The sequence below is a fragment of the Microbacterium trichothecenolyticum genome (assembly GCF_041938625.1).
Taxonomy (GTDB): Bacteria; Actinomycetota; Actinomycetes; order Actinomycetales; family Microbacteriaceae; genus Microbacterium; species Microbacterium trichothecenolyticum_D.
Genome location: NZ_CP169427.1, coordinates 627,096 through 684,766 on the forward strand (window position 1 = coordinate 627,096; position 57,671 = coordinate 684,766).

A 57,671-nucleotide genomic window follows, 5' to 3' on the forward strand; every position below is an offset into this window, starting at 1 on the left:
GGGTTGGTTGCTCGCGTCCACTGAGTGGTTCCCGATGTACGGTCGGGATACCGCAACTGAACACAGAACTTTTTCACGTTGTGAACACCTGAAACATCGACAGAGTTTCGGCGGCCATAGCGAGAGGGAAACGCCCGGTCCCATTCCGAACCCGGAAGCTAAGCCTCTCAGCGCCGATGGTACTGCAGGGGGGACCCTGTGGGAGAGTAGGACACCGCCGGACACCCATTCACGAAATGGCCACCCACAGACGGGTGGCCATTTCGCGTTAACCACCCCATACCCCGCTCGGATTCTCTCGGCGCGGGCCGCATTTCGGGGAACCTCGTTCCGGCCTCGACGTGCGCGAACGCCCCGTGCACGAGCAGAATGGCCTCGACGGCCACGCGGTCGTCCGGACGAAGGAGAGGTCGGCGTGGCAGCTATCGACGGCACCTGGGCGCTCGAGGTCGCGACGTTGGCGGGTTCCCATCACTTCGACGTCACGCTGACCACGGTCGGCACGGCGCTCAGCGGCACCGCGATCGGACCCACCGGGCCGATCGCGATCAGCGGCGGCAGGGCTTCGGGCGACACCGCCGAGTTCACGCTCGATCTCGTCGCACCGCTGCCGATGTCGCTGGCCGTCACGCTGCACATCGTCGGGAACCGGCTGACGGGCACGGCTCAGGCCGGTCCGTTCCCGCCCTCGACCATCGTCGGCACCCGCACCGGCTGAGCCGGTTCAGACGAGCATGACCACGTCGGTGATGATCCACGCGTCGTCCACCAGGCGGAGCGTGTACACCCAGAACTCGTCGACGACGTAGGGCTCCTCGAGCGGCTGACCGTCGGCGTCGGTCAGCGAGTCGTAGGTCTCGTGCACCTTGATCTCCATGATGTCCATGGAGGGGCGTTCGATGTCGGTCGGGGTGTGCGCGAAGTTCGCGACGCCTTCCGCATAGCTGCGCGCCGCAGGGGCGAAGCCCGCGCACCCGTTCACGTTGAGGCCGATGCGGAAGGACTCCGTCGTGGTCGCCATGTAGGCGTCGCAGTCGGCATCGATCCACGCCTGGGTGTAGCCGCGGATGGTCTCGACGGCGGCGCGCTCGTTCTCGTTCGACGGTTCGTCCTCGGCCGCGGCTCCGTTGTCCCCCTCGGCGATGCGCCACTCGCCGTCTTCGCCGACGAGGTGGTTGCGGTAGGGCGCCCCCGCCTCGTACGGCGGGACGATCGGCTCGCCGAACTCATCCGTCTCGAGTGTGCAGACCTCGACCACGTCGAGCATGATCTCTCCGACGTGGTCATCGACCACGGTGCGTGCCCGGATGTCCTCCTGGTGCACGTCCATCGGACACCACGCGTTCTGGTCGGCGATGTACTGCTGGAACACGGGGCAATCCGTCCACCCCATCTCCTCCCGATAGCTCGCGGTGGTCGACGCCAGCAAAGCGTCGCAATCGCCGGCGGTGTAGGCCGCACGCCAGTCGACCAGCATCCGTGTCACCGCGTCCTGCTCGTCCTCCGTGACCTCGCCTTCGTTGCGCCCGTCCGGGAGGATGTGGACGGTGTCGACCTTCCACGCACTGTCGTAGTGGACGAGGTGGTAGCGGAAGTCGTACTCCGATTCCGCGGGATCCTCGGTGGTCTCGCCGTTCTCATCGCCTCGGCTGGTGATCGTGGTGTGCACGAGCGCCGCGATCTCGCCGCGCCCCCTGCCCTCGGCCGACACGGGCTCCACCACGACCGACTCCAGCGCTTGCGCGCGGCCCTCCGCGTTCCTCGTGAACGAATCGCAGTCGGCCAGGCCGATCCGGTCGCGGAATCTCGGCGTCGTGACCTGCACGAAGAGGTCGCAGTCGACCCCCGCGAACGCTTCTTCGTACCGCGCGACGGTGGCCATCGCGTCCGCCTCGTTTCCGGTCGCCGGCGACGGCGACGGCGCCTCGAGAGCGCGTTCGTCCGACCCCGCCGACAGACCGGTCGCGGCGGACGCCGGCGACGCGATCAGACCCGCTGCAATCAGCGCAGCGACCGCGATCAGTGTTGTCGCCCGCAGGCGCGAGAGCGCACCCATGCCACCCGTGCGCGGTCCCCCAGAGCTCCCCATGGCCGGATCATAGTCCGATGCCCGCGCCCGAGGCACTACCCCGCTCACTCGAGGCGGTCGACGACCCATTCGTCACCGTCGGCGACGACCGTGTACTCCCATTCGATGGATTCGTCGGCCGGGTCGTCGAGCGGGTTGCCGCTTTCATCGACCAAGCGGCTGTAGGTCTCTGAGGTGCTGACGACGATCGCGTCGTCGCTGTCGCGGACGCCGGTCACCTCCACCTCGTAATCCGCGACGGCGAGACCGAACCCCTCGGCTTCGGTCTCGAACGCGTCGCAGTCGGCGAGTCCCGCCTGCGCCCGGAAGGCCTCGGTCGTCGAAGCCATGAACGCCCTGCAGTCCGCGTCCTGCCACGCGTCGTCGTACAGCTCGACGGCGGCGACGGCAGCCTTGTGGTCGGCATCGGCAGGCGCCGCCCCGTCGGCGAGGGCGCCGAGGCGGGCAGCGCCGAGCGTCAGCAGCGGAATCGCCACCGCCGCACCGATCAGCAGCGCGAGGACGACCGCGCCGACCACGACCCACACGATCCACCGGTTCGGCTTCTTCGGCTCGGGCGGCGCCGCGACCGCGGTGGCCGTCGCGCCCTCGCGAGCGACCCCCTCGGCCGCCGCGGCGGGCGGTCCGGGCACCGCCGCAGGCGCTGGGGGCGCGGCATCCGTCCCCGCCACATGCTCCGTCCAGCGGGTGCCGTCCCACCAGCGGGTCGCGCCGTGGCCGTCGTCGTACCATCCGGGCGGAGTCGTCGTCATGCGAGAACGATAGACCCGGAGGGCGCCGGTCATCGATGGGCGGACGGATGCCGCGCCGCAGCGGCTTCCCGCAGGTGCGGCGCGCGCCGGTCAAGGGTCGAGCCGCAGCTCTACCCGAGCGGTCGCGGGCGCGCCAGCGGCATCGTGGCCGCCATCATCCAGCGGGGTAGTCGGAACATCGGGCGGTCCTGGCCGAGCGCATCGATGCCGGCCATCTCGGCGGGGCTGAGCTCGAAGTCGAAGACGTCGATGTTGGCCGCGATGTGCAGCGGGTTCGTCGACTTCGGGATCGCCACGAACCCCCGCTGCACGTGCCACCGCAGGATCACCTGCACCGCAGACTTGCCGTGTGCGGCAGCGGCTCCCACGACCGCCGGCTCCGCCCGGAGCGTGGCCGATCCGTGGCCGAGCGGGTACCACGCTTCGGGCGCGATCGCGTGCTGAGTGAGGTAGGGGAGCAGCTCGGGCTGCTGCCAGTGTGGGTGCAGCTCCACCTGATCGACGGCGGGCGGGATCCGCGCCGCGGACAGCAGGCGGTCCAGGTCGGACACGGTGAAGTTGCTCACGCCGATCGCCCGGATGACGCCCTGGTCGACGGCATCCTCCATCGCTCGCCACGCGCCTTTCACGTCGCCGACGGGCTGGTGCAGCAGGAGCAGATCGAGGGGTCCGCAGTCGAGCCGTTCCAGCGCGCCGCCGATCGCGGCGCGCGCCTTCGCGTAGCCGTAGTCCGAGGGCCACAGCTTCGTCGTGAGGAAGATCTCCTCGCGAGGAACGCCGGAGGAACGGATGCCGCGCCCCACCGCCCGCTCGTTGCGGTAGATGGCCGCGGTGTCGATGAGCCGGTACCCCGAGCCGAGGGCGGACCGCACGCTCGACTCGCACACGGCGACGTCGGTCACGAGGTAGACGCCCAGGCCGAGCTGCGGCATCCGTGTTCCGCTCGAGAGCGGGATGCTGGTCACCATGCCTGCCTCCTCCTCGGGGTGCGGGAGGTGGGTCTTCGCGTCCCTCATCGACTGTAGGTTCTGCGCGGGCCCGGCGGGAGCCCTGTCGCGTCACGGCCGGGTAGCGTGGCAGGGTGCGGGAACTCTCGGAGGCGGGCGTCGAATTCGTGCGCGAGCGGCACATCGGCACGCTCTCGACGCTGGCGCCGTGGGGCGGCATCCACGCTGTCGCGGTGGGCTTCACGCTGCACGAGGGGGTGCTGCGGATCATCACGTCGCGGGACTCGCAGAAGGTCCGCAACGTGCGGCGCGACGGCACCGCCACCGTCAGCCAGGTCGACGGTGCCCGCTGGCTCTCGTTCCAGGGCACCGCCACGGTGCTCGACGACCCCGACGAGGTGGCGCTCGCGGTCGCCCTCTACGCTGAGCGGTACCGTCAGCCGCGCGTGAACCCGCTCCGCGTCGCCATCCTCCTCACCCCTGCCCGGCTGATGGGCAGTGGCGGACTCTTCCGGACGCCCTGACGGCGACGGATGCTGCGGCCGGAGGCCTGACGCGACGCCTCAGTGGATCGGGCGTTCGACACGCGCGGAGCTCATGCGATCCGCGTGACGCGGCGCGACGCGTCGCGGTGCCAGGATGTGCCTCACATGCTTCGGTTCAGAAGGGGGCGCGACGTGGGAACGGTTCGCATCAGGATGCCGGCGCGGCTGAGCGTCATCGTGACCGCGGGGGCGATCGCGGCCGTGGCTCTCGCCGGATGCGCCGGCGAGACCGACCCGGTCGAGCGGGCACAGGCGCAGGTGTCGGCGAAGGAGAAGGCGCTCGCCCAGGCGCAGACCGAGCTCACCGCCGCGTCGAGCGCGTTCTGCGGTGCGAGCCAGGACTATATCGAGGCCCTCGACCGCTACGGCGACCTACTGAACGACACCGCTCCCACCGTCGGCGATGTCCGCAACGCGGGCGCGGACCTCGCCGAGCCGCGCGAGGAGGCCGTCGACAGCGCCGAAGCGGCCGTGGCCGCGAATCAGGCGCTGTACGACGCGCAGCAGGAGCTCGTCGAGGCGCAGATCGCGCTGGCCGAGGCGGAGGCGGGTCCGACGGGCACGCCCAGCGAACCCGCGCCGGCCGAGCCGTCGAGCACGCCGCCGGCGCCGACCGCGTCGGTCGAGCGGGTCAAGCAGGCGGAATCCGAGCTCGCTTCGGCCGAGGCGTCCGTCACCGACGACACGCCGCTGACGGACGCGGCCGAGCAGTTCAACAGCGCCGCGGTCGCGCTCGAGATGGCGTGGCTCGCGCTGTTCGCCGACGCCGGCTGCCTGATCGACGAGCAGGCGGCGCAGGCCGAGGCCGCCGTGCGGGCGTACACGTCGGCGCTGCAGCAGGAGCTGCTCGTCGCGGGGTACTACACCGGCGATGTCGACGGCGTCTACGGACCGTTGACGGTCCAAGCGGTCGAGGATCTGCAGGAGGCCGCCGGGCTTCCCGTCACCGGCACCGTCGACAAGGCGACGGCCGAGGCTCTGCAGGCGAAGCTGGCGGAGCTGGGCGGCGCTGCCGCGCAGGAGTCCGTCGCGACGACGGCCGCGATCCAGCAGACGCTGAAGCTCGTCGGGTTCTGGGACGGTCCCGTCGACGGCGTGTGGACACCCGAGCTGACGGCCGCGGTGCAGGCCTTCCAGACCGAGCTGGGCGTCGAGCCGACGGGAACGGTGGATGCTGCGACCATCGCCGCGTTCGAGCAGGCGATCTCCGATCTGCAAGAGGCGGCGACCGCGCCGACGCCGTCGCCTTCGAGCTCGGACGGCTGAGCCGGGCTGGCTACAGCCCGGGGTGTGGGCGAGCAGAGGCCTCCGTCCGCCCCCACCGCTAGGGTCGTGCTCGTGGATGCCCCCGACCTCGGCCGTGCCGCCGCCGACCCCCGCGATCCGCGCGGCTATGCTGCGGACGCACCACTGCTCGACGCATGGCTGCAGTTCCAGCGCGACGTCGACGCCGGCGAGGTGGCGCCCTTCAGCATCCCCGGGCACAAGCACCGGCGTGACGTGTTCGGCGAGGTGGTGCGCGGCGACGCGCCGCTGTTCGCCGGGCTCGACACGATGAAGCAGAGCCGCGGACTGCTCTCCACCGCCGAGGCGCGGGCGGCCGAGGCATGGGGCGTCGACTGGTGCCGCCTGTCGGTCGGTGGCTCCACCCACGCGAACCAGGCCGCTGTGCTCGCGCTCGGGCGGCCGGGGCAGTCCGTGGTCGTGTCGCGGACGCTGCACCGCTCGGTGCTGCTCGGCATCGTGTTCGCGGGGCTCCGGCCGGTGTGGGTGCGGCCCGAGATCGACGCCGCCACGGGACTGCCGGGCGCCGTCCCGGTGGACGCCGTCCGGGCCGCGCTGGCGGCCGACCCGGACGCGTGCGGCGTGCTGATCGGCGACCCGTCGTACGTCGGCACGCTGTCCGATATCGCCGGTCTCGCCGACGCGGCGCACGGCGCGGGCGTCCCCCTCGTCGTCGATGCGGCATGGGCGGCGTACTTCGGCTTCTCCTCGCTCGTCCCGGCACACGCGCTCGAACGCGGCGCCGACGCCCTCGTGACGAGCGCCCACAAGACCCTGCCCGCTTGGAGCCAGGGCGCGCTGCTGCTCGCGCGCACGACGCGTGACGGCGGACTGCTGGACCCCGACCGGCTGCAGCGCGGGTTCGAGGCATCCCACACCACCAGTTCCGCCGGCGCGATCCTCGCGAGCACGGATGCCTCCCGCGCGATGCTGCAGCGCGACGGGGAGGAACTCGTGGGCCGGCTGGTGGGGCTGGTCGCGCAGGCGCGCCGGCAGCTGTCCGCGGTCGAGGGCGTGACGGTGCTCGAGGGGCGGCCCGCCGGCCATCCCGATGGTGCGCTCGCCGTCGACCCGGCGAAACTCGTCGTGCTGATCGCGGGCACCGGTGCGCACGGACACGCGATCGAGGACGACCTTCTTGCTCAGGGCATCACGCTCGAGATGGCCGACCGTGACGTCCTCGTGCCGCTGGTCACCGTGGCCGACGACGAGCGTTCCCTCGCCGGGCTGGTCGAGGCGCTGACGGCTGCGATCGACCGGCACCGCAGCATCCGTCGCCCCCTCACGCCCTCCGCCGCGTGGACGGTGCAGTCGCAGCCCGCGCTCACCCCGCGCGAGGCCTTCTTCGCGACGCACGAGACGGTGGACGCGGATGCGGCGATCGGGCGCGTCTGCGCGGAACTCATCGCGCCGTACCCGCCCGGGGTGCCGGTGCTCGCGCCGGGAGAGATCGTCACCGCGGGCGCGCTGGACGCCCTGCGCGAGGCGCGGACCGACGGTGGCCGTATCGCGTACGCGGCCGACCCGACGCTCGACACCATCCAGGTGGTCGCAGGGGTACCGCCGACGGCGTCGGGCGCCTAAGGTCGCGAACGTGAGCGTTCGCAGCTTCGAGCACATCGGCGTCATCGTCCAGGACCTTCAGGCGGTGGCGGACTTCTTCGAGATGCTGGGGTTCCGCCGCGGCGAGAAGGCGCGGGTCGGGGGCACGTGGGCCGACCGGGTCAACGGCCTGACCGGCACGGACGTCGAGATGGTGTTCCTCACCCCGCCCGACGGCTCAGGAGCGATCGAGCTCTCGCAGTTCCTGCGACCCGAGAGCCCGGCACCCGTCGGCGATCTGCCGTCGAACACGCTGGGACTGCGCCATCTCGCCTACCGTGTCGATGACGTCGAGGCGCTGATCGGCAAAGTGCGTGCCGCCGGGTACGACACCATGGCGGAGCTCGTGAACTACGAAGACCAGTGGCTCGTCTGCTACGTACGCGGCCCCGAGGGGCTCATCATCGAACTCGGACAGCGGCTCGACGACTGAGTCCTGTCGCGGACTTCAGAGAAAGGCGACTCGTGCCGGCAGAACAGGCCTCGGACTTCCTCGCGCTCCACGCGGGCGCCGGATTCGTGATCCCGAACGCGTGGGATGCCGGGACCGCGCGCATCCTCGAACAGGTGGGCTTCCCCGCCATCGCGACGACGAGCGCGGGCATCGCGTGGTCGCACGGCGTTCCCGATGGGGAAGCGCTGGACCCCGCCGTCATGTTCGAGCGGATCGCGGAGATCGTCGCCGCCGTCAGGGTGCCCGTGAGCGCCGACCTCGAGGCGGGGTACGGTGACACGCCGGAGGACGTCGCCCGGACCGTCGCGCTCGCCACGGAGATCGGCGTCGTCGGCGGCAACATCGAGGACGCCGCCGAGGGCGCGCTGTTCCCGATCGACGAGGCGGTGGAGCGGCTCACGGCCGCACGCGCCGCCGCGCCTGCGGGCACCTTCGTGCTCAACGCCCGCACCGACGCGTACTTCGTCGGCGCCGGGGACGACGCGTTCGCGGAGACTGTCGAACGCACGCAGCGCTACGTCGAGGCGGGAGCCGACTGCGTCTTCGTGCCGGGCGTCGACGACGAAGACACCATCCGACGGCTCGTCGCCGAGATCCCTGCGCCCCTCAACGTCGTCGCCGGGCTGGTGACACCGGTCATCTCCGCGCCCACGCTGTTCTCGCTCGGGGTGAAGCGGGTCAGCGTGGGCGGCAGCATCGCACGTGCGGCGCTCACGGCTGTCGAGCGCGCCGGGCAGGAGCTGCGTTTCGCCGGCACGCTCGACTTCCTCGACGGAGCCCTCGGCTACGCCGACGTGCAGCGCCGCTTCGGCGCCTGATCAGCGCGCGGCGCGGTCCTTCTCTCGCGCACGACGGCGTCCTCGTCCGGTGGGTGCGGCGCTGTGCTGCTCCGCCGTGAGCCGCTCGGCCTCGAGGCGCTCGGCTTCTTCGCCGCCGATGGCCTCGCCGCGCGCGACGAGCCCGGCGACGTCCGACAGCGGGATCTGCTTGAGGAAGAGCGCCAGTACGAAGGCGATCGCGATGAACGGCACCAGGTACCAGAACACCGGCGCGAGCGCGTCGGCGTACGCGTCCACGACTCCGGTCTTTACGGTGTCGGGCAGCGAGTTCAGCACCGAGGGGTCGATGCTCGAGGTCGCCTCGCCCGCCTGCTCGGGGCTGGCGCCCGCGTCCGTGAAGACCTTCGTCAGGTTCTCGGTGAGCCGCGTGGTGAAGAGCGTGCCGAACACGGCGGTGCCGAGCGCGGCGCCGACTTCGCGGAAGTAGTTGTTCGTCGAGGTCGCGGTTCCGAGGTCGGCCGCGGGCACCGCGTTCTGCACGACCAGCACGACCACCTGCATGATGCAGCCGAGTCCGACGCCGAACAGGAACAGGTACGTGCAGATCAGCCAGATCGGCGTCGACGCGGTGAGCGTCGTCATCAGCACCATCGCGAGGCCAACGATGAGCGTGCCGGCGATCGGGAACAGCTTGTACTTGCCGGTCTTGGTGATGAGCAGTCCGGACGCGATCGACATGCCCATGACGCCGACCATCATCGGGAGCATGAGGAGACCGGATGCTGCGGCCGACGTGCCCGATGACATCTGGAGGAACGTCGGCACGAAGCCGAGCGCGGCGAACATGCCGATGCCGATCGCCATGCCGATGGCGGTGGCGTTGATGAAGATCGGGTTGCGGAACATCGACAGCGGCATGATCGGGTCGGCCGCCCGCGACTCGGTCAAGATGAACAGGCCCGCCGAGGCGACGAGGCCCGCGCCCCACGCCCAGGTCGCGCCGGAGTCCCAGCCCTGGTCGGCCGAGCCGCCGAAGTCGGTGAAGAAGATGAGGCACGTGGTCGCGGCGGACAGGAACAGCACGCCGAGCCAGTCGATCGGCTTCTCGGCCTTCTTGTTCGGCAGCTTGAGTGCGAAGACGGCGATGAAGAACGCCGCGATGCCGACGGGGATGTTGATGTAGAACGCCCACTGCCACGTCAGGTGATCGACGAAGAAGCCGCCGAGGAGGGGGCCGGCGACGGCAGCGAGGCCGAAGACGCCGCCGATCGGGCCGAGGTACTTGCCGCGCTGGTCGGCCGGCACGATGTCGGCGATGATCGCCTGCGACAGGATCATGAGTCCACCGCCGCCGAGGCCCTGGATCGCTCGGAAGGTGACGAACATCCAGAAATCCGTGGCGAACGCGCAGCCGACCGACGCGAGGGTGAAGATCGCGATCGCCACCATGAACAGGCGGCGCCGGCCGAGCACGTCGCCGAACTTGCCGTAGATCGGCATGACGATGGTGGTCGCGAGGATGTATGCGGTCGTGATCCACACCTGGTGCGAGACGCCGCCGAGCTCGCCGACGATCGTCGGCATCGCGGTCGAGACGATCGTCTGGTCGAGGCTCGACAGGAGCATGCCCGCGATCAGCGCGGAGAAGATGATCCAGATGCGCCGCTGCGTCAGCAGGAACGGCGCATCGCTGCCGGGCGGGGCGGTGGGGACGGTGGCGGTGGTCATTCGGGGGTTCCCATCAAGACGGTCTGCGTGGCGAAGAGGTCGCGCGCCGCGCCGATGCGCCGCTCGAAGATCTGTATGAACGTGTCGGGGTTGCCGGGTTTCAGGAACTCCCCGGCGGCCGAGCGGACGAGGGCGCCGACCACCTGGGCGGCGACCTGCGCGCGGAGGTCTTCCGACGGGAGGTTCTCGCGCTGTTCGATGAGCCGCGCGTCGAACTGCTCGCCCTCGAAACCCAGCTCGAGCATGCGCGCGAGGAGCCGGGGCTCCTTCTCGACCGCACGGAACAGGTCCTGCACGGTGTCGGGGGCGATGTCGAGGGCGCGCCAGCGCTCCTCGGCCAGGAGGGCGAGGTCGGTGAGCAGGCTCGGCGAGATGCCCGGGTCGTCCTGTCCGCCGGCGAGGAAGCGGGCGATGGCGGCAGCATCCGATCGCTCCAGGGGGATGCCGAGGACGGCGTCGTCCTTCGAGGCGAAGTAGTTGAAGAACGTGCGCCGCGAAACGGAAGCCTCGCTGCACAGCTCCTCGACGGTGAACCCGGCGAGCCCGTGTTCAGCGGTGAACCGCCGCGCGGCGCGGATCAGCGTGCGTGTGGTGTCGGCGCGGCGGCGCTCGCGAAGTCCATCTGCACTATCGATCACATCATGCAGTTTTGCACTTCGTTGCTATTCGTGCAAATTTGCGGCTCGTGGTCGAGGTCCCGCCGCGCCCGCCAACAGGTCAACCGGGCCTCCGCAGGACCGATCCGGCTAGGGCGCTCCGCGTGTCGTGGAGTCGGTCCCTGCTCCTTTCGTTTCAGGCTGCGATTGCAGCGGGTCGGGTTGTGAGTCGGGTCATGGTCTCGGCGGGGGTGGCGTAGCCGAGGGTCTGGTGCCGGCGTGTGGTGTTGAAGTGTTCGATGTAGTCCGCGATCTCTCGGGTCGCGTGGCGGCGGGTGGTCAGCTGCAGCCAGCGGAGTCGTTCGTTCTTGATCTTCGAGAAGAACGATTCCGCGACCGCGTTGTCCCAGCATTCGAAGTTCTCACCCATCGAGCGGCGGATGCCGTGACGGGTGCAGAAGCGGGCGAACCGTTTGGAGCGGTACTGGGTGCCGTGGTCGGAGTGGAAGATCGCACCGGGCTGGACGTGACCGGTCGCCTGGGCACGTTTCATGGCGGCGACGACCAGCTCCGCGGTCTGTCGTTTCCCGGTTGCCCAGCCGATCACCATGCGGGTGGCCAGGTCGATGACGGTCGCCAGATACAACCAGCCCTCCGCGGTGGCGACGTATGTGATGTCGCCCACCAGCACCGTCCCGGGCCGGATCGTGTCGTTGAAGCGGCGCTGCACCAGGTCGGCGGGGTCCGGTGTGCGTCGGGCACGCGCGGCCGCCTTCCGATACGCGGCCCGGGCCGCGGGAGCCATCACGCCCAGATCCCGCATCACCGCGAGCACGGTCTTGTCGTTGACGCTGTAGCCGTCGGCGCGCAGTGTCGCGGCGATCTTGCGGTGCCCATCCGCGCGGCCGGACTGCACGAACGCACCCAGCACTCGCGAGGTCGTCTGCCACCGCCGCGATTCCCGCGCCGACAGCGGCCGGCTCTGACGGGCGTGATATCCGGACTCGGACACACCGAGCTTGCCGCACAGGTACTTGATCCCGAAGTCTGCCTTCAACCCATCGATCACTTCGAATTTCTCCGACGCAGTGAGATCGCCTGGGTGAAGGCCCGCGCTTTTTTCTCGAACTCGAGATCCTTCTCCAACTGCGCGACCTGGTTCTCCAGCGCCCGGATCCGCCGCTTCGCGGCATCCGTCATCGAGCCCTCCGGATCGATGTCCGCGTTGCGCGCCTGCACGACCCACTGGTTCAACGTCTTGTCATTGATGCCCAACTCCGCGGCGATCTCCAAGATCGTGCGCCCCTTCGACGACCGAACGATCCGCACCGCCTCGGCCCGCTCGGCCGGCGTGTACTGATGGCGCCCACCAGCCCGGGGATCCTTACTCCCTGAGTTCATCTCCTCCACAGGACCAGACTCCACCATCGCTGGGGCACCCCAGGCTAGGCACGTCCTGCAGAAGCCCGGTTGACCTGTCGAAGCGGGGCCGGATCAGGTTGCGGCGGCGACCGTCGAGGCGCGCGGCAGCAGCTCGGGCAGCAGGTACACGCGCTGCACCGGGCGGCGCGCGCCCTCGGCCAGGCGGGCGACCATCGTCTCGACCGCGAGGCGCCCGACCTGCTGCTTCGGCGGGCGAAGGGCGGTGATCGCGGGCTCGGCGCTCTCGGCGACCTCGTCGTCGTACGCGACGATCGCGAGGTCGTCGGGGATCGACCAGCCGTGGTCGCGCGCGTGCTGCTGCAGCAGCACGGCCTGCGGGTCGTTGTGGATCAGGAGACCGGTGGTGCGCGTCTCGCGACACCGCTCGAGCACGTCGGCGATGAGGGCCTCGCGGGCGACCCCGTCCAGCGCGTCGAGCGTGGCGTCGACGTCGACGAGGCACTCGAGGCCGAGGCCCTCGACGGCACGGTCCCACCCGCGGCGCAGCTGCCATGACGTGGGAGAGCCCGCCGACGTGAGGATGCCGACGCGGCGGTGGCCGAGGGAGGCGAGGTGGTCGGCGGCGAGCGAGCCCCCGAAGACGTGGTCGGTCGTGACCCACTCGAGGCGCGTGAGCGCGAGCGCCGACGGCACCCGGCGTTCGGCCAGCACCACGGGGATCGGCAGTGCCTCGAGCCAGTGCAGCAGTGCGCGCCCGTCGGCGCCGAGCGTCTCCGGCGCCACGATGAGCCCGTGCAGGCTCCCCGACTCGACGAGTGACGCGATCTGGCGTCGCTGGTCGTCGACCGAATAGGTCGCGCCGCGGAGGATCAGCTGCACGCCGAGCTCCGTCGCCGCGGCCCGTGCGCCGATCATGATGTGGGGCCAGTAGTAGCTCAGCGACGGCACGACCATGCCGACCCGGAACCGGATGGCAGTGCCCGACGACGCGGGAACGGTCGTGTCGAGCCGGCTCCTCAGCGTCGCTCCGCCGTGCACGCGTGTGGCGAGGCCGCGGTCGGCGAGGCGGCCGATGTCGCGCCGGATCGTGAGCTCCGACACCCCGAGCTCCCGCGCGAGGTCAGCCACCCTCACCGAGCCCGAGCGGCGGAGCTCGTCGAGGATGTGCTCGCGGCGCGACAGGCCGAAGGCCGGCGGATCGGTGGGCTGCTCCATGATCGCCTCAGCGTACAAGTGCGTTCGAATCGGTTCAAGACTGAACGAACGTGTTCGTTTGGGGTGCGGCATCCGTCTCCCTCACGAGAGGATCTCGTGCGGGCACGCGGTCGTGCCCCCTTCGTGCGTCGACGCCGGCCCGGGTCCGCGAGCGCACGGGAGAAGCCCCAGGGGAACGGAGACTGCGATGTCGCAGGGATGGATGCCTCGTCCGAAGGACGGACGGAGACCACGACGGGTGCGCACGACGCTGGCGGCGGTGGTGACCGCCGCGGTGGTCGCGGCGCCGCTCGCGGTGCCGACCATGGCGCAGGCGGCGGGGGCGGATCCCGTCACCGTGAACGTCACCGGCGCCGACATCGCAGCGGCCGCGCAGAACGAGAACGGCCTCACGTTCAAGGGCTTCGGTGTGCTGTCGGCGAACTCGACCAGTGCGCTGCTGATGGACTACAAGTCGCAGCACCCCGAGGCGTACTGGGAGCTCGTCGAGACGCTGTTCGGCGGGGACCACCCGATCATGAACACGGTCAAGATCGAGATGGGCAACGACCGCAACACCTCGACCGGCCCGAACGCGTCGACCATGCGCACGCGCGACGAGTACCCGAACGTCCTGCGCGAGCCCGGCTTCCAGCTCGCCGCCGACGCGCAGCTCGTCGCCCACGGCGACATCCACCTGAGCCTCCTCCGCTGGAACCGGCCGACGTGGGTCGCCAACGACGCCGACCAGTACATCTGGTTCAAGAACACCGTGCTCGCCGCCTACCGCGAGTTCGGGGTCATGGTCGACTCGATCAACCCCGACACGAACGAGACCTCGAGCCCCAACATCCAGCTCTACAAGACCTTCTCGGGCTGGCTGCGCGCCGACGACAAGGGCTACGAGGGCGCGAGCGCGTCCGATCCGAACAACGGCTTCGCGTCGGAGGAGGAGAAGACCCTCTACCGCGCCATCCAGACCGTCGCCGCCGACACCGTCGGCACGCCGCCGGTCTCGTTCGGCAACGCGATGACCTCGGCCACCGATCCGTCGCTGCGTGACGCCGTCGATGTCGTCGGCTTCCACTACTCGAGCGCGGACGACAGCGCGGGCAACATGAAGAAGATCGCCGAGCAGCTCGACAAGGAGGTCTGGAACTCGGAGGGCCAGTCGACCTTCTCGAGCTCGGCCGACCGCCCGAACAACAACGCGAGCGACGAGCAGGGCGGCTTCGGCACGCAGTTCGGCGGCACCAACAGCGCGCTCGAGATGGGCAACTGGGTCACGACCGGCTTCAACGCGTCGCGGCGCACCATGAACATCTTCCAGCCGGCGATCGGCTCGTTCTACGACGGGTTCCAGTACTCGTCGAAGGAGCTCGTGAACGCCCGCGACCCGTGGTCGGGCTGGATGTACTACGACGGCGGCCTCGCCGTGATCGAGCACTTCACGCAGTTCGCGAAGCTCGGGTGGGAGAACGCCGACAACACCGCCGGCATCTGGCGTGCGATCCCGAAGGCATCGGGCAGCGAGCTCGGCACGGGCAACCCGCCGAGCGGCGCACGTGCGGGCGGCGCGTCGTACACGACGCTGGCGGCACCCGACGCGTCGGACTTCTCGACCGTCATCATCAACGACTCGACCTTCACGAAGACCTACCGGATCGTCGCCACGGATCTGAACCTCGGCGCCGACCCGACCGGTGAGGTGTGGGAGACCCGCGCAGCCGGCGCCGGCCAGGCCTACGATGCGAACTACCTGAAGCCGGTGGGCGAGGTCACCCCTGCCGCCGACGGCACGTACACCGTGACGGTCAAGCCGTGGTCTGCCGTCACGTTCACGACCCTCGACCACGCGACCGCCGGTGCGGGCGGTGCGCTCGCCGCGAAGGACGGCTACGGCAGCGCGCTGCCGTCGTCGAAGGAATACACCGACGCCGACGGCGGCCGTGACGTGCTCGACACCGACGCGAGCGGCAACGTCAACGGCGTCACCGACGACGCGTTCCTCTACGCCGACGACTTCGACTACGCCGAGCAGGGGAACATCAAGAGTTACGACCCCCAGAACCGCCAGCTCGTCGAGACCCAGGATTCGTTCCTCGACAGCCGCGGCAATCAGGAGAAGCCCGCCGGCACGCCCACCGTGCAGAACGAGGACAACGGCGCCACCCCGCGCTACACGAACGACACGAACGGCGCGTTCGAGTCGGTCGCGACCGCCGATGCCTCCCACGACCGCGTGCTCCGCCAGCAGGTGGGTCCGGGCATGGCCGGCGGTGCGTGGAACGGCGGCGACCCGAAGACCACGATCGGCGACGCCCGGTGGGCGAACTACACGGTTTCGACCGACGTGCTGTTCGAGGCATCCGGATCCCCGTACGCGACCATCGGCGCGCGCGAGCAGGGCGGCACGGCCAACGGCCAGAGCGTCTCGGCCGCGGAGCTCAAGATCGACCCGACCGGCGCGTGGACGTTCATGCGCTTCGGCGCGACGCTCTCGACGGGCACCGTGGCGGGCAACGCCGCCGCGGCCTTCAAGACGGGCGCGGGCGTGTGGAACAACGTCGCCGTGAAGGTGGCCGGGTCCGTGTACACGGCGTACGTCAACGGCGTGGAGATCGCGACGTACACGGATGCTGCGCCCCAGGCGACCGGTCGCATCCAGCTGGGTTCGAGCTTCACCTTCGTGCAGTTCGACAATCTGAAGGTGCAGGCGGTGCCCGGCTACACGCCGTACTACGCCGCGACGATCGACGGGATGCACCAGACCAGCTGGGCGGACCGCTCGGTCTCGGTCCTTCAGTTCGACAAGAACTGGAGCCACGTGAACGGCCAGGGCATGTTCGAGTGGCAGCGCACCGCCTCGAAGAGCACGGCGAAGGGCGCGTCGATGACGTACTCCTTCACCGGCACGGGCCTCGACATCATCGGCACCAACGCCGGCACGACCACGCTCGACGTGACCGTCGACGGCGTGCAGGTCGCGGCAGCGGCGCCGACGTTCGCCGCGGGCAGTGAGCGCACCACGTTCATGCTCCGCGGCCTCCAGAACGGCCCGCACACCGTCGTGATCGAGACGGCGAACGATGCGTCGATCAACGTCGACGCGGTGGGCGTCGTCACTGCGACCGCCGACTCGGCGAAGGCCGACACCACCGCGCTCGCCGCGGCGGCGGACGCCGTGAAGGGCCTCGACGAGAGCGAGTACAGCGCCGAGACGTGGGCGGTGTTCGCGGCCGTGAAAGCGAATGCGACGGCGGCCCTGGACGACCCGGCAGCGTACGGCCTCGACACCGAGGGTGCGGGGGCACTCGCGACCCGTCTGACCGCCGCGGCGGACGGCCTCGTGCCGAAGGACGTCAGCCCCGACGTGCTCGACCTGGGCGTCGTCACCATCACATCGGCCGACCGCACGCTGCCCGCGAAGCTCGACCTCGCCGGCACCGACGCGAAGGTCACGTGGAGCCTCGCGTCGACGACGAGCGCGAAGAGCGTTGCCGAGCTCGGCACGTTCGCAGCGTCCGGCCGCTCGACCGAGAAGCTGTCGTCGGGCCTGTACCAGCGCTTCAGCGCTACGGTGCTCGTCGTGCCGGCCGACCTCGCGTACTTCATCGACTCGGGCGCCTCAGGGGCTGCGGCCGGATCGGTGTACGCCGGGGTGGCAGCATCCGTTCCCGATCTGCTCAATGACACCAGCGATCAGAAGTGGGACGGCACGACGGCCGGCAAGACGTGGGGCTACTCGACCACGGCGACCACGATCGCGGCGGGCTCGCCGTCGGACTGGGGTTCGTCGTACGTGGGTGCCGACTACAACAAGCCGATCACCTACCACCTGACGCTGCCCGCGGGCTCGTACAACGTCGTCGCCGTCCAGGCGCCGCGTGCCGGGCTGACGACCAACGTCTACTCCAAGGTGAAGGCGGCCGGCGGCGAGACGACGAAGAACGCCACGTCGACGGGATCGGCCACGCCGGTCGCGCAGACGCTGACGCTCGACGCGGACGCGGTGGTCGATGTGGAGTTCGGCACCAACGGCACGAGCGGCTACAACGCCCGCCTCGCGCTCGTCTACGTGCAGCGCCTGCCGCGCGACCTCGGTGTGCAGGGTGCGCTCACGGTCGAGGAGGAGCTTCCCGAGACCGTTACCGTAGCGGGAGCCGAGAAGGCCGTGGAATGGGATGCCGCGTCCGCCGCGCAGTCGCGAACGGTGTACGGCAAGCTCACCCTCACGGGGCGCCTGACCGACACTGACCAGGCCGTCGTCGCGGGGTACGAGATCGTCCCGCCTGCGCTGGTGTACTACATCGACGCGGGAACGAGCGGGGCGGCCTCGCCGCAGTACGCCGCGGTCGCGGGCACAGTGGCGCTCCGGAACGACAGGGTCGACCAGGTCTCGACGGCCGCCGACCAGTGGGGCTACGTCGCCGACGGCATGAAGACGAAGGGCACCACGGACATCAACGACAAGTACTCGACGGGTCTGTACCAGGACACGACGAAGCTCGTCTACCGTCTGCCCCTCGACGCCGGCACGTACACCCTCACGGGCGGGTTCACCGAATGGTGGGGTCTGAACCGTGCGATGTACCAGACGGTGTCGGTCGGCGGCACCGAGCTCGCCAAGGGCACGGTCCCGCTGGCGGGCTCGAGCGGGCCGATCGCCGCTCCGCTCACCTTCACGCTGACGGCTCCCGCCACCGTCGACTACCTCGTCACCAACGAGGGCGCCGGCGCGGAGAAGCCGGTGATCTCGTGGCTCGCCGTGGCCGACGAGACGCTCCCCGGGGCGCCGCTGAATGTGACTGCCGCTCTCGCGGGGGACACCTCGATCACGGTCGCGTGGGATGCCGCGGTCCTCACCGGTCCGGGATTCACGGGCTACCGCGTGTATGAATCGGGCGGCACCGACCCGGTGTGCGAGACGAGCAGCACCAGCTGCACCGTCCGGGCGCTCGAGCTCGGCACGACCCACGCGTACGAGGTCGCGGGTGTGAACGCGCTCGGCGAGGGCGAGCGGTCGGCGGCGACGGCATCCGTCGCCCTCCCGGAGGTCGCGTCGAACGACGGAGCCAAGGCGGCCCCCGGCAAGGGCGTGCTCTCGTCGAACGACGGGTGGGACACCGGCCTCAAGGACGGCACGTTCCAGTTGACGATGAACCTGTGGTGGGGCGAGAACGGCTCGCTGTTCAAGCTCTACCGCGATGGTGAGCTCGTCGCCAGGGTGCCGCTCACGATGATGACGCCGGGCGCGCAGAGCGCGGTCGTCGACATCACGGGCCTCACCAACGGCACCTCCGTGTTCACGGGGGAGCTGGTCAACTCGAAGGGCACCACCGCGACGCAGCCGCTCACCGTGAAGGTGACGGATGCTGCGCCCGGCAAGCCCGTCCTGTCGACCGACGTCAAGAACGGCGCGGCGTCGTACACCGTCACAGCCGACCTGTGGTGGGGCACCAACGCCACCTCGTACCGCTTCCTCGAGAACGGCGTCGAGGTCGGCGCGGGCGACCTGACGGCAGCGACGCCCGGCGCGCAGCGCGCGACCCTGCCGGTGTCGGGCAAGGCCAAGGGTACCTACACCTACACGGTGGAGTTCACGAACGCCGCCGGCACGACGGTGAGCGCCCCGCTGAAGGTGACCGTCACCAAGTCGTCGGGATGACGACTTCGACAGGTCAACCGGGCTTCTGCAGGACCGATCCGAGCACGGATCTCCTGGAGAAGCCTGGTTGACCTGTCGGCGGGGGTTTCGGGCAGGATGGCGGGAGGCGCCCGGCCTCGCGGGCGAGGATGAGGGTCGACGGTGACGCTGCGCAGTTCGCACTGGTACTCGGCTGGCGACAGGAACGCGTACATCCACCGGGCGTGGATGCGCCGGGGCGTGCCCGACTCGGCGTTCACGGGGCATCCCCAGATCGCGATCGCGAACACGGCGTCGGACTTGACGCCGTGCAACGCGCACCTGAACGAGGTCGCGCAGTCGGTGAAGAACGGCATCTACGAGGCGGGCGGCATCCCGCTGGAGCTGCCGGTGGTGTCGCTGGGGGAGACCAACGTCCGCCCGACGGCGATGCTGTGGCGCAACATGGCGGCGATGGCGACCGAGGAGATGCTGCGCGCGAACCCGATCGACGGCGTCGTGCTGCTGGGCGGCTGCGACAAGACGATCCCGTCGCTGCTGATGGCCGCAGCATCCGTCGATCTTCCCGCCGTCGTCGTGCCGGGCGGGCCGATGCTCACCGGGCATTTCCGGGGCGAGGCGCTCGGCTGCGGCACCGACGTGTGGCGGCTCTCGGAGGAGGTGCGGGCGGGCACGCTGAGCGAGGCGATGTTCCTGAAGTCCGAGTCGTCGATGATCCGGTCGAAGGGGCACTGCAACACGATGGGCACCGCGTCGACCATGGCGCTGGTGGCCGAGGCACTCGGCACGGTGATCCCTGGCCTCGCCGGCACGCCTGCACCTGACGCCCGTCTGCTCGAGGCCGCGCACCTCAGCGGTGCGCTTGCCGTCGCGCTGGTCGCGGAGGACCGTCGGCCATCGACGTTCCTGACGAACGCGAACTTCCACAACGCGATCGTCGCGCTCGCCGCGATCGGCGGTTCGACCAACGCGGTGGTGCACCTGCTCGCGATCGCCGGGCGCCTGGGCATCGACCTCACCGTCGACGACTTCGACCGGATCGGCGCCGAGGTGCCGCTGCTCGTCAACCTGCAGCCCGCCGGCCAGTACCTGATGGACGACCTCTTCCGCGCCGGCGGGTTCCTCGCCGTGATGCGCGAGGTGCGCGACCTGCTCGACCCGACCGCCCTCACCATCACGGGTGAGCCGTTCGTGGACTACCTCGACGAGGCGCGCATCTGGGATGCCGACGTGATCACGCCGCGCGACAGCCCGTTGCAGCCGCACGCCGGCATCTCGGTGCTGCGCGGGTCGCTCGCTCCCGGCGGTGCGCTGATCAAGTCCGCGGCGGCATCGCCGCACCTGCTGAAGCACCGGGGTCGGGCGGTGGTGTTCGACTCCATCGAGGACTTCCACGCCCGCGTCGACGACCCCGATCTCGAGATCGACGAGGACTCGGTGATGGTGCTGCGCGGCTGCGGGCCCAAGGGCTACCCGGGCATGCCCGAGGTGTCGAACATGCCGCTTCCGAAGAAGCTCCTGGAACGCGGCATCCGTGACATCGTCCGCATCTGCGACGGCCGCATGTCGGGCACGGCCTACGGCACCGTCGTGCTGCACGTCACGCCCGAATCAGCCGCAGGTGGCCCGCTCGCGCTCGTACAGACCGGCGACTGGATCAGCCTCGACGTGCGCGCTCGCCGTCTCGACCTCGACGTGCCGGCGGAGGAAGTGGCGAGACGGATGCCGAGCCGGGCCACCGTCGACGGCTACGCGAATCCGCGACGCGGGTGGGAGCGGCTGTACATCGACCATGTTCTGCAGGCCGACCGCGGCGCCGATCTGGACTTCCTCGTCGGGGCATCGGGTTCAGAGGTGACGCGTGAGTCCCACTGAGCCGCGGCGCGGGTGGGGCGCATGATGAGAGCGCTCGTCATCACGGCGCCGCATCGCGCCGAGATCCAGGAGGTGCCCGAGCCCGAGCCGGTGCCCGGCGAGGTCGTCGTTGACGTTCGCCGCGCAGGGATCTGCGGCACCGACATCGAGTTCTTCACCGGCGAGATGGCGTACCTGCACGCCGGCCACGCCGCCTACCCGATGCGCATCGGGCATGAGTGGATGGGCACCGTCTCGCGGGTGGGCACCGGCGTCGATCCCGCGTGGATCGGGCGACGGGTGACCGGCGACACCATGCTCGGGTGCGGCGCCTGCCGGCGCTGCGAGCACGGCCGCCAGCACGTGTGCGAGAACCGGCTCGAGCTGGGCATCCGCGGCGGCAAGCCGGGAGCGCTCGCCCAGAAGGTCGCCACCCCGGCGTCGTCGCTGCACCGGTTGCCCGACAGCGTCGACGACGCGATGGGCGCCATGGTCGAGCCCGGAGGCAACGCCTTCCGCGCCGTGCAGGGGGCGACGCTGCGCCCGGGCGATCGCTGCCTCGTGCTCGGTCCCGGCACGATCGGGCTGCTGAGCGCGATGTTCGCGCGCGCCGCCGGCGCCGAGGTGCATCTCCTCGCCCGCGACGACCGCGCCCTCGAGTTCGCGCGATCGCTCGGCTTCGACCACATCTGGACCCAGGAACGGATGCCGCCACTGCCGTGGGACGCCGTGATCGAGGCATCCAACGCCCCGCAGCTTCCCGCGAAGGCGCTCGAGCTGGTCGAACCGGGCGGGCGGGTCGTCTACATCGGCCTCGCCGGAGCGCCCAGCCTCATCGACACGCGCGACCTGGCGCTGAAGGACGTCACCGCCGTCGGCGTGCTCAGCGCCTCACCCGGTCTCGCCGGCGCGGTCGACGCCTACGCCGCCGGCGTCGTCGACCCGCGGCCGCTCATCGCCGCGACCGTGTCGCTCGACGCGCTGCCCGCGATCCTCGCCGGTGAGCGGCCGGAGGGAGCTGGGCCGGGTCCGAAGTTCCACGTCGCGCTCTGACCGCAGACGGGAACGCCCCCGGCCGGGTGGCCGGGGGCGTTCGCGCAGTGATGGAGTGGCTCAGGCGGGCTTGGTGTAGGTGTCGTTGCTGAAGCCGGTGATGAAGTAGCCGATCGGGTTGAGCAGGAACAGCAGGAAGAACGAGAACGCGCCGCCGTGGCCGAACGCCCGGCCGTTGCGGAAGGCGACGATGATCGCCAGCACGAGGTTGGCGATCGGCACGAACCACAGCAGTCCGAGCCAGGCCGAGTAGCCGGCGACCTTGACGAGCACGAACAGGTTCACGATCGGGATGATCGCGAGCCATCCCGGGTAGCCGGCCTTCGTGAACGTCTTCCAGTAGGCGGCGATCGTGGCCACCCAGTAGATGAGGCCGACGACCACATAGCCGAAGATGGCGGCGGAAGAGACGCCCTGGTTGATGGGTTCGATGTCAGAGAGCAAGATCATGCGCTGAGCGTATTGGGTTCAGGGGCGCCGGCCCCGTATTGCCGTCCGTCGGTCATGCGACCTTGGTGTCGCAGTACGGGTCGACTGTGTCGAGCGCCTTCCACGCAGGTGGCGTCTCCCGCCGCGGAGCCGGTCAGCCGGCGAGCAGCGTGAGCACGTCTCCGAGGATGCGCCCCGCGTCGGGGAAGCGGCGCGGGTCGTCGCTGGAGTAGTTGAGGCGGATGAACGGCCCCGACGGCTCGGCCGGGAACCACTCGTCGCCTGCCGCGATGATGAGGCCGCGGGCCTCCGCCTCTCGCACGACATGGCCCGCGTCCGTGCCGTCGGGAAGACGTGCCCAGAGGTTCAGGCCGCCACCCGGGGTGGTCTCGACGTGCGCGGCGGGCGCCTGCTCGCGCAGGCTGTCGAGCAGCAGGTCGCGGCGGCTGCGCAGCTGCCCCCGCAGCCCCTTGAGGTGCGTGCGCCACGACGGCTGGGTGACGACGTCGAGCGCCGCCGCCTGCAGCAGGCCGCTGACGTACATCGACTCGGCCGCGCGATCGGTGAGGATGCGTTCGCGGGCGGGACCGCGAGCGATCACGGCCGCGACGCGGAGCGCGGGCGAGACGCTCTTGGTGAGCGAGCGCAGGTAGATGACGTGGCCGTCGTCGTCCTGCGCGGCGATCGGGCGCGGATCGGCGTCGATCGCGAGATCGTGGGCCCAGTCATCCTCGATGAGGAATGCGCCGCGTCGACGCACGATCTCGAGGATCGCCGCGGAGGTCGCCTGGGGCCACTGCCCGCCGGTGGGGTTCGCGAACGTCGGCTGCGCATAGAAGGCGCGGGAACCGGTGCTCTCCAGCACCCGCTCGACCTCGTCGGGGTCGGGACCGTGCGGTCCGGACGGCACCGGCACGAGGGTCACGCCCGCCTGCTCGGCGGCGAGCATCGCACCCCAGTACGTGGGCGACTCGATGACGAGCGGCCGGCCGGTGCCGACCACGGCGCGGAAGATCGACGAGAGGCCGCTCTGGCTTCCCGAGATGACCAGCACATCGCGGGCGGTCGGAGGGGCGATTCCGGCCGGGACGGCGGCGGCGAGCTCGTGGGCGAACCAGTCCTGCAGCTCGGGCGTGCCGGTCACCGGCGAGCGGGTGATCGCGGCACTCGAGCGCGCCGCGCGGGCGATGGCCGCGCGCACCGCCCGTTCGGGAAGGAGATCGGATGCCGGGTACCCCGAGTGCAGCGCTATGGCATCGGGGGCGACCCACCGCTGTGTCGACGAGAGCATCGACACGCGGGCCTGTGGAGTGCCCAGCGCCGCCGTCTGCCAGCCGTAGTCCGCGGGCCGCGCCGGCCGCAGCGCGCGGACGAACGTGCCGACGCCGGGGCGACTCTCGACGAGCCCGGCCTCGATGAGCCGGCGCATCGCCTTCTGCACGGTGACCGGACTCGCCGCGTACTCGGCGACCAGTGCGCGATTCGACGGCAGCTGCGCGCCGGGCGGGGCGGCCGCGATCCACGCTCGCAGACCCGCCATGATCCGAGCGGTGCTATCCTGACTCATGACAGAAAAGAGTAGCGCTACTCTCTCGAATTCGACAGTGCTACCCCGCCTCGACGGACTCGGCTGGGGGCTCGTCGGCATCGTCGCGTTCTCCTTCACGCTGCCGCTCACGCGCGTCGCGGTCGGGCGACTGTCGCCGCTGTTCATCGGGTGCGGCCGGGCTGTCGTCGCCGCGCTGCTTGCGGTGCTGGTGCTCTCGATCGTGCGGCACCGGCGGCCCGGCGCGGTCCCGCTGCCGAGCGGTGTGCAGTGGGCGCGGCTGGCCATCGTCGCCGCCGGCGTGGTGGTCGGCTTTCCGCTGCTCACGTCCTTCGCGCTCGTCTCGGTGCCTGCGAGTCACGCGGTCGTGGTGATCGGACTGCTCCCCGCCGCGACGGCGGCGATGGCCGTGCTGCGCGGCCGCGAGCGGCCCGCTGCGTCGTTCTGGGTGTTCGCGGTGCTCGGCGCGGCCGCGGCGATGGGGTTCGCATCGCTTCAGAACGGCGGACTCGGCGCTCTGCACGAAGCCGACCTCCTGCTCTTCCTCGCCGTGCTGCTGTGCGCGCTCGGCTACGCCGAGGGCGGCCTGCTCGCCCGCGAACTCGGCGCGTGGCAGACGGTCTCGTGGGCACTCGTGCTGGCGTCGCCGCTCATGATCGCGGGCGCAGTGGCGGGCTGGCTTCAGCAGCAGCAGCAGCAGCCGCACGCCTCGCCGGTCGAATGGGCGGCGTTCGCCTACGTCGCGGTCGTGAGCATGTTCCTCGGCTTCTTCGCGTGGTACCGGGGCCTCGCGATCGGCCCCATCGCCCAGGTCAGCCAGGTGCAGTTGATCCAGCCGGTGCTCGGCATCCTGTGGTCCGCCCTGCTGCTGAACGAGCCGATCGGACTGCCCACCCTGCTCGGCGGCCTCGCCGTCATCGCCTGCGCCGGACTCGCCGTGCGCACCCGCCTCACCCGGAAGGACGCCTGATGCGCCACACGCCCCGCTACCTCATGACCGACGCCGGACAGGTGAAGGAGCTGATCCGCCACCACCCGTGGGCGACGTTCGTCTCGCCCGTCGCCGGTCTGGTCGCCTCGCACTACCCGGTCCTCCTCGACGAGCTGTCCGACGACATCGTGATCCTCAGCCACTTCGGGCGCCCCGACGACCAGCTCCACGAGCTGGGTGCGCACGAGATGCTCGTCATCATCCAGGGTCCGCACGACTACGTCTCGCCGAGCTGGTACGCGCCCGGTGACCTGGTGCCGACGTGGAACCACGTCACCGCGCACCTCTACGGCACGCCGGAGATCCTGTCGGAAGACGAGAACTACGAGATGCTGTCGCTGCTCACCGACCACTTCGAGCAGGAGCATCCGCACGCCCGGAGCCTCGCCGAGGACGAGGCCGGCACGCGCCGCATCGCGAAGGGCACCGTCGGCCTCAGGCTCCGCGTGGCGCGCTTCGATGCGCGCGCGAAGCTCAGCCAGAACAAGCCGGCGGAGGTGCGTGAGAACGTAACGGCCCACATCGCCGCGCACAACCCCGCGTTGGCGCAGGCGATGCGGGCCGTGGAGGTCAGCGGCTGATCACCTTCGGCGCGGCGACGGCCTTGAGGCCGGCGACGCCGAACTCCTGGCCGTCGCCGGACGCCTTGGTACCGCCCGAACGGCCGTGTGACGCGCTGACGCGGGCTAGAAGGGTGCTTCTGCGCCCAGTCCATCGTCGAGATCAGAACGTGCCGACGCCCGGATCGTGAAGGTGGGGACTTTGCGTTCGGGCTGCACGACGTACCGGCGCCCCGTCGGAGACGTCCACGCCACGGCTCCGCCGGAGCCTTCGATCTGCTCGACCTGCCAGTCGGTGTTGTCTTTGACGAGGTGGTGCCCTTTGCAGAAGGGCAGGTTGTTGTCCAGGGCGGTTTCGCCGCCGTCGGCCCATCGGATCTGATGGTCGATCTCACAGCGGGAGGCGGGCATCGAGCAGCCGGGGCCCATGCATCGGTCGGCGCGCCATCTGACGAGTCTCTTCAACGGGGCCGGTGGGGGGTAGCTGTCGCGGCCGACGGAGAGCACGATGCCGGTCTCGGGGTGGGTCAGCACCCGCATCCACCGGGCGTCGCCGCCGCACAGCTCGCGGGCCTTCGACAGCGGGATCGGGCCGACACCCTCGACCGCGGGCGGATCGCCGGCTTCGGCGTACCCGTCGTCGAGCAGCGACAGTGCGGGAACCGTGACCACAACCTGCGCCCGGATGCCGGACGCCGCCGCGGGGAGGTGGTCGGTGGTGCCGTCGATAAGGAGGTCGGTCGCGACGTCGGCGCGCAACTGGTCGAGGGTGCGGGTCTCACCCTCGACGCGTGCGATCGCTTTCGCCATCTGCGTCAGCCGACCGTGGATCGCGTGGATCTCCACCTCGGCGCCGATGATCCACAGCCCGGCCATGCCATCCCGCCCAGGTTCGACGACGATGCGTCGCGCGCGGAGCGCGCGCTGGTGCCGCTCTTCCAGGGTCGTCGCCTGGGCGGTGTCGATCAGCGTCCGCAGCGCCCGCCGGAAGGTGCCCACCGGTTCCGATTCGGCCAGCGGCACCGCGCGTTCGAGCAGCATCTCGCGTAACTCGGGCGGCGCCTCGTCAAGCAGATCCGCGATGATCTCGGCGTGCTTCTCGGTGAGGCGACCCGACCCCAGCGCCTCCAACGCCGCCGGGTAGCGCCGCACCAGCGCTTCGGCCTGCGCGATCAGACGCCCCGCGGCGTACTCGGTGACGCGCATCGCCGCCGCCAGCTCGAGACGGATCGACCGCTCCACGATGTCCCGCACCCCGTCGCCTCGGCCGTCGGCCTCCCGCAGCAGCTCGCGCCGCATCAGGTCGATCCGCGTCAGTCGCTGCGCCGCGAACACTGACATCATCGTCGCGGTCTCGACAACCAGATCCACCGCATCCGGCACGGGCGGCACGAACTCTTCCTCCGCCCCGAACACCCACGTGCCATCCTCGCTCTCGGGCGGAGGAGGCATCTCGGACATGAGTCCACAATAGAACAAACATTCGAAACTTGCAATGACTTTCGAAGATTCGGGCCGCCCGCGGGGCGAGGTGCTGAGCGGCGCCACCGGAGTTGGGAGCGACCCGGCAGCCAGCGGAATGAGGTCCGGGTTGTCGTGGGGCTGAGTGGGCGCGTCGGGCGTGTGCGCAGGCATGGGGACTCCTTCATATCCGCCCCCACTCTCACTCGCGCGCCTCCCGATGTCTTGACCCGGTGCGCACGAAGGGTGACTGCGCGTGCGATTCGCGGGGTCGCGTCCACGACGACACGCGGCCGCGTCCGTACCCGCGAGCGAAGCTCAGCCGACGACCGAGGGGTCGGCGCGCTGAGTCGCGGCCCACGAGGCGAGGAGCCCGAGACGCTCGGCGGAGGGCGAACCGGGCTCGGCCGTGTAGATGAGCATGACGTGGCCGGGTTCGGCGGTGACCGCGAGCTCCTCGTACGCCACGACGAGCTCTCCGACCACCGGATGCTGGAAGCGCTTGGTGCCCGTGCCGTGCGTGCGGACGTCGTGCGCTGCCCACAGACGACGGAAGGTCTCGCTGCGGGTCGACAGCTCGCCGACGAGCTCCTGCATCGCGGGGTCGTGCGGGTCGCGACCGGCCTCCGCGCGCATGACGCCCACGCACATCTGGGCGAACCGATCCCAGTCCGGATAGAAGTCCCGGGCAGCGGGGTCGAGGAACTGGAACCGGGCCAGGTTCGGCGTGCGGCCGCCGTCCCCGATCACCGGCGAGTAGAAGACCCTCCCGAGCTCGTTGGTCGCGAGCAGGTTCTGGCGCTGGTCGCGCACGAAGGCGATGCCGTCGGTGATCGACGCGAGCGCCCACTGCAGACTCGGCCGGGAGGCCGTCGGCTTCTCACCGCGGCGGCGGGCCCGCCCACTGGTGGGGATGCCGTCCGCCGCGCGGGCGAGGTCGAACAGGTGCGCCCGCTCGGTGTCGTCGAGCTGAAGTGCCCGCGCGATCGCGTCGAGCACCGAGGCCGACGCGCCCGCGATCGCACCGCGCTCGAGCTTCGCGTAGTACTCGACGCTGACTCCCGCGAGGATCGCGACCTCGCCCCGGCGCAGGCCCGGCACGCGGCGGTTCGCTCCGGCGGGGATCCCGGCCTCGTCGGGCGTGACGCGGGCGCGACGAGTCATCAGGAACTCGCGGACCTCGGCACGATTGTCCATACGAGAAGGCTAGATCGCGCGGCGCCGGCGAGGGGTGCCCTGTCAGTACACGTCTCATCAGGAACTCCCCGTGTCGCGGCATCGCCCTCAGGCTCGAATCATGACCGATTCCCCCGCGCCGACCCGGCCCGGCCTCACGCGGACGCTCCCGACCCTGTTGCTCCTGCTGACGGTGTTCGGGCCGATCTCGATGGATCTGTACCTTCCCGCGCTGCCCGCGCTGACCTCCGAGCTCGGTGCCGCGACGTCCGTCGCCCAGCTCACCATCACCGCCTGCCTCGTCGGGCTGTCCCTCGGGCAGCTGATCGCGGGGCCGCTGTCCGACCGCTTCGGGCGGCGCGGCATCCTCCTCATCGGCGTCATCGCGTACGTCGCGACATCCGCCCTGTGCGCGCTCAGCCCGACGGTGGAGCTGCTGATCCTCGCGCGTCTCGTGCAAGGCCTCGCCGGCGGCGTCGGGATCGTCATCGCGCAGGCCGCGGGCCGCGACGTGTACTCCGGCGGGGCGCTCATCCGCTTCTACGGACGACTGACGGTCGTCGGCGGCCTGGCCGCGATCATCGGCCCTCTGCTCGGCGGCGTGCTCACCGCCGTCACCGATTGGCGCGGGCTGTTCGCCTTCCTGGCGGTGGTCGGCGCCGGCATCCTCGTCATCGTCCTGATGGCCTTCCCCGAGACCCTGCCGCCCGTCTGGCGCACCCGCGGCGGATGGAGTCAGACGCTGCGCGACTATCGGACGCTCGTGACGGATGCCCCGTTCCTCGGCGCCGTCCTCAGCCAGGGATTCCTGTACGCCGCGGTGTTCGCGTATCTCGCCGGCGCCACGTTCGTCCTGCAGGGCATCTACGGCCTGAGCCCGCTCGAATACGCCCTGGCCTTCGGGCTCAACTCGGCCGGGTTCATGGTGTTCGGGGCGCTGTCGGGCCGTCTGGCGGAGAGGTGGAGCGTGCACGGCACCCTCCTCATCGGGATCGCGGTCGCTGCGCTCGGCGCCGGTGGTCTCCTCCTGGCCGGGCTCGCGCCGATGCCGCTGTGGGTCGTGATCGTCTCGCTCTTCGCACTGGCCGGGGGAGTTGCAATCTCGTCGCCGCCGGCCACGACGCTCGCCCTCGCCGACTACCCGCAGATCGCGGGCACCGCGTCCTCCCTGCTCGGCATGATCCGGTTCGGCCTGGGCGGTGTCGCTGCGCCGTTCGTGGGGGTCGCCGGCGCAGCGAGCATCCTGCCGCTCGGGCTCGTCACCGTGAGCGCGGTCGCCCTCGCCGCCGGCTCGTTCCTGCTGCTCCCCCGGCGCCGCGGCGCACCTGCCGCACAGCCCGCGTTCGCGGCATCCACCCTCGCCTGACCGGCGATTACCGAAACCTCATCCAGAAGGAGAACCACATGCGCGCAGTCGTCATGCACGCGCCCGGCGACGTCCGGGTCGAAGCGCGGGAGAACCCCGCCATCATTGAGCCGACGGACGCGATCATCCGTCTCGCCGCGACCTGCATCTGCGGGTCGGACCTGTGGCCGTACCGCGGCGACGACGAGGTCGATCGCACCCCGATGGGGCACGAGTACGTCGGCGTGGTGACCGAGATCGGGGACGACATCAAGAACGTGAAGGTCGGAGACTTCGTCGTCGGATCGTTCTTCGCGTCCGACAACACCTGCGAGATCTGCCAGGCCGGCTACCAGTCGCGCTGCATCCACGCGCACCCGATGGGGGCGATCGGCACGCAGGCCGAGTACGCCCGGATCCCGCTCGCCGACGGCACGCTCGTCGCGACTCCCGGCACGCCCGACCCCGACCTGATCCCGTCGCTGCTCGCGGCCTCGGACGTCCTCGGCACGGGGTGGTTCGCCGCTGTCGCCGCCGAGGCCGGACCCGGCAAGACGGTCGCGGTCGTCGGCGACGGCGCGGTCGGGCTGCTCGGCATCCTGGCGGCGAAGCAGCTGGGCGCGGAACGGATCATCGCGATGAGCCGTCACGCCGACCGTCAGGCGCTTGCCCGTGAGTTCGGCGCGACCGACATCGTCGAGGAGCGTGGCGACGCGGGAGTCGCGAAAATCAAGGAGCTCACCGGCGGGTACGGCGCGCACAGCACGATCGAGGCCGTCGGCACACAGGAGTCGATGATGCAGGCCATCCGCGCGACCCGTGCGGGTGGGCACGTCGGGTACGTCGGCGTCTCCCACGACGTCTCGCTGGACGGCCTCGAGTTGTTCTTCTCCGGCGTGCACCTGCACGGCGGGCCGGCGCCGGTGCGTCGGTTCCTCCCCGAGCTCATCCAGCTGATCTGGGACCGTCGCATCGACCCGGGCAAGGTCTTCGACCTCTCGCTGCCCCTCGCCGAGGCCGCCGAGGGCTACAAGGCGATGGACGAGCGCCGCGCCACGAAGGTGCTGCTCACGGTCTGACGGGCGGGTGTGGAGACGGATACTGCGGGGTCGCGGCATCCGTCTTCACCCGTCTCAGAGCCAGTGGCGCTTGCGGAACACCCAGTAGAGGGTGAGGCTCGTCGCCGCCATCAGGGCGAGCGCCATCGGGTAGCCCAGCGGCCATTCCAATTCGGGCATATACACGAAGTTCATGCCGTAGATGGTGCCCACGAGCGTGGGGCCGAACAGGATCGCCGCCCAGCCCGAGATCTTCTTGACCTGCTCGTTCTGCACGAGCGCGGTGTCGGTCTGGCGCTGCGTCACGATCGTCGCGTTGGCGGTGAGGGCGTTGTCGAGGATCGAGCGGAACGCCGAGGCCTTGTCGATGATGCGGAGGGCGTGGTCGTGCACGTCGCGCAGCGACCGCTGCAGCTCGAGGTCGACCTCGTACTTCGGCGCCCCGCGCTGCAGCCACTCGAGCATGTCGGCCAGCGGCGCGACCGCGCGCTGGAGCAGGATCACCTCGCGCGACAGATCGTAGATGCGCTTGGACAGCGAGACGCCGCCGCTCTCGAACAGCGCGTCCTCGATCTCGTCGATGTCGTTCTCGACGCCCTCGATGACCGGCGTGTACTCGTCGACCACCTCGTCGAGGATCGCGTAGAGCACCGCCTCGGGCCCGCGCGCGAGCAGGTCGGGCTCCTGCTCCATCCGCCGGCGGACGCGGCTCAGGTCGGGGGACTCCGCGTGCCGGATCGTCACGATGAAGTCGGGCCCGACGAACACGTGCAGCTCGCCGAAGTCGACCGTCTCGCTCTCGTCGATGTAGCGGGCGGGCCGCAGCACGACGAAGAGGATGTCGCCGTACCGCTCCAGCTTCGAGCGCTGGTGTCCAGTCAGCGCGTCTTCGACCGCCAGCGGGTGCAGCGCGAACTCGTCGGCGACCTCGGCGATCTCCTCTGGGGTCGGGCGGAAGAGCCCGATCCACGCCATCCCGTGATGTGCGCGGGTGTACTCGAAGGTCTCGGCGAGGCTCGACGGATTCTCGATCCGCTGACCGGCGACGTACACGCCGTTGTCGACGATGGGCATCGGGCAATTCTCCCTGGCCCGCACGTCGGCGGGCAACGATCCTCACGGTTATCAGACGGACGGATGCTGCGCCTCCGCGTCCGCGGTGGGTGGCAGCCCGGTCGGTCACCCGCCGTCGCTGCTGCCGCCTCCGGTGTCGCCGCCCCCGTTGGTCCCCCCGTTCCCGGTTCCTCCGTTGCCGTCGCCCTCAGTGCCGTCGTCGTCTGGGACCGGTGTCGGCGTCGGTGTGGGTGCGGGTGTCGGGGTGGGTGTCGGGGCCGGTTCGTCGGTGCGAGGTGCGGTGGCCTGCGAGCTCTTCGTCAGCTGCGCCTCGGGGTCGGGGAACGCGCTGCCGGGGTAGGCGGCGTTCGCGGCGGCCTGCACCGCCCTGCCGATGCGGTAGCGGATGTCCGACAGCTTCGTGCCGTCGTGCCACGTGTTGAAGACGTCGCCCCCGCCGTCGACGTTGCCCGCCCACGTGGCTGTCGTCACGGCGGTGCTCGACTCGATCATCCACGTCTGCCACGCCTCGTGGGTTCCGGTCTTGCCGAGGAGCGGGGTGCCGTCGCCGGGGTTGCCGGCGGTTCCCGTTCCCCCTGAGCTCATCACGCCCTGCAGCGCGTAGGCGGCCGTCGCGGCGACGCCGGGCTCGAGCGCCGTGGCGCACGAGCTCTCCGGCTTCGCGATCTCGGAGCCCGCAGCATCCGTCACCCGATCGATGACGCGCGGCTGGCAGTAGGTGCCGCCGTTGGCGACGGTCGCGTACGCGGCGGCCATCGCGATCGGCGAGACCGCCGTCGTGCCGATGATCGAGCTCAGGCTGTCCATCGAGATGGGCTCGCCGTCGGTCTCGGTGACCCCGAGGCGGTTCGCCAGTTTCTGGATGTCGCAGAGGTCGAGCTTCTCGGCCATGGCGAAGTAGCCGGTGTTCAGCGACGACGCCGTGAACTGCAGGGGCGTGCCGACGCGGCCGGCCGCCTTGCCGAAGTTGTTCACGAGGGTGTTCGAGGTGTTGTCCCAGTCGCCGTCGCACGAGTTCGTGAGGTGGTCGAACACGCGCAGCCGCCCGTCGAGGGTCTCGTTCACCGAGTGCCCCTGCTCGAGCCAGTCGAGGAGCGTGAAGAGCTTGAACGTGGATCCGGCGCTGAAGCCAGTGGAACCGCCGACGGCGAGGTCGCCGGCGAAGACGAGCGACGAGTAGTTCGGATCGTCGTCGACGGCGGCGTCCTCGCTGTACTTCGTGTTCTGCGCGATCGCGAGGATGCGGCCGGTGGATGCCTCGATGCTCACGGTCGTCGACCCGAAGCGTCCTGTCGACGCCCCGCTGGAGGTGGGCATGGTGGCGGAGGTGGGCGCGTACTGCGTCATCGCCTGTTCGGCGGCCGACTGCACGCGGGAGTCGAGGGTCGTGTAGACGTTCAGTCCGCCGCGCTGCAGGGTCTGCAGACGGTCGGTCGCTGTCTCGCCGAAGGCGGCGTCGCTGAGGATCACGTCCTTCACGTACTCGCAGAAGTAGGCCGCACCGCCGGCTGCGGCGCAACCGGTGACGGTGGGCGTGATCGCCGGGGCGATGGGCTCGATCGCGGCCGCGACGTACTGGTCGCGCGTGATCTTGCCGTCGTCGAGCATGCGGCTGAGCACATAGAGCTGGCGCACCTTCGTCGAGGTGTAGCCGTCGGCCGCGGCGACCTTCTGCTCTTGGGTGATCTCGCCGGACGCCACCAGGCTGTCGAGCGCACCGAGCTTCGCTCCTTCGTCGATGACGCCATCGGGCGCCTTGTTGAAGGTCGCGCCGTCGGAGGTCGTGATCGAGCCGGCAGGCCGGTCGATCCGGTAGGAGTTGGGGTTCTGGACCATGCCGGCGAGGGTTGCCGCCTGACCGACGGTGAGGTTCGCGGCGGTCGTGCCGAAGTAGTAGCGGGCGGCCGCTTCGACACCGTACGTGGTGCCGCCGAAGTTGGCGATGTTGAGGTAGCCGAGCAGGATCTCGTCCTTCGAGTACGTCTGCTCGAGCGCGACGGCGTACCGCATCTCCTGCAGCTTGCGCTCGATGCCTTCGGTACCGGAGGACGTGGTCGCCTCGGACCAGCAGTCGTACTTCGCCTCCTGCGTCGTGGCGGTCGCCTCGCACTGCTGCACCAGCACGTTCTTGACGTACTGCTGGCTGATGGTCGACCCGCCCTGGGTCTCGCCGCCGCCCTCGAGGTTCGACAGCACGGCACGGGTCGTGCCGATGAGGTCGACGCCGCCATGGTCGTAGTAGCGCGGGTCCTCGCTCGACAGGATCGCGTCGTACATCGCCGACGAGACCTGGTCGTAGGTGACCGGCGTGCGATCCTGCTCGAGGAACTGCGCCAACAGCTGCTCCTCACCCGTGTCGGGGTCGGTGGCGTAGAAGTTGCTCGGCGCCATGAGCTGGTCGATCTCGAGCGTGCTCGGCAGGTTGTCGAACAGTGTGATGGCCTGGGACGCCGCCGCGCCGGTGAGCGCGACCGCCGGGGTGACGGTGGCGGCCACGAGGACTCCGGCAAGGGCGCTGAGGCCGAGCAGCCCGGCGAGACCGCCGAGGAATCCGCTCGCCCGTCGTCGGGATTCGGGCATGCGATCGAGCGTAGAAAGCGGGCCTGGACGGTTCTGGTGACGAAGCTATGTGCAAGGTGGATGCTGCGGGTCGGCGCGGTGCGCGGGGATCGACGTTGTCGGCGGCGGTGGCTAGCCTGCCCGCATGACCATCGATCAGGATCTGCTCGACTGGCTGCTCGACTCCGACCCGGCCCTGCGCTGGCAGGTCGAGCGCGATCTCGCGGGGGCTTCGCCCGAGGTCTGGCAGGCGACGCGTGCGCGTGTCGCGACCGAGGGGTACGGTGCTCGGCTGCTGGCGGAACAGGACGCCGACGGCCAGTGGGCCGGGGGCGCTTTCTTCCCGGCCGGCTTCTTCGGAAGCGCCGAGCAGGACGAGCCCGGTCAGCCCTGGGTCGCGACGACGTGGGTGCTGAAAGACCTCCGCGAGTGGGGCGTCGATGCGACGGCGCTCGACGGCACCGCCGACAAGCTCGGCGCGAACAGCCGGTGGGAGTACGACGGCCTGCCGTACTGGGGTGGCGAGGTCGACGTCTGCATCAACTCGTACACCCTGGCGAGCGGCGCCTGGCTGGGCGCCGACGTGTCGCGGCTCGTCGCATGGTTCCCCGAGCATCGGCTGGCCGACGGCGGCTGGAACTGCGAGGCCGAGGAAGGCGACTCGGTGCGCTCCTCGTTCCACTCGACGATCAACGCGGCGCGCGGCATCCTCGCGTACGAGCGCATCGCGGGAGATACGAGCATGCGCGACGCCCGGCACGGCGGCGAGGAGTATCTCCTGTCACGTCATCTCATGAACCGGGCGACGACCGGCGAGGTGGTCGGCGACTTCGTGACGCGGTTCGTCTACCCGAACCGGCACCGCTACAGCGCGTTGGTCGCACTCGACCACTTCCGCGACGTCGCGCTGCTCGAGGGCACTCCGCCCGACCCGCGGATCGCCGACGCCGTGGAGGTCGTGCGCGCCGCCCGGCAGCCCGACGGCACCTGGCTGCAGACCACGCCGTTGCCTGGTCGCACCTGGTTCGACGTCGACGTCGCCGAGGGGGAGCCCTCGCGGTGGCTCACGCTGATCGGCACGCGAGTGCTGGATTGGTGGGATGCTGTGCCCTGACGCTTCCGCCGTCGGCGAACTTCCGCCGCAGCATCTGTGACGGGTCGACACTGGTCTCGTGGACGACCAGGAGGCGCTCGACGCCTACTCCTCGGCGGTCATGCGCGTCGCGCAGATCGTCCTGCCGTCCGTCGCGGCCGTGAGCGTGCGCACGCGGCAGGGGGCGGGAGCCGGCAGCGCGTCGGTGATCACGTCTGAGGGACACCTGCTCACCAGCGCGCATGTCGTCGAGGGTGCGGTGGGGGTGGAGGTCGCGTTTCCGGACGGCACGGTGGCGGCAGCATCCGTCATCGGTGCCGATCCTCTGTCGGACCTCGCCGTCCTGCGCGCGGACGTCGACACTCCGCCGCCGCTGACGATGGGGGATGCCTCGAAGCTCGGGGTGGGGCAGCTGGTCGTGGCCCTCGGCAACCCGCGCGGGTTCTCGGGCAGCGTGACGGCGGGGATCGTGTCGGCGCTCGGGCGGTCGCTGCCGACGCGGTCGGGGCGCGTCATCGACGAGGTGATCCAGACCGACGCGGCCCTCAATCCGGGCAACAGCGGCGGCGTGCTCGCCGACAGCGCCGGCCGTATGGTCGGGGTCAACACGGCGGTCGCCGGCATCGGACTCGGCCTCGCGGTGCCGATCAACGCGACGACCCGCGAGATCATCGACGCCCTGCGGGTCGCGGGCCGCGTGCGGCGAGCCTGGCTGGGCATCGCGGGTTCGACGGTGCCCCTCGGCCCTGACGTCGCAGCGAAGGCGGGATCGAGGGTCGGGATGCAGGTGGTCTCGGTCGTGCCGAACAGCCCCGCCGCGGTGGCCGGCGCCCGCATCGGCGACATCGTGCTCTCACTCGACGGCGTCACGATCGCCGACCCGACGGCGCTGCAGCGGCGCATGGTCGAGGGCGCGATCGGCCGCCGCATGGAGATGACGGTCTGGCGCAACGGCGCGCTGGTCGACGTCGTGGTGCTGCCGGAGGAACTGCGGGTGCGCTGACACCCGCCGATCTACGCTGTGACTGTCGCTGAAGGAAGGAGTCGCGGTGTCCAGCTATGACGAGCACTTCTCTCATGCCCATGTTCCGGGGCCGGGTGAGTCGAGCATCCCCGAGCTCGAGATCGACGAGAACATCCCGCCGCGCCCCGAGGAGGAGGTCGCCGACGTCGCGCGGGCGGAGCCCGACCTCGCAGACCACAGCCACCATCGGTACGTCGTGCGGATATGGCGTGGAGTGATCCGCACGGAAGACCGCGACGAATATGTCGACTATGTCGAGCGGACGGGCATCGAGGAGTATCGCGCGGCTCGGGGAAACAAGGACGCCTGGACGCTGACGCGCGAACTCGCCGGCGGCCTGACGGAGATCCTGACCGTCTCGCGGTGGGACAGCCTGGACAGCATCCGAGGATTCGCAGGCGACGACATCGACAAGGCGGTGTACTACCCGGAGGACGACCGCTTCCTCGTCGAGAGGGACGACACCGTGCGTCACTACGTGCAGCGCGGCTGATTCATCACGGCACGTCGCGCCGCTTCAGACCCACATCCGCGGCGATGCCCGCCGCGATCACGCAGAAGCCCTTCGCGGCCGGGTGGAGGTCTTCGCGAAGGTCCGCGGTCCACCGGTGTTCGGCGACGTCGTCACCCGCGAGCACATGCAATCCGTGAGCCCGAAACCCCGAGGCATCCGCCTCGCTCACGATGCGGTCGGCAACGGTCTGGGCGCGGGTCACGCATTCCCGTCTGCCTGCCCGCAGGACGTGTCCACCTCGCTCAGCTGCGGAGTGGATCTACGCGCTGGCTGCGGGCCCGGCGAACCCGGTCGCGCGCGTGTCGGCGCCCACGGTCTGATTCATGTGCTTCGCGATGCGGAGGACCACGGCGCGGTCCCCGATGCGCGCCCCGCGCAGCGCTGACTCCAACGCGACCTCGAAGCGGTTCACGTCGGCGAGGCGGCGGAGCCATACTGCGAGGACGAGGTTGTACCTGCTGGCGGCGGTGAACGCGAGCCGCACCTCGGGCACCGATGTGATCGCGGGACGGGCCGCCTCGAGCAGCTGGGCCGGAGCCTCGACGAAGTACCAGGCGTAGATCGGCCAGCCCGACGCCGCACGCGCCATGTCGGTGCGGAAGCGAAGGCTGCCGCGCGCCCGCAGGGTCGCCAGTGCGTCTGCGACGCGCTGAGGCGCGAAGCCACTGCGCTCGGCGATCGTCGCGACCGGCACGCGCCCGTCGGCCCAGACCTCTTGTTCGATCACGGCGCGCAGGTCGTCGGGCACCCGCTGTGCAGCGCGCGGCCGCGGCGGACGCGGCGGCCGCACGTGCTGCGCTTCGGCGGGGTCGAGGGCGCGCAGACGCCAGCTCCCTCCGTCGATCAGCGTCTCGTTGGCCAGGTGCGTGCGTACGGATCGCACGCCATCGAGCCGTCCGAGTCGGTGCAGCGCGTAATCCGACAGCCCGGAGATGTCGCGTGCGAACACCAGTGCCATGAGGTCGCGCGAGCCGGATGTCACATCCAGCACGTACACGGCGGGGTCTCGCTGGAGCTCCTGGACGACGGCATCCAATTTCGCCCGTTCGCAGTCGATCTCCATCAGCGACAGCTGACCCTCGGTCGAGTGCCCGGTGACCCAGGCGATGCCCTCGTCGCGCAGGCGAGCCCAGCGACGGGCGAGGGTACTGGCATCGACGCCGATGACGGGGGCGAGCTCGTTCCAGCTCGCGCGCGGCTCGATCTGCAATGCGTGCACGAGCCGGCGATCGACGGCGTCGAGCGAGATCTCCTGCATCCGCGACCTCCCTGGAACCGATCCCGGACTCCAGTGTCCCGCATTGCAGCCTTGATTTCCGCAGATATCAAGCATCTTCACGGAGTCGAAACATGCGAACGCGCACCATATCCGCAACGTTCGCAACGCCCAGAGAGGACCCACCGTGAGCCCGACCACCACGGAAGCTGTGACGATCACCGAGCTGAAGGACCGCGCCGCCACCGCCGTCGACGCTCGTCGCGACGAGCTCATCGGACTGAGCCATGCGATCCACGAGAACCCCGAGCTCTCGTGGGAGGAGCATGAAGCCGCTGCTCTGGTGGCGCGCACCCTTCAGGACGCGGGCTTCGAGGTCGAAGTCGGTGCGTACGGCGTCGAGACCGCGATCGAAGCGGTATACGGCACCGGCGGTCTCACGGTCGCGATCTGCGCCGAGTACGACGCGCTGCCCGGCATCGGGCACGGCTGCGGGCACAACGTCATCGCGGCATCGGGCGTGGGCGCCGCGCTGGCGCTCGCTCCGCTCGCCGACGCCGCGGGCCTGCGGATCAAGCTGCTGGGCACGCCGGCCGAGGAGCACGGGGGCGGCAAGGTCGCCATGCTGCTCGAGGGCGCGTGGGAGGACGTCGACTTCTCGCTCATGGTCCACGGTATGACGGGGCAGGACATCTCGGCGACGAGCTTCCGCTCCACGGCGGTCGACCGCTTCGAGGTCGTCTTCCACGGCCGCACGGCTCACGCGGCCGGCATGCCGGAACAGGGCCTCAACGCCGGCTCCGCGGCCGCGATCGCGCAGACGTCGATCGCGTTCCTGCGTCAGCAGCTGCCGAAGGAGACGAACCTCAACGCGTTCGTCTCGCTCGGTGGTGAGGCGACGAACATCATCCCCGACCGTGCCGTCGTGCAGGTCGAGCTGCGCGCCTACGACATCGACGTGTGGCGCGAAATGAAGAAGCGCGTGCTCGCATGCTTCGAAGGCGCCGCGATCGCGACGGGATGCCGGTGGGAGTGGGCTCCGACCGAGCATCCGTACGCCCCCATGAAGCACGACGACGCCCTCGGCGCGTTGTGGGATGCCAACCTCGTCGCCCGCGGCCGCACGATCAGCCCCGCCCCGCTCGGCGGCGGATCCACCGATATGGGCAACGTGTCGCAGGTCGTGCCGACGATCCACCCCACCATCGCGTTCCTCGGGCAGTCGGGCCCCGCCCACAACCCCGAGTTCACCGCGGCTGCGGCCACGCCCGCAGCCGATGAGGCCGTCATCGACGCCGCCACGATCCTCGCGTGGACGGTGCTCGACGTCGCCCTGGACGACGCCCTGCGCGCCGACCTGCTCCACCGCACCGCCGAGCGCCCCGCCGGGGCGACCCGGATCACGCTCGAGGCATGACCGATCCCGCTCGCCGGGGCCGCGAAGCCTTCCCACCTGGAGAACCCGAAATGACCACTCACACCCGTACAGGCGATGACGCCTCCACCGGAAACTCATCGAGCCCGATCGCGAGGGCGGCCACGGCCGTCGCCCTCGGCCTCCGCAGTCCCCGGCTGTGGATCCTCATCGGACTCGTCGTCGCGATCTCCGCCGGCGCGCAGGCGATCGGCCCGATCGTCATCCCGCTCGGCATCGCCTCGGTGACGCTGCTGCCGATGATCTGGGGCATCACCGCCGGCGCCGTCGTCTCTGGCCAGCGCCTCAAGCCGCTGCCGATCGATCTGCAGCAGGCCGCCACGGTCATCATGGGCGTCGCGGTGCTCTTCCTCTGCGCCCGCCTGTCGTTCACGATCGGCCCCAACATCCCGATGCTCCTGCAAGCCGGGCCCGCCCTGCTGCTGCAGGAGGTCGGCCACCTGTTCGGCACGATCGCGCTGGCCCTTCCGCTCGCCGTGCTGCTGCGCATGGGACCGGCCACCGTCGGCGCGACCTTCTCGATCGACCGCGAGGGCTCGTTCGCGATGGTGAGCGAGCGCTACGGTTCCGACTCGCCGCAGTACCGCGGCGTGCTGTCGATGTACGTCTTCGGCACGATCTTCGGCGCCGTCATCGTGAGCCTCATCGCCTCGCTGGCCGCGTCGCTCGGAATCTTCGACCCGCTCGCGCTCGCGATGGGCGCCGGCGTCGGCTCGGGCTCGATGATGGCGGCCGCCGCCTCGGTGATCATCTCGGCGCACCCCGACATGCAGGACCAGGTGCTCGCGCTCGCTGCCACCTCGAACCTCATCACCGGCGTCCTCGGCGTGTACGTCGGCGTGTGGGTGTCGCTGCCGCTCGCCGACCGCTTCTACAAGCTGCTCACGCGCAACAAGGACGCGACCCTTCCGGGCCGTCGCCCCAAGGCGACCGGGGCGATGCCGACGTCGGCGGTGAAGACCGTCGAGGAGACGGTGCTCGAGAAGCCCACGGTCAAGGTGCCCCTGTGGGTGTCGCTGCTCATCATCGGGTTCGCCGGGCTCGTCGTCGCGACGATCGCCGCCAAGGGCTTCTCGTGGGACATGGTCATCGCGTACGTCGTCATGGGTGCGCTCGTCGCGGGCGGGCTCGCTCTGGCCAAGGTCACCCGCGGCAAGGTTCCCGCGATCATCGTCGTCATGACGATCGGAGCCTTCCTCACGTCGCCCGTCTCGCCGGTCGCCGGCTGGTTCACGACGGTATCGAACACGATCGACTTCCTGTCGCTCATCACCGTCATGCTGACGATCGCCGGCCTGAGCCTCGGCAAGGACCTCCCGATGCTCAAGAGCATCGGCTGGAAGATCATCCCGGTCGGAACCGTCGCGATCGCGGCATCCTTCCTCCTGTCGGCCGTCGTCGCCGAGTTCGCCCTGGGACTGTGGGGCTGATGACGGGCGTCTCCGTCGAGGTCGAGCGCGGGGTCTACACCTCCGCGCTCGACCTCTTCTCGATCGGCATCGGCCCGTCGAGCTCGCACACCGTCGGTCCGATGCGCGCGGCCGCGGACTTCCGGGCCCGGCTCGCCCGCGCCGGTGTCCTGGCGGACGTCGTGCGGTTCGGCTGCCGCCTGCACGGGTCCCTCGCGGCGACGGGCATCGGACACGGGACACCGGATGCCGTCATCGCGGGTCTGCGCGGACACCGGCCCGAGACGGTGGATCCGGTGGTCGTGCACGGCGGGTGGGCGTTGCTGGAGTCCGGGGTGTCCCTCGATATCGGGGGTGTCCCGTTCGTGCGCGAAGACCTGGTGTTCGCGTCACGCGAGCGGCCGCACGGGCACCCGAACTCTCTGCTGCTGACGGCCGAGCTCACCGCCGGAGGCGGGGTCGTCGAAGAGGCGTATCTGTCGGTCGGCGGGGGGTTCATCCGCAGGGTGGGGGACGAGTCCGCCGGTGCGGGGGCGGGGGTGCGGCCCGAGGCGACCGCGGACGCGCCGCGCTTCCGCACGATGCGCGAACTCCTCGATCTCGCCCGAGGCCGCACCATCGCCGACATCGCGTGGCAGACAGAGGCAGCCGTTCACGGCGCCGCCGCCGCACAGGCCGGTCTGGACGCGATCTGGGCGGCGATGCGCGCGTGCATCGAGAGGGGTTTGCACTCGGACGGGGTTCTCCCCGGCGGGCTTCGGGTTCCGCGACGTGCGGCCGCTGCATGGCGGCAGCTCGTCGAGCGGGGCGGATCGACGGATGCTGCCGAAGCGGTGTCCGTCTATGCCCTCGCGGTCAACGAGGAGAACGCCGCGGGCGGTCGGGTCGTCACCGCACCGACGAACGGTGCCGCCGGGGTGCTGCCGGCCGTGCTGTACCAAGCGGCCGCGCCGACGGGCTTCGATCCCGGACTCCTCCGCGCCTTCCTCCTCACCGCGACCGCCATCGGGTCGCTCATCAAGGCCAACGCCTCGATCTCCGGCGCCGAAGCGGGATGTCAGGCCGAGGTGGGCAGCGCCTGCGCGATGGCGGCCGCGGGCCTCACCGCGGTCCGCGGGGGCACGCCCGCGCAGATCGAGAACGCCGCCGAGATCGCGATCGAGCACCACCTGGGGCTGACCTGCGACCCGGTCTCGGGTCTCGTGCAGATCCCCTGCATCGAGCGCAACGCCGTCGCGGCGTCGACCGCGATGACCGCGAGCAGACTGGCGCTGCTCGGTGACGGCAGCCACATCGTCGACCTCGACACCGCGATCGAGACCATGCGCCAGACCGGCGCCGACATGTCGTCCCGCTACAAGGAGACCAGCGCCGCCGGCCTCGCCGTCAACGTCGTGGAGTGCTGACGAGCCCCATCGCTCAACCCTCCAGAACCACGAGCCGCTCGGTCGCGCGGGTCATCGCGACGTAGCGGTCGACGGCGCCCTCGATCCCATCGCCGAACGTCGACGGCTCGACGAGCACGACGAGGTCGAACTCGAGACCCTTCGCGAGCTCGGGGGTGAGCGAGCGCACCCGCTCCCGGGGCGCGAACGACGGGTCGCCGATGACGCAGGCCACGCCTTCGGCGTGCGCCTCCAGCCACTCCGCCACCACCGCATCGCGCTCTGACACCGCGCCGCGGCGCACCGGCACCCCGCTCGACCGGATCGACGTCGGCACGTTCGCGTCAGGGATCGCCGCCCGGATCACCGGCTCGGCCTCGGCCATGACCTCGCTCGGCGTGCGGTAGTTGATCGTGAGCGACGACACGCCGACCTCGGTCAGACCGGCATGCTCCAGGCGCTCCTGCCACGACTCGTGGAAGCCGTGCCGCGCCTGCGCCCGATCGCCGACCACGGTGAAGCTGCGCGACGGACAGCGAGCCCGCAGCATCCGCCATTCCGCATCGGTCAGCTCCTGCGCCTCGTCGACGATCACGTGCGCGAACGGCCCCGCGAGGAGGTCGGCGTCGACCTCGTCGAGCACCGACTCGTCGACGAGGCTGTTGCGCAGGTCGTCGCCGTCGAGCCACTGCATCATCTCGTCGCCGGCCTCCTTCAGACGGTCGACGACCTGCGCCATGTACTCCCGCTCCTGCGCGAGCTTCGCCTCGCGCTCCCGCCGGCGCGGTGACGCGCCCGGGTCACCCAGCCGTCGCCGGGCCGCGTCGAGCAGCGGCAGGTCCGCGGTGGTCCAGGCCGCAGCATCCGTCCTCTGCAGCGCCTCGATCTCATCCGGTTCGAGCCATGGCGCCGAGCGGCGCAGATACGCGGGGACGCTCCACAGATCGGACACGAGAACGGATGCCTCGACCAGCGGCCACGCGCGACCGAAGGCGCGCGTCAGTTCCTCGTTGCGGGCCAGCGCCCGGCGCAGCTGGTGCCGCGGCACCTCTTCGCCGTCGACCTGGTCGGTGAGGATGTCGAGGACCGTCTCCCAGACCTGGTCGCGCGCCTCGTTGTGCGGCAGGCCCGCCTCGGCCGACGCGAACGCCTCGGCCCAGTCCTGGGGTGCGAGCCACAGCTCGGCCCACGGTGTCTCGACGAGGAGGCCTTCGGTGGGCGGCTCCTCGTAGAGCCGGACGGCGGGCTCGATGGCGTCGACCAGGCGGGCGTCGGCCTTGAGGCGGGCCACGAGAGGATCGGTCTCGGGACCTGCGGCCGCACCCTCCGCCACGAGGTCGCGCACGGTGCAGGTCTGCACGCTCTCCTCGCCGAGGCTCGGGAGCACGTCCTCGACGTAGGAGAGGTACGCGGGGCTCGGGCCGACGAACAGCACGCCGCCGCGCCCCTCGCCGAGGTGCGGGTCGGAGTACACGAGGTACGCGGCGCGGTGCAGCGCCACCACGGTCTTGCCCGTGCCGGGGCCACCGTCGACGACGAGCGCCCCGCGTGAGCCGGCGCGGATGATCGCGTCCTGGTCGGCCTGGATGGTGCCCAGCACATCGCGCATGCGCGGCGACCGGCTGGCCCCGAGGCTCGCGATGAACGCGGACTGGTCGTCGAGCGCCGCGTTGTGATCGAGCCCCTCGGCGGTGAAGACCTCGTCCCAGTAGTCGGTGACGTGGCCGCTGGTCCAGCGGTAGCGGCGGCGGCTCGCGAGGCCGGAGGGTTTCGCGTGCGTGGCGCCGAAGAACGGCCCGGCGGCGGGCGTGCGCCAGTCGACGAGCAGGCGTCGGCCCGCAGCATCCGTGAGTCCGAATCGCCCGATGTAGACGGGGTCCGAGCCGTCGGCGGGAACCATGCGGCCGAGGCACGCGTCGACCCCGAAGCGGCGCAGCACTCGCAGCCGCGCCGAGACCCGGTGAATCTCGATGTCGCGCTCGACGCCCGCCTGGCCGTGCCCGCCGGGGCGGCGGCGCAGCTCGTCGAGGCGCTGCTCGAGTCCCGCGATCGAGCGCGCGAGGGTGTCGGCGATCGCGGCGAAGTGCTGCTCGTCGCCGCCGATGAGTACCGGGTCGGACTTGGCGGCGAGGCGCGCGGGGAGGTGGAACGCGGTGGCGTCGGCTGAACGGGAGGACGGGTGCGAATCGCTGATCGGAAGGGAGTTCACGGCATCGGCTCCTGGCGGCTTCGCGACGCGGTTCGGGCGGAGTCAGTGAGAGGGGGAGCGGGGCGGGGGAGCGTCGCGACCGACCAGTATGCGCCCTCGAGGGGCCCTTGCCGCAAGGCCCCCACCCCCGGATATCCTGGTAGTGGCAGGAAGGTCGCGCCTCTGCGTGCGCAGACCCCGCCTCGACCCCCGGCGGTCCTCGTCCGCCGTCACGCACTGTTCACCCTCGCGGTGGAGTTCACGCGATGCGAATGATGCCCTCCCCGCGCGCCGCTCGATACCGTGGCGACTGGGGGGCCGCTGTGCCCGCTCACTGCTCGGGGACAGGAGACACGCATGACCGCTGACGACCGCACATCCATCGTGGGGGACCCGCTTCCTCCCGCACGCACGCTGCCCTTCCCGCCGAAGCCCTCGGGCAGCTACGCGGGGCGCACGCTCGCCGAGTCGACGTATTCGCCGCTGCCGCCGGAGCGCCACCTGAACGAGGACGCGCCGAACGTGCTCGTGATCCTCATCGACGACGCGGGTCCCGCGCTGCCCGCGCCGCTCGGCGGCAAGGTGGCGACCCCGACGCTCGACCGCATCCGTCAGGGCGGCATCGGCTACAACCGTTTCCACACGACGTCGATGTGCTCGCCGACTCGCGCCTCGCTGCTCACCGGCCGCAACCACCACCGTGTGGGCGCGGGCCAGATCGCCGAACTCGCCAACGACTGGGACGGCTACTCGGGCCACATCCCCAAGTCGAGCGCCACCATGGCCGAGGTGCTGCGCAACTACGGCTACTCGACCGCCGCGTGGGGCAAGTGGCACAACACGCCCGCCGAAGAGACCACCAAGGCCGGGCCCTACGAGAACTGGCCCACCGGCAACGGATTCGAGTACTTCTACGGGTTCCTCGCCGGCGAGGCGTCGCAGTACGAGCCGAACCTGGTGCGCAACACGACGTCGGTGCTGCCGCCGAAGTCGCCCGAGGAGGGCTACCACCTCAGCGAGGACATCGCCGACGACGCGATCGCGTGGCTGCGCGACCACAAGGCGCTCTCGCCCGACAAGCCCTTCTTCATGTACTGGGCGACCGGCGCCATCCACGGCCCGCACCACGTGCACAAGGAATGGGCTGACAAGTACAAGGGCGTCTTCGACGACGGGTGGGACGCGTACCGCGAGGACGCGCTCGCCGGCGCGAAAGCGGCGGGCTGGGTCCCCGAGGATGCCGTGCTCACGCCCCGGCCGGAGTCGCTGCAGGGCTGGGACGACATCCCCGACCACCAGAAGCCGTTCCAGGCCCGTCTCATGGAGGTGTGCGCCGGGTTCGGCGAGCACGCCGACGTGCAGGCCGGCCGTGTGGTCGACGAGCTCGAGCGGCTGGGGTACGCCGACGACACGATCGTCATCTACATCTGGGGCGACAACGGCTCATCGGGCGAGGGCCAGAACGGCACGATCAGCGAGCTGCTCGCGCAGAACATGATCCCCACCACGATCGACCAGCACATCGCGGCTCTCGAGGAGCTCGGCGGTCTCGACGCGCTGGGCACGCCGGCGACCGACAACCAGTACCACGCGGCCTGGGCATGGGCGGGCTCCTCGCCGTACCAGGGCATGAAGCTGATGGCCTCGCACCTCGGCGGCACGCGCAACCCGATGTTCATCCAGTGGCCCGGGCGCATCGAGCACGACCCCGTGCCGCGCACCCAGTTCCACCACGTGATCGATCTGGCGCCGACGATCTACGAGATCCTCGGGATCTCGCATCCCGACACCGTGAACGGCATCCCGCAGGACCCGATCGACGGCACGAGCTTCGCGTATTCGATCGACGACAAGACCGCGGAGGGGCGGCACCGCGTGCAGTACTTCGAGATCATGGCGAGCCGGTCGATCTACGAGGACGGCTGGATCGCCTCGACGACCGGTCCGCGCCTGCCGTGGGTGCCCGGCATGCCGGCCGGCATCCAGACGTGGACGCCTGACGACGACAAGTGGGAGCTCTACAACCTCGACGAGGACTGGAGCCAGTCGAAGGACCTGGCCGACCAGCACCCCGAGAAGCTCGCCGGGCTCAAAGAGCTCTTCGCGATCGAGGCGGCGAAGAACAAGGTGCTCCCCGTCGGCGGTGGGCTGTGGGTCGTGCCGTTCCACCCGGAACTGCGCATCACCCCGCCCTACACCGAGTGGGAGTTCACCGGCGACACGTCCCGCGTGCCGGAGTTCTGCGCTCCCGCGCTGGGCAACAAGCCGAACGTGGTGACGATCGAGGTGAAGGTCGGCGACAAGGCCGACGGCGTGCTGTACAAGCTCGGCGGAGCCGGTGGCGGCCTCACGGCGTTCGTGGTCGACGGTGTTCTGACGTACGAGTACAACCTCTTCCTGGTGCAGCGGACGACGGTCGCGGCGTCCGAGCCGCTCGCCGCCGGCGACCATACGATCGAGATCGAGACCTCGTACCTCGAGCCGCGTCCCGGCGGCCCACTCAGTGTCGTGCTGAGGGTCGACGGCACGGAGGTCGCGTCGGGCACGGTGCCGGTCAGCGCGCCGCTGCTGTTCTCGGCGAACGACTGCCTCGACGTCGGGCGCGCCTATGGCGGTGCGGTGTCGCGGGCGTACGCCGACAAGATGCCGTTCGCGTTCGACGGCGAGATCGGCCGTGTCCACGTCGCGTACAAGGTGCCCGCCCAGGCGTAGCAGGGCAGGAAGCGCCGGCCCCCGATCCTCGCCGGTCGGGGGCCGGTGCCGTTCACGAACGCGGGCGGATGCTCCGCCCCGAGTCCTCGGCCGGCCCAGCCCGGCCCGCGCAGAGTGCTTCAACAGGTCAACCGGGGTTCCACAGGAGCCAACAGCGAGAATCGTCCGGCGCAAGCCCGGTTGACCTGTTGAAGGATGCAGGCTCGAGGGTGAGAGTCTCGATCGATGCGGCCCGGCGTAGGGGACGAGGGGCCCGTCGGCACGGGAGGAGGTGCCCGTGGGCACCGCCGGCGGCGTCTCGGGTATTTTTGAACCTGGTTCAGCCGTCCTGGACCGGATCCATGCGCCGTGACGGGAGACGACGACGATGCCGGACTCGCACCCCGCGCACGCGCTTGCCCGCGTCGCGATCGTCGGCGACGGGCGCGTCGGCCGCGCGATCGGGTCTGCGCTCCGGGACGCGGGCGTCGAGGTGCAGGGTCCGCTCGGCCGCGGTGCGACGGGCCAGGACGCCGACCTCGTGCTGCTGGCGGTGCCGGATGCCGAGATCGGCGCCGCCGCGGCGCTCATCGCACCGGATCGCCTCGTGGGGCACTTCTCAGGTGCGACGACGCTCGAGCCGCTCGCACCGCACGAGGCGCTCAGCATCCATCCGCTCACCACCGTCACCGGCGAGACCTCGTTCGGGGGCGTGCCCGCGGCGCTCGCCGGCTCGAGTGAACGAGCCCTCGCCACCGCCCACCTGCTCGCCGAGACGCTCGGCATGCATCCGTTCGACGTCTCCGACGCCGACCGCCCCGCGTACCACGCGGCGGCGTCGATCGCCTCGAACTTCCTCGTGACCCTCGAGTCGTTCGCCGAGGAGCTGGCGGCGACCGCCGGAGTCCCGCGCGAGGCGCTCGCACCGCTCGTGCGCGCGACGGTCGCGAACTGGGAGGCCCACGGCGCGGCCGCCCTCACCGGACCCATCGCCCGCGGCGACGAAGAGACGGTCGCGGGCCAACGCGCCGCCGTCGCCGAGCGGCTGCCCGAGCGTGCCGCGCTCTTCGACGCCCTCGTCGCCGCGACACGCGACCTCCGTGCGCGCCAGGGGGTGGGCTCATGATCGTCGTCCGCACCGTCGCCGACCTGCGCACTGCTCTGCGTGATCGCCACGGCGGAAGCATCGGCCTCGTCCCGACGATGGGCGCCCTCCACGAAGGCCACGCGACGCTCCTCCGCGCCGCCCGTGGGACCGACGACACCGTCGTCATGACGATCTTCGTCAACCCGGCCCAGTTCACCGAGCAGTCCGACCTCGCGGCGTACCCCCGCACCGAGGAGGCTGACCTCGCGCTCGCCGAGGCCGAGGGGGTCGACGTCGTGTTCGCCCCGGACGCGTCGGAGGTCTACCCCGACGGCTTCGCCACCACCGTCAGCGTCGGCGGCCCGATCGCCGAGACCCTCGAGGGCGCCGAGCGCGGCCGCGCCCACTTCGACGGCGTCGCCACGGTGGTGACGAAGCTGCTGCTCGCGGCGCTCCCCGACCACGCGTACTTCGGCGCCAAGGACGCGCAGCAGGTCGCCGTCATCCGCCGCTTCGTCGCGGACCTCGGCATCCCCGTCGACCTCGTCATCTGCCCGACGTCGCGCGATGCCGACGGCCTCGCCCGCTCCAGCCGCAACACGCGCCTCTCGCCCGACGAGCGCGCGCAGGCCCTGGCGATTCCGCGCGCTCTGCAGGAGGTGACGGATGCTGCGGCCGCAGGCATCGCCGACACCGCGGCGCTGCGGGCCCGGGCGCTGCACACGCTCGAGGCAGCCGGCATCCGTCCCGAGTATGTGGCGTTCGTCGACCCGATCACGTTCGCCCCCGTCGCTGTCGTCGACGCACCCGTGCTGGTCGCGATCGCGGCCAGGGTCGGCGGCACGCGGCTCATCGACAACACCGTCCTAGGAGGTGCGTGATGCGCGCACAGGTCACCCTGCAGCGACTCGCCGAGATGAAGGCCCGCCGCGAGCCGATCGTGATGATCACGGCGTACGACTACCCGACCGCCCGCGTCGCCGAGCAGGCCGAGGTCGACATGGTGCTCGTCGGCGACTCCGGCGCGCAGGTCGTGCTCGGGCACGACTCGACCGTCGCGGTCACCGTCGAGGAGATGCTCGTGCTCGCCGGCGCCGTGCGCCGCGGCGTGCAGTCCGCGTTCGTGGTGGCGGACCTGCCGTTCGGGTCGACCGAGGTGTCGGACGAGCAGGCCGTGCAGACGGCGATCCGATTCGTCAAGGAGGCGGGTGCCGACGCCGTCAAGCTCGAGGGCGGGGGAGAGGCGCGGCTCAGCCGCATCCGCGCGATCGCCGAGGCCGGCATCCCCGTCGTCGCCCACGTGGGTCTCACGCCGCAGACGGCCGTCGCGCTCGGCGGCCTCCGCGCCCAGGGGCGCACCGCCGAGTCGGCCGCGCGCATCGTGCGCGAGTCCCTCGCCGTGCAGGACGCCGGCGCGAGCGTGCTCGTGATCGAGGCGGTGCCGGCAGATGTCGCCGCGGTCGTGCTTCCGGCGCTCGAGATCCCCGTGATCGGCATCGGCGCCGGTCCCGCCGACGGCCAGGTGCTGGTGATCCACGACCTGCTCGGCATCACGGAGGGCAAGACGGCCGCCTTCGTCAAGCGCTACGGCGCCATCGGCCCCGACATGGTGGCCGGCGTCGCGGCGTATGCGCGCGAGGTCCGGGGTGGGGTGTTCCCCGGCCCCGAGCACGGGTACTCCGCGACCGAGGTGGCGATCGAGGCCGCCCGCGCCGAGCTCGAGACCCGCACCACCGAATAGACACGGATGCCCTTCCCGGGCCGCCTCCAGCCGGTCGTCGCCTGAGTCGCGAAGAAGGGACCCGCCGCGACCACGCCCCCGCCGACCTTCCCCGGCGTCACCTCGGTGACTCTGCTCGACGTCTACGCTCGCGTCCGCCCGGTGCGCTATTTCGCGACGAGCGTCGTCTCGAAGCTGTACATGTCGGGGCGATAGCAGTGATGGCCGAACTCGACGGCGCGGCCGGACGCATCGAAGGCGACGCGCTCCATGGTCAGGACGGGACCGCCCTTGTCGATGCCGAGCAGCTCGCTCTCGTCGCCGTGCGCGCGCCGGGCGCCGATCTTCTGGTTGGCGATGCGGATCGTCACGCCGCGGGCGCGGAGGATCTGGTACAGCCCTCGCGCCTCGAGCTGCTCGGTGGTGATGTCACCGAACTCGGGAGGCAGGTAGTTCTCGAGGAGCGCTACCGGGACCCCGTCCGTGAGGCGCTGGCGCCGGAGGTACACGATGTCGCTGCCCACCGGAATCCCGAGGTGCTCGGCGGCCCCCGCCTCAGCGGGTCGCATCTCGTGCGTCAGCACGCGGGTGCCCGGCTCGTGCTGCGCGTTCTTGAGGTCTTCGTAGAGGCTGGTGAGCTCGACCTGGCGCGTGACCTGACCCTGAACCACCTGGGTCCCGATCCCGCGGCGCCGAACCAGGAGCCCTTTGTCGACCAGCTCCTGGATCGCGCGCCGCACGGTGGGGCGCGACAGTCCAAGCCGCTGGCCGATCGCGATCTCGTTCTCGAGCCGGGCGCCGGCCGGGATGCGGCCCGAGCGGATCGCCGCTTCGAGCGTGCTGGAGACCTGGAAGTAGAGCGGGACCGGACCTGTGCGATCCAGGTCGGCGAGGACGTCTTCGACCCACATCGTGCTGGCATCCGTCATCGAGACCTCCTCCTCGAGCGCGACCTGATAGCAACGCTTATTGTCCCGACAATCGTACCTGGACCACGGTTTGTCCGGTCGGATTCGGGGCCGCGCGGTACGGCGGAACGGTGGCGGTGGCCGTACGGGGAACCGCCACCACCCGGGTCAGAATGTCCCCGCCCGGAGGCGGCGGATGCCGACTTCGCCCTCGACGACAGCCGCCGTGAGTTCTTCGACGCTCGTCTCCTCCCGACGGACGTCCAGGATCTTCCGGCCGTGGTTCATCACGATGTGCCGGTCGCAGACCTGATAGGCGTGGTGCAGGTTGTGGGTGACGAGGACAGAGCTGACGCCCTCGTCCCGCAGGTGGCGCAGGTAGTCCAGCAGCGCCTCCGTCGCCCGCACGGCGAGTGCGGAGGTGGGCTCGTCGAGGATCAGCAGGCTCCGCTTGAAATGCACGGCGCGCGCGATGGCCACGGCCTGAGCCTGACCGCCTGACAGCGAAGAGACAAGCTGCTTGGCGCTCTTGATGCCCTCGATCGTCACCACGGTGTCGAGGATCTCGGTGGCGATCTCGTTCATCTTCTTCAGCTTCATGATGCCGAGCGGATTGGTGATCTCGCGACCCATGAAGATGTTGCGGGTGATCGACATCTGCGGCACCAGAGCCGAATCCTGGAAGATCGTCTCCACGCCGAGCGCCTCGGTGGCCTGGCGATTGACGGTCGGCACGGCAGCGCCGTCCCAGTAGTAGGCCCCGGAGGTCATCGGCACCACGCCCGACATGATCTTGACGAGCGTCGACTTGCCCGCGCCGTTGTCGCCCAGGAGGCCGACGACCTCGCCCTTGCCGATGTCGAACGACACGTCCTTGAGAACCGTGTTGGCGCCGTAGCGCTTGGTGACGCCTTCCAGGCGCAGCAGGTAGTCGTCGGCGGTCATGACGCCTTTCCTTCCATGAGCTTGTTGAACACAGCGGCGATCACGATGATGAGTCCGACGAAGAGCTGGATGTAGAACCCGGGCGCCTTCGCCAGGATCAGGCCGTTCTCGATGAGGCGGATCAGGGCGGCGCCGACGATCATGCCGATCACCGAGCCGCGCCCACCGTTGAGTGACGTTCCCCCCACGACCGCCGCAGCGATCGCCATGAGGGTGTAGTCGTCGGTGCTGCCCGGCTGCATCGAGCCGGTGCGCACCGAGATCAGGATCGAGGCGAACCCGATGAGGAGCCCGAAGACCGCGAAAGCCAGCAGACGCACCCGAGCGGGATTGATGCTGATCGCCTTGGCCGCGGACGCGTTGCCCCCGACCGCATAGATGTGGTTGCCCGCCTTGTGGCGGTGCAGGAACACCCATGCGGCGAAGCCGATGATGACGAGCCAGAGCAGCTGCGACCGGAAGAAGCCGAAGTCGCCTGCGAACAGCTGGGTCAGCACATCATCCTTCGCGTCGACGAGGATCGCCGGTGACGTGCCGTTGACGAAGATGCTGGCGCCCGTCCAGAAGAACCCCATGCCGAGTGTGGCGATGAACGACGGGATCTTGGTCACCACGACGATGACGCCGTTGACCAGCGCGATGGAGGTGGCGACCAGCAGCGCGGCCGGGATGCCCCAGCCCCAGCCGAAAGCCTCGGAGACGTTGATGAAGACGATGGCCGAGAACCCGACGTTGGCGCCGAGCGAGAGGTCGAACTCGCCTGCGACCATCAGGATGCCCGCGGCGATGCCCATGAGGGCGAGCACGGGGATGCTCTGCGAGATGACGCCGGAGAGGTTGGAAGCCGAGAGGAACGGGAACTGGGCGGGCGAGACGATGCCGGCGATGATGAAGCCGATGAGCACCGCCGTGAGGATGATGCCGATCTCGAGCGCGCCGCGGCCGCGACTGTAGCGGATGGACTCGCGGAACCGCTCGCCGACGGTGCGCGGCTGGTTGTCGGCCAGGCGGCGACCGGTGGTGACGGCCTCCGTCGGGGCGGGCGCGGTGAGCACGTGCTCGCCGGAGCCGGGGGTGGGGGTGGACATCACTGTCACCTTTCTGCGCGGGCATCCTCGCCCGCGCCGGTTGTTCGGAGCGGGGGGCGGATGCGGCATCCGCCCCCCGCTCGAATCAGAATCGAACGCCCTCGAGGCTCTCGTCTTCGAGCAGCTCGACGTTGGTCGCATCGATGAGGCCCTGACCGCCGGAGTTGATGTTGGCGGGGGACAGGCCGAAGTCGAGGAACAGCACGCCCTGGGTGACCGCCTGGAAGCCCTGTACATAGCCCTGCTGGTCGGCCGTGGCGATGATGTCGCCGTTCTTGATGCCGGCGACCACCTGTGGCGAGGTGTCGAAGCCCACCACGGGTGCGGTGATGCCCGCTGCCTCCATCGCCGCGACGATGTTGCGGTGCGGGGTGCCGCCCAGCGGGGCGATGGCCGCCACGTCGGGGTTGGCGGTCAGCCACGCGGTGAGCGAGTTGAGCGCCTCCTCGTCGTTGCCGGACGTGCGGAGGAACTCGCCCTTCGCGCCGACCTCGTCGAGGGACTCCTGCACGCCGCCGCCGCGCTGGATGGCGTACTGCTGCTCGGGCTCCTCAGCCGGGAAGAGCACCTTGTCGCCGGAGCCGAGGCCCGCCTCCTCGACGAGACGCTCGCCGACGTAGGTGCCGACCTCGAAGAAGTCCTGTCCGACGAAGCCCTTCACGCAGTCGGCGGCGCTCTCGGGGGCGGGGACGTTGTAGGCGATGACGGTGATGCCGGCGTCGGCGGCGTCGCAGGCGACGCCGACCCACTTCTCGCCCTCGTTGAACGGCATGAAGATCAGGCTCGGGTCGGTGGCGATCGCTGTCTGCACGAGGTCGACCATCTTGTCGGGGTCGCCCTCAGCGGTCTGGTGGGTGAGCTCGAGGCCGCCCAGAGCGGCGGCATCCTCTCCGCCGTTCAAGATCTGGGCCCAGAAGGGGTCTCCGGCCGGGTTGTAGTACGTGAAGAAGTAGGCGTTTCGGTTCTCGGCGTGCGAGCCGTAGCCGCTGTCGAGGGTCGCGGCGGACTCGCTGTCGCTCGAGGAGCCTCCGGCGGTGCAGGCGGTGGTGACGAGAGCTGCAGCGGCCACGACCGCCAGGGCGACGGCGCCGCGCGCGAGGGTTCGGGTGTTCACGTCTTCGTGTCCTTTCGGGTGCGGTGCAAGGGCACCGAGCATCGTTGCTGTCACGCACTGTAGAACCCCAGCTGGCAATCTGTCAACAGAATGTCTTTACATATTGTCCAACATCGTCGATGCTGGACGCAGGCGGGGTTGTGCTGAGCGCCCCTTGTGCTATTGTTAGGACAAATGTCCTGTCGGATCCCGGAGCCGGAGTTCCGATCCTCGATCAGAGAGTTGTACAGCGGAGTATGACCGAGAACATCTTCGTTCCCGACGTGCTGAGCTTCGGCCGCCTGGGAGTCGACATCTACCCCCTCCAGTCCGGCCGCGGCCTCGAGGACGTGGAGACCTTCGGCAAGTTCCTGGGCGGCAGCGCCGCGAACGTCGCCGTCGCCGCTGCCCGCTACGGTCGCCGCAGCGCGCTGGTCTCCCGGGTCGGCGCCGACCCCTTCGGCCGCTATCTGCTGCGCGAGCTCGGGCGCCTGGGCGTCGACAACCGTTACGTGCGGGTCGACGACACCCTGAAGACCCCCGTCACGTTCTGCGAGATCTTCCCGCCGGACGACTTCCCGCTGTACTTCTATCGCGAGCCCAAGGCCCCCGATCTGAACATCGCGCCATCCGAACTCGACCTCGTCGCCGTCCGCAGCGCGCGCATCCTGTGGTTCACGGCCACCGGTCTCAGTCAGGAGCCGAGCCGCGCCGCGCACCATGCCGCGCTCCAGGCGCGCGAGAACGGCCACACGGTGTTCGACCTCGACTACCGACCGATGTTCTGGGCCGACCCGGCCGAAGCTGGTGTACAGGTCGAGCGGGCGCTCGCATACTCGACGGTTGCCGTGGGCAACCGCGAGGAATGCGAGGTCGCGGTCAATGAGACCGACCCGCACCGCGCGGCTGACGCGCTGCTGGACCGCGGGGTTCAGCTCGCCGTGGTGAAGCAGGGCCCGAAGGGCGTGCTGGCCAAGACGAAGGACGAATCGGTCGAGGTTCCGCCGTATTGGGTCGACGTGGTGAACGGGCTCGGTGCTGGCGACGCCTTCGGCGGCGCGCTGTGCCACGGGCTCCTCGCCGGCTGGGGCCTCGAGCGCATCCTCCGGTTCGCCAACATCGCCGGTGCCGTCGTCGCATCCCGGCTCGAATGCTCCACCGCCATGCCCACCGAGGCCGAGGTCTCGGCGATTCTCGAGACGGGAGCCTCCCGATGACGCAATTCCTCACCGCAGAGGACTTCGCACGCCTCCGGGAGATCCGTGCCACCGAGCCGGCTTCGATCGGCGCGGCGCTGGCCGACCGCCGTCGACGCGACGTGCTCCGCGGCGACGGTCGCATCTTCATCGTGGCTGCCGACCATCCTGCGCGCGGCGCGCTCGCCGTCGGGAAGAACCCGACCGCGATGGCCGACCGCTACGATCTGCTCGACCGCCTGGCCACAGCCCTCAGCCGTCCGGGGGTGGACGGCGTGCTGGGAACTCCCGACATCATCGACGACCTCGCCGCGCTGGGCCTCCTCGAGGACAAGATCGTGGTGGGTTCGATGAACCGCGGTGGCCTGAGGGGTGCGTCGTTCGAGATAGACGACCGGATGACCGCTTACGACGTGCCGACGATGGTGTCCTCGGGTGTGGACTTCGCCAAGACGCTCGTGCGGGTCGATCTGGCGGACCCCGGCACGGTCGCGACGCTCGCGGCCATGGCCGACGTGGTCACCCAGGCCGCCGCGGCGCGGCTGCCGATCATGCTCGAGCCCTTCCTCAGCAACCGCGTCGACGGTCGGGTCGTCAACGACCTGTCGACGGATGCCGTCATCCTGTCGATCGCCATCGCCTCGGGGCTCGGCGCGTCCAGCGCTTACACGTGGATGAAGCTGCCGGTCGTGGAGGACATGGAGCGTGTGATGGCGGCCACGACCATGCCGACCCTCCTCCTCGGAGGCGACTCCGGTGTCGACCCCGACGAGACATTCGCCGCCTGGGAGGATGCGCTCTCGCTCCCCGGCGTGCGCGGCCTGACCGTGGGGCGCACTCTGCTTTACCCGCCCGACGGAGACGTCGCGACCGCCGTGGACATTGCGGCCGGTCTCGTCCACCCCGACCTTTGAATAACCCTCACGAAGGAAAATCTCATGAGCACTACTCAGACTGCCTTTTCGGTGACCGACGCCGGTGTCGACGTCCGCGCGGTCTCGCATTGGATCGATGGCGCCGAGCGGGCGTCGTCGTCCGGCCGTACCGCGCCGGTGTACAACCCGGCGACGGGTGCCGTATCGGCCAGGGTCGCGTTGGCGGATCAGGCGGAGATCGATGAGGCGATCGCGTCCGCCGGGCGCGGCTATCAGATCTGGAAGGACTACTCGATCGCCCGCCGCCAGAGCGTGCTGTTTGCGTTCCGGGAGATCTTGAACGCTCGGAAGGGGGAGTTGGCGGGGATCGTGACGGCGGAGCACGGCAAGGTGCTCTCCGACGCGATGGGAGAGATCCTCCGCGGCCAGGAGGTGGTGGAGCTGGCGTGCGGGTTCCCGCACCTGATCAAGGGCGCGTTCAGTGAGAACGCGTCGACCGGGATCGACGTGTACTCGCTGAAGCAGCCGCTGGGTGTGGTGGGGGTGATCTCGCCGTTCAACTTCCCGGTGATGGTGCCGTTGTGGTTCGTGCCGATCGCGATCGCCGCCGGCAACGCCGTGATCCTCAAGCCCAGCGAGAAGGACCCGTCCGCCGCGCTGTGGCTGGCCGAGGCATGGAAGCAAGCCGGGCTGCCGGACGGGGTGTTCACGGTGCTGCAGGGCGACAAGCTCGCCGTCGACGGCCTGCTCACCTCTCCGGTGGTGCAGTCGATCAGCTTCGTCGGGTCGACGCCGATCGCGCAGTACATCTACGAGACCGCGTCCAAGCACGGCAAGCGGGTGCAGGCGCTCGGTGGTGCGAAGAACCACATGCTGGTGCTCCCCGACGCGGACCTGGACCTCGTCGCCGACCAGGCCGTGAACGCCGGCTACGGTGCCGCCGGGGAACGCTGCATGGCCATCAGTGTGGTGCTCGCCGTGGAACCCGTCGCGGACGACCTCATCAGCAAGATCACCGAGCGGATCGCGCAGCTGAAGATCGGCAACGGGGCGGGCACCGATGGCGTCGAGCCCGACATGGGCCCGCTGATCACCGACATCCACCGCGACAAGGTGTCGTCCTACGTCGACATCGCCGAGCAGGATGGCGCGAAGATCGTCGTCGACGGCCGCGGATTCACCGTCGACGGGCACGAGGACGGGTTCTTCTTCGGACCCACCCTGATCGACGACATCCCCACCACCTCCCGCGCCTACCAGGAGGAGATCTTCGGACCCGTCCTCTCCGTCGTCCGCGTGCAGTCGTACGACGAGGGACTGGAGCTGATCAACTCCGGGCAGTTCGGCAACGGCACCGCGATCTTCACCAACGACGGCGGCGCTGCCCGCCGGTTCCAGAACGAAGTGCAGGTCGGCATGATCGGCATCAACGTGCCCATCCCCGTCCCCGTCGCCTACCACTCCTTCGGCGGCTGGAAGCAGTCCCTGTTCGGCGACGCGAAAGCCTACGGCGTCCACGGATTCGACTTCTTCACCCGCGAGAAGGCCATCACCAGCCGCTGGCTCGACCCCGCCAGCCACGGCGGCATCAACCTCGGCTTCCCCCAGAACAACTGACCCGGCCCACAGAGGTGCTGCGGCCACGCGATCCGGGGGACTCGCGGCCGCGGCATCCGTGCCCCACAATCGACACACGAG

At 70.3% G+C, this 57,671-nt stretch carries 47 protein-coding genes and 1 rRNA gene; 27 read left to right on the forward strand and 21 right to left on the reverse strand.

Translation table 11 applies throughout. The features are described from left to right. Nucleotides 1-106 precede the first annotated feature (106 nt). Nucleotides 107-223, forward strand: a 5S ribosomal RNA gene (gene rrf / locus ACEYYH_RS02930). A gap of 192 nt (nucleotides 224-415) precedes the next feature. Beyond that, complete coding sequence (locus tag ACEYYH_RS02935) at nucleotides 416-718, forward strand: hypothetical protein (protein WP_374976796.1); 303 nt, start codon at nucleotides 416-418, stop codon at nucleotides 716-718. A gap of 6 nt (nucleotides 719-724) precedes the next feature. Here the strand turns inward: ACEYYH_RS02935 and ACEYYH_RS02940 are convergent, their stop codons facing one another. The 3 genes from ACEYYH_RS02940 to ACEYYH_RS02950 all read right to left on the reverse strand — a co-directional run bounded on the left by ACEYYH_RS02940 (nucleotide 725) and on the right by ACEYYH_RS02950 (nucleotide 3,857). Further along, nucleotides 725-2,089 (reverse strand): hypothetical protein, encoded by a 1,365-nt coding sequence (locus tag ACEYYH_RS02940; protein ID WP_374976797.1) that lies wholly within the window; start codon nucleotides 2,087-2,089, stop codon nucleotides 725-727. 44 nt (nucleotides 2,090-2,133) lie between these two features. After that, entirely contained in the window at nucleotides 2,134-2,841 is a 708-nt protein-coding gene (locus tag ACEYYH_RS02945) for a DUF2510 domain-containing protein (RefSeq protein ID WP_374976798.1), read from the reverse strand. 110 nt (nucleotides 2,842-2,951) lie between these two features. Beyond that, nucleotides 2,952-3,857 (reverse strand): aldo/keto reductase, encoded by a 906-nt coding sequence (locus ACEYYH_RS02950; protein WP_374976799.1) that lies wholly within the window; start codon nucleotides 3,855-3,857, stop codon nucleotides 2,952-2,954. A 65-nt stretch (nucleotides 3,858-3,922) separates the two neighbouring features. Here ACEYYH_RS02950 and ACEYYH_RS02955 point away from each other — a divergent pair, with 65 nt between their 5' ends. From ACEYYH_RS02955 to ACEYYH_RS02975, 5 genes are all read left to right on the forward strand, one after another. Next, a complete protein-coding gene (locus tag ACEYYH_RS02955) occupies nucleotides 3,923-4,312 on the forward strand; it encodes a PPOX class F420-dependent oxidoreductase (protein ID WP_374976800.1) in 390 nt (129 codons plus the stop codon). 153 nt (nucleotides 4,313-4,465) lie between these two features. After that, entirely contained in the window at nucleotides 4,466-5,599 is a 1,134-nt protein-coding gene (locus tag ACEYYH_RS02960) for a peptidoglycan-binding protein (protein WP_374976801.1), read from the forward strand. A 72-nt stretch (nucleotides 5,600-5,671) separates the two neighbouring features. After that, the gene (locus ACEYYH_RS02965; RefSeq protein WP_374976802.1) at nucleotides 5,672-7,201 is read left to right on the forward strand and encodes an aminotransferase class I/II-fold pyridoxal phosphate-dependent enzyme; all 1,530 of its coding nucleotides are present in this window, start codon (nucleotides 5,672-5,674) and stop codon (nucleotides 7,199-7,201) included. 10 nt (nucleotides 7,202-7,211) lie between these two features. After that, entirely contained in the window at nucleotides 7,212-7,652 is a 441-nt protein-coding gene (locus tag ACEYYH_RS02970; protein ID WP_374976803.1) for a VOC family protein, read from the forward strand. A 32-nt stretch (nucleotides 7,653-7,684) separates the two neighbouring features. Further along, nucleotides 7,685-8,491: an isocitrate lyase/phosphoenolpyruvate mutase family protein gene (locus tag ACEYYH_RS02975; RefSeq protein WP_374976804.1), complete on the forward strand. Its 807-nt coding sequence runs from the start codon at nucleotides 7,685-7,687 to the stop codon at nucleotides 8,489-8,491. On the opposite strand, the gene ACEYYH_RS02980 is transcribed toward ACEYYH_RS02975, so the two are convergent. From ACEYYH_RS02980 to ACEYYH_RS03000, 5 genes are all read right to left on the reverse strand, one after another. Beyond that, nucleotides 8,492-10,180 carry an MDR family MFS transporter gene (locus ACEYYH_RS02980; protein WP_374976805.1) on the reverse strand — a complete coding sequence of 563 codons (1,689 nt, stop codon included), beginning with the start codon at nucleotides 10,178-10,180 and terminating at the stop codon, nucleotides 8,492-8,494. Then, a complete protein-coding gene (locus tag ACEYYH_RS02985) occupies nucleotides 10,177-10,818 on the reverse strand; it encodes a TetR/AcrR family transcriptional regulator (protein WP_374976806.1) in 642 nt (213 codons plus the stop codon). The genes ACEYYH_RS02980 and ACEYYH_RS02985 overlap by 4 nt, the downstream gene beginning before the upstream one ends. Nucleotides 10,819-10,972: 154 nt before the next feature. Next, complete coding sequence (locus ACEYYH_RS02990; protein WP_374975770.1) at nucleotides 10,973-11,845, reverse strand: IS3 family transposase; 873 nt, start codon at nucleotides 11,843-11,845, stop codon at nucleotides 10,973-10,975. Then, nucleotides 11,842-12,177 carry a transposase gene (locus tag ACEYYH_RS02995; protein WP_374978152.1) on the reverse strand — a complete coding sequence of 112 codons (336 nt, stop codon included), beginning with the start codon at nucleotides 12,175-12,177 and terminating at the stop codon, nucleotides 11,842-11,844. The genes ACEYYH_RS02990 and ACEYYH_RS02995 overlap by 4 nt, the downstream gene beginning before the upstream one ends. 93 nt (nucleotides 12,178-12,270) lie before the next feature. Continuing rightward, entirely contained in the window at nucleotides 12,271-13,374 is a 1,104-nt protein-coding gene (locus ACEYYH_RS03000) for a substrate-binding domain-containing protein (protein ID WP_374976807.1), read from the reverse strand. Nucleotides 13,375-13,612: 238 nt separating this feature from the next. On the opposite strand from ACEYYH_RS03000, the gene ACEYYH_RS03005 reads away from it, so the two are divergent. The 3 genes from ACEYYH_RS03005 (at nucleotide 13,613) to ACEYYH_RS03015 (ending at nucleotide 21,907) form a co-directional block, all read left to right on the forward strand. Then, nucleotides 13,613-19,021 carry a chitinase N-terminal domain-containing protein gene (locus tag ACEYYH_RS03005; protein ID WP_374976808.1) on the forward strand — a complete coding sequence of 1,803 codons (5,409 nt, stop codon included), beginning with the start codon at nucleotides 13,613-13,615 and terminating at the stop codon, nucleotides 19,019-19,021. Between the two features lie 141 nt (nucleotides 19,022-19,162). Beyond that, a complete protein-coding gene (locus tag ACEYYH_RS03010; RefSeq protein ID WP_374976809.1) occupies nucleotides 19,163-20,875 on the forward strand; it encodes an IlvD/Edd family dehydratase in 1,713 nt (570 codons plus the stop codon). Nucleotides 20,876-20,896: 21 nt separating this feature from the next. Further along, entirely contained in the window at nucleotides 20,897-21,907 is a 1,011-nt protein-coding gene (locus tag ACEYYH_RS03015; protein ID WP_374976810.1) for a zinc-binding dehydrogenase, read from the forward strand. 60 nt (nucleotides 21,908-21,967) lie between these two features. On the opposite strand, the gene ACEYYH_RS03020 is transcribed toward ACEYYH_RS03015, so the two are convergent. Further along, nucleotides 21,968-22,357, reverse strand: coding sequence for a DUF5684 domain-containing protein (locus ACEYYH_RS03020; protein ID WP_374976811.1), 390 nt, complete (start codon nucleotides 22,355-22,357; stop codon nucleotides 21,968-21,970). A gap of 133 nt (nucleotides 22,358-22,490) precedes the next feature. Next, nucleotides 22,491-23,903 (reverse strand): PLP-dependent aminotransferase family protein, encoded by a 1,413-nt coding sequence (locus ACEYYH_RS03025; protein ID WP_374976812.1) that lies wholly within the window; start codon nucleotides 23,901-23,903, stop codon nucleotides 22,491-22,493. On the opposite strand from ACEYYH_RS03025, the gene ACEYYH_RS03030 reads away from it, so the two are divergent. Together ACEYYH_RS03030 and ACEYYH_RS03035 are read left to right on the forward strand one after the other, a co-directional pair. Continuing rightward, nucleotides 23,902-24,852, forward strand: coding sequence for a DMT family transporter (locus ACEYYH_RS03030; RefSeq protein ID WP_374976813.1), 951 nt, complete (start codon nucleotides 23,902-23,904; stop codon nucleotides 24,850-24,852). The two genes, ACEYYH_RS03025 and ACEYYH_RS03030, sit on opposite strands and share 2 nt — an antisense overlap. Next, nucleotides 24,852-25,454, forward strand: a complete 603-nt coding sequence (locus ACEYYH_RS03035) for an FMN-binding negative transcriptional regulator (protein ID WP_374976814.1) — start codon at nucleotides 24,852-24,854, stop codon at nucleotides 25,452-25,454. Before ACEYYH_RS03030 ends, ACEYYH_RS03035 begins: the two co-directional genes overlap by 1 nt. Before the next feature lie 105 nt (nucleotides 25,455-25,559). Here the strand turns inward: ACEYYH_RS03035 and ACEYYH_RS03040 are convergent, their stop codons facing one another. Both ACEYYH_RS03040 and ACEYYH_RS03045 read right to left on the reverse strand, forming a co-directional pair. Then, on the reverse strand, nucleotides 25,560-27,068 hold the full coding sequence (locus tag ACEYYH_RS03040; protein WP_374976815.1) for a DUF222 domain-containing protein: 1,509 nt from the start codon (nucleotides 27,066-27,068) through the stop codon (nucleotides 25,560-25,562). Between the two features lie 144 nt (nucleotides 27,069-27,212). Next, complete coding sequence (locus ACEYYH_RS03045; protein WP_374976816.1) at nucleotides 27,213-28,091, reverse strand: helix-turn-helix transcriptional regulator; 879 nt, start codon at nucleotides 28,089-28,091, stop codon at nucleotides 27,213-27,215. A gap of 100 nt (nucleotides 28,092-28,191) precedes the next feature. Here ACEYYH_RS03045 and ACEYYH_RS03050 point away from each other — a divergent pair, with 100 nt between their 5' ends. Both ACEYYH_RS03050 and ACEYYH_RS03055 read left to right on the forward strand, forming a co-directional pair. Continuing rightward, complete coding sequence (locus ACEYYH_RS03050; RefSeq protein ID WP_374976817.1) at nucleotides 28,192-29,436, forward strand: multidrug effflux MFS transporter; 1,245 nt, start codon at nucleotides 28,192-28,194, stop codon at nucleotides 29,434-29,436. A gap of 38 nt (nucleotides 29,437-29,474) precedes the next feature. Continuing rightward, a complete protein-coding gene (locus ACEYYH_RS03055; RefSeq protein WP_374976818.1) occupies nucleotides 29,475-30,494 on the forward strand; it encodes a zinc-dependent alcohol dehydrogenase family protein in 1,020 nt (339 codons plus the stop codon). A gap of 54 nt (nucleotides 30,495-30,548) precedes the next feature. Here the strand turns inward: ACEYYH_RS03055 and corA are convergent, their stop codons facing one another. Together corA and ACEYYH_RS03065 are read right to left on the reverse strand one after the other, a co-directional pair. Continuing rightward, nucleotides 30,549-31,547, reverse strand: a complete 999-nt coding sequence (corA, locus tag ACEYYH_RS03060) for a magnesium/cobalt transporter CorA (protein ID WP_374976819.1) — start codon at nucleotides 31,545-31,547, stop codon at nucleotides 30,549-30,551. A 105-nt stretch (nucleotides 31,548-31,652) separates the two neighbouring features. After that, entirely contained in the window at nucleotides 31,653-34,127 is a 2,475-nt protein-coding gene (locus ACEYYH_RS03065) for a transglycosylase domain-containing protein (RefSeq protein ID WP_374976820.1), read from the reverse strand. A gap of 124 nt (nucleotides 34,128-34,251) precedes the next feature. On the opposite strand from ACEYYH_RS03065, the gene ACEYYH_RS03070 reads away from it, so the two are divergent. The 3 genes from ACEYYH_RS03070 to ACEYYH_RS03080 are packed head-to-tail and all read left to right on the forward strand — an operon-like array spanning nucleotide 34,252 to nucleotide 36,716. Next, nucleotides 34,252-35,220 (forward strand): squalene cyclase, encoded by a 969-nt coding sequence (locus ACEYYH_RS03070; RefSeq protein WP_374976821.1) that lies wholly within the window; start codon nucleotides 34,252-34,254, stop codon nucleotides 35,218-35,220. A gap of 58 nt (nucleotides 35,221-35,278) precedes the next feature. Then, nucleotides 35,279-36,202: a S1C family serine protease gene (locus ACEYYH_RS03075; RefSeq protein ID WP_374976822.1), complete on the forward strand. Its 924-nt coding sequence runs from the start codon at nucleotides 35,279-35,281 to the stop codon at nucleotides 36,200-36,202. A gap of 46 nt (nucleotides 36,203-36,248) precedes the next feature. Continuing rightward, nucleotides 36,249-36,716, forward strand: coding sequence for a hypothetical protein (locus ACEYYH_RS03080; protein ID WP_374976823.1), 468 nt, complete (start codon nucleotides 36,249-36,251; stop codon nucleotides 36,714-36,716). A gap of 4 nt (nucleotides 36,717-36,720) precedes the next feature. Here ACEYYH_RS03080 and ACEYYH_RS03085 read toward each other — a convergent pair whose 3' ends face one another. After that, the gene (locus ACEYYH_RS03085; protein WP_374976824.1) at nucleotides 36,721-36,939 is read right to left on the reverse strand and encodes a hypothetical protein; all 219 of its coding nucleotides are present in this window, start codon (nucleotides 36,937-36,939) and stop codon (nucleotides 36,721-36,723) included. Between the two features lie 57 nt (nucleotides 36,940-36,996). Then, a complete protein-coding gene (locus ACEYYH_RS03090; RefSeq protein ID WP_374976825.1) occupies nucleotides 36,997-37,995 on the reverse strand; it encodes an Lrp/AsnC family transcriptional regulator in 999 nt (332 codons plus the stop codon). 145 nt (nucleotides 37,996-38,140) lie between these two features. On the opposite strand from ACEYYH_RS03090, the gene ACEYYH_RS03095 reads away from it, so the two are divergent. From ACEYYH_RS03095 to ACEYYH_RS03105, 3 genes are read left to right on the forward strand one after another with little or no spacing between them, the layout of a single operon-like run. Beyond that, nucleotides 38,141-39,370 (forward strand): amidohydrolase, encoded by a 1,230-nt coding sequence (locus ACEYYH_RS03095; protein ID WP_374976826.1) that lies wholly within the window; start codon nucleotides 38,141-38,143, stop codon nucleotides 39,368-39,370. Nucleotides 39,371-39,420: 50 nt separating this feature from the next. Further along, entirely contained in the window at nucleotides 39,421-40,818 is a 1,398-nt protein-coding gene (locus tag ACEYYH_RS03100; protein WP_374976827.1) for a DUF3100 domain-containing protein, read from the forward strand. Next, nucleotides 40,818-42,203, forward strand: coding sequence for an L-serine ammonia-lyase (locus tag ACEYYH_RS03105; RefSeq protein WP_374976828.1), 1,386 nt, complete (start codon nucleotides 40,818-40,820; stop codon nucleotides 42,201-42,203). The genes ACEYYH_RS03100 and ACEYYH_RS03105 overlap by 1 nt, the downstream gene beginning before the upstream one ends. A gap of 13 nt (nucleotides 42,204-42,216) precedes the next feature. On the opposite strand, the gene helR is transcribed toward ACEYYH_RS03105, so the two are convergent. Continuing rightward, nucleotides 42,217-44,391: an RNA polymerase recycling motor ATPase HelR gene (gene helR, locus ACEYYH_RS03110; RefSeq protein ID WP_374976829.1), complete on the reverse strand. Its 2,175-nt coding sequence runs from the start codon at nucleotides 44,389-44,391 to the stop codon at nucleotides 42,217-42,219. 336 nt (nucleotides 44,392-44,727) lie between these two features. Here helR and ACEYYH_RS03115 point away from each other — a divergent pair, with 336 nt between their 5' ends. The 4 genes from ACEYYH_RS03115 (at nucleotide 44,728) to panB (ending at nucleotide 49,889) form a co-directional block, all read left to right on the forward strand. Then, nucleotides 44,728-47,082, forward strand: a complete 2,355-nt coding sequence (locus tag ACEYYH_RS03115) for an arylsulfatase (RefSeq protein ID WP_374976830.1) — start codon at nucleotides 44,728-44,730, stop codon at nucleotides 47,080-47,082. A 367-nt stretch (nucleotides 47,083-47,449) separates the two neighbouring features. Then, nucleotides 47,450-48,187: a DUF2520 domain-containing protein gene (locus ACEYYH_RS03120; protein ID WP_374976831.1), complete on the forward strand. Its 738-nt coding sequence runs from the start codon at nucleotides 47,450-47,452 to the stop codon at nucleotides 48,185-48,187. Continuing rightward, the gene (gene panC / locus ACEYYH_RS03125) at nucleotides 48,184-49,029 is read left to right on the forward strand and encodes a pantoate--beta-alanine ligase (RefSeq protein WP_374976832.1); all 846 of its coding nucleotides are present in this window, start codon (nucleotides 48,184-48,186) and stop codon (nucleotides 49,027-49,029) included. Before ACEYYH_RS03120 ends, panC begins: the two co-directional genes overlap by 4 nt. Then, nucleotides 49,029-49,889 (forward strand): 3-methyl-2-oxobutanoate hydroxymethyltransferase, encoded by an 861-nt coding sequence (gene panB, locus ACEYYH_RS03130; protein WP_374976833.1) that lies wholly within the window; start codon nucleotides 49,029-49,031, stop codon nucleotides 49,887-49,889. The genes panC and panB overlap by 1 nt, the downstream gene beginning before the upstream one ends. Nucleotides 49,890-50,035: 146 nt before the next feature. Here the strand turns inward: panB and ACEYYH_RS03135 are convergent, their stop codons facing one another. The 4 genes from ACEYYH_RS03135 to ACEYYH_RS03150 all read right to left on the reverse strand — a co-directional run bounded on the left by ACEYYH_RS03135 (nucleotide 50,036) and on the right by ACEYYH_RS03150 (nucleotide 53,923). Then, nucleotides 50,036-50,797: a GntR family transcriptional regulator gene (locus tag ACEYYH_RS03135; RefSeq protein WP_374976834.1), complete on the reverse strand. Its 762-nt coding sequence runs from the start codon at nucleotides 50,795-50,797 to the stop codon at nucleotides 50,036-50,038. Between the two features lie 147 nt (nucleotides 50,798-50,944). Next, entirely contained in the window at nucleotides 50,945-51,721 is a 777-nt protein-coding gene (locus ACEYYH_RS03140) for an ATP-binding cassette domain-containing protein (protein ID WP_374976835.1), read from the reverse strand. Then, entirely contained in the window at nucleotides 51,718-52,809 is a 1,092-nt protein-coding gene (locus tag ACEYYH_RS03145; RefSeq protein ID WP_374976836.1) for an ABC transporter permease, read from the reverse strand. The genes ACEYYH_RS03140 and ACEYYH_RS03145 overlap by 4 nt, the downstream gene beginning before the upstream one ends. An 85-nt stretch (nucleotides 52,810-52,894) precedes the next feature. Beyond that, on the reverse strand, nucleotides 52,895-53,923 hold the full coding sequence (locus tag ACEYYH_RS03150) for a substrate-binding domain-containing protein (protein WP_374976837.1): 1,029 nt from the start codon (nucleotides 53,921-53,923) through the stop codon (nucleotides 52,895-52,897). 236 nt (nucleotides 53,924-54,159) lie between these two features. Between ACEYYH_RS03150 and iolC the strand changes: the two genes are divergently transcribed. The 3 genes from iolC to ACEYYH_RS03165 are packed head-to-tail and all read left to right on the forward strand — an operon-like array spanning nucleotide 54,160 to nucleotide 57,590. After that, a complete protein-coding gene (gene iolC, locus ACEYYH_RS03155; protein WP_374976838.1) occupies nucleotides 54,160-55,119 on the forward strand; it encodes a 5-dehydro-2-deoxygluconokinase in 960 nt (319 codons plus the stop codon). Beyond that, a complete protein-coding gene (locus ACEYYH_RS03160; RefSeq protein WP_374976839.1) occupies nucleotides 55,116-56,012 on the forward strand; it encodes a class I fructose-bisphosphate aldolase in 897 nt (298 codons plus the stop codon). The genes iolC and ACEYYH_RS03160 overlap by 4 nt, the downstream gene beginning before the upstream one ends. Nucleotides 56,013-56,036: 24 nt before the next feature. Beyond that, nucleotides 56,037-57,590, forward strand: coding sequence for a CoA-acylating methylmalonate-semialdehyde dehydrogenase (locus tag ACEYYH_RS03165; RefSeq protein WP_374976840.1), 1,554 nt, complete (start codon nucleotides 56,037-56,039; stop codon nucleotides 57,588-57,590). Nucleotides 57,591-57,671: the final 81 nt, after the last annotated feature.

Bases quoted from the DNA above. Each gene is read 5' to 3' on its own strand.
- ACEYYH_RS02940 (WP_374976797.1), bottom strand. From the start codon at position 2,089: ATGGGGAGCTCTGGGGGACCGCGCACGGGTGGCATGGGTGCGCTCTCG.
- ACEYYH_RS02945 (WP_374976798.1), bottom strand. From the start codon at position 2,841: ATGACGACGACTCCGCCCGGATGGTACGACGACGGCCACGGCGCGACC.
- ACEYYH_RS02950 (WP_374976799.1), bottom strand. From the start codon at position 3,857: ATGAGGGACGCGAAGACCCACCTCCCGCACCCCGAGGAGGAGGCAGGC.
- ACEYYH_RS02980 (WP_374976805.1), bottom strand. From the start codon at position 10,180: ATGACCACCGCCACCGTCCCCACCGCCCCGCCCGGCAGCGATGCGCCG.
- ACEYYH_RS02995 (WP_374978152.1), bottom strand. From the start codon at position 12,177: ATGAACTCAGGGAGTAAGGATCCCCGGGCTGGTGGGCGCCATCAGTAC.
- ACEYYH_RS03000 (WP_374976807.1), bottom strand. From the start codon at position 13,374: ATGGAGCAGCCCACCGATCCGCCGGCCTTCGGCCTGTCGCGCCGCGAG.
- ACEYYH_RS03015 (WP_374976810.1), top strand. From the start codon at position 20,897: ATGATGAGAGCGCTCGTCATCACGGCGCCGCATCGCGCCGAGATCCAG.
- ACEYYH_RS03020 (WP_374976811.1), bottom strand. From the start codon at position 22,357: ATGATCTTGCTCTCTGACATCGAACCCATCAACCAGGGCGTCTCTTCC.
- ACEYYH_RS03030 (WP_374976813.1), top strand. From the start codon at position 23,902: ATGACAGAAAAGAGTAGCGCTACTCTCTCGAATTCGACAGTGCTACCC.
- ACEYYH_RS03025 (WP_374976812.1), bottom strand. From the start codon at position 23,903: ATGAGTCAGGATAGCACCGCTCGGATCATGGCGGGTCTGCGAGCGTGG.
- ACEYYH_RS03035 (WP_374976814.1), top strand. From the start codon at position 24,852: ATGCGCCACACGCCCCGCTACCTCATGACCGACGCCGGACAGGTGAAG.
- ACEYYH_RS03040 (WP_374976815.1), bottom strand. From the start codon at position 27,068: ATGCCTGCGCACACGCCCGACGCGCCCACTCAGCCCCACGACAACCCG.
- ACEYYH_RS03045 (WP_374976816.1), bottom strand. From the start codon at position 28,091: ATGGACAATCGTGCCGAGGTCCGCGAGTTCCTGATGACTCGTCGCGCC.
- ACEYYH_RS03050 (WP_374976817.1), top strand. From the start codon at position 28,192: ATGACCGATTCCCCCGCGCCGACCCGGCCCGGCCTCACGCGGACGCTC.
- ACEYYH_RS03055 (WP_374976818.1), top strand. From the start codon at position 29,475: ATGCGCGCAGTCGTCATGCACGCGCCCGGCGACGTCCGGGTCGAAGCG.
- corA (WP_374976819.1), bottom strand. From the start codon at position 31,547: ATGCCCATCGTCGACAACGGCGTGTACGTCGCCGGTCAGCGGATCGAG.
- ACEYYH_RS03065 (WP_374976820.1), bottom strand. From the start codon at position 34,127: ATGCCCGAATCCCGACGACGGGCGAGCGGATTCCTCGGCGGTCTCGCC.
- ACEYYH_RS03070 (WP_374976821.1), top strand. From the start codon at position 34,252: ATGACCATCGATCAGGATCTGCTCGACTGGCTGCTCGACTCCGACCCG.
- ACEYYH_RS03090 (WP_374976825.1), bottom strand. From the start codon at position 37,995: ATGCAGGAGATCTCGCTCGACGCCGTCGATCGCCGGCTCGTGCACGCA.
- ACEYYH_RS03100 (WP_374976827.1), top strand. From the start codon at position 39,421: ATGACCACTCACACCCGTACAGGCGATGACGCCTCCACCGGAAACTCA.
- ACEYYH_RS03105 (WP_374976828.1), top strand. From the start codon at position 40,818: ATGACGGGCGTCTCCGTCGAGGTCGAGCGCGGGGTCTACACCTCCGCG.
- ACEYYH_RS03115 (WP_374976830.1), top strand. From the start codon at position 44,728: ATGACCGCTGACGACCGCACATCCATCGTGGGGGACCCGCTTCCTCCC.
- ACEYYH_RS03120 (WP_374976831.1), top strand. From the start codon at position 47,450: ATGCCGGACTCGCACCCCGCGCACGCGCTTGCCCGCGTCGCGATCGTC.
- panC (WP_374976832.1), top strand. From the start codon at position 48,184: ATGATCGTCGTCCGCACCGTCGCCGACCTGCGCACTGCTCTGCGTGAT.
- panB (WP_374976833.1), top strand. From the start codon at position 49,029: ATGCGCGCACAGGTCACCCTGCAGCGACTCGCCGAGATGAAGGCCCGC.
- ACEYYH_RS03135 (WP_374976834.1), bottom strand. From the start codon at position 50,797: ATGACGGATGCCAGCACGATGTGGGTCGAAGACGTCCTCGCCGACCTG.
- ACEYYH_RS03140 (WP_374976835.1), bottom strand. From the start codon at position 51,721: ATGACCGCCGACGACTACCTGCTGCGCCTGGAAGGCGTCACCAAGCGC.
- ACEYYH_RS03145 (WP_374976836.1), bottom strand. From the start codon at position 52,809: ATGTCCACCCCCACCCCCGGCTCCGGCGAGCACGTGCTCACCGCGCCC.
- iolC (WP_374976838.1), top strand. From the start codon at position 54,160: ATGACCGAGAACATCTTCGTTCCCGACGTGCTGAGCTTCGGCCGCCTG.
- ACEYYH_RS03160 (WP_374976839.1), top strand. From the start codon at position 55,116: ATGACGCAATTCCTCACCGCAGAGGACTTCGCACGCCTCCGGGAGATC.
- ACEYYH_RS03165 (WP_374976840.1), top strand. From the start codon at position 56,037: ATGAGCACTACTCAGACTGCCTTTTCGGTGACCGACGCCGGTGTCGAC.